General features: G+C 69.7%; 45 protein-coding genes. 25 read left to right on the top strand and 20 right to left on the bottom strand.

The window, feature by feature from the left end; genetic code table 11:
* From OZ671_RS25990 to OZ671_RS25945, 10 genes are all read left to right on the top strand, one after another.
* Positions 1-535, top strand: a 535-nt coding sequence (locus OZ671_RS25990; RefSeq protein ID WP_268863404.1) for an NAD(P)-dependent oxidoreductase, incomplete at its 5' end; no start/stop codon positions are given.
* A 3-nt stretch (positions 536-538) separates the two neighbouring features.
* Positions 539-1,417, top strand: coding sequence for an intradiol ring-cleavage dioxygenase (locus OZ671_RS25985; RefSeq protein WP_268863403.1), 879 nt, complete (start codon positions 539-541; stop codon positions 1,415-1,417).
* A 44-nt stretch (positions 1,418-1,461) separates the two neighbouring features.
* Positions 1,462-2,982: a sugar ABC transporter ATP-binding protein gene (locus OZ671_RS25980; RefSeq protein WP_268863402.1), complete on the top strand. Its 1,521-nt coding sequence runs from the start codon at positions 1,462-1,464 to the stop codon at positions 2,980-2,982.
* Positions 2,975-3,928 carry an ABC transporter permease gene (locus OZ671_RS25975; RefSeq protein ID WP_268863401.1) on the top strand — a complete coding sequence of 318 codons (954 nt, stop codon included), beginning with the start codon at positions 2,975-2,977 and terminating at the stop codon, positions 3,926-3,928. The genes OZ671_RS25980 and OZ671_RS25975 overlap by 8 nt, the downstream gene beginning before the upstream one ends.
* Positions 3,925-4,920 (top strand): ABC transporter permease, encoded by a 996-nt coding sequence (locus OZ671_RS25970; RefSeq protein ID WP_268863400.1) that lies wholly within the window; start codon positions 3,925-3,927, stop codon positions 4,918-4,920. The genes OZ671_RS25975 and OZ671_RS25970 overlap by 4 nt, the downstream gene beginning before the upstream one ends.
* A 67-nt stretch (positions 4,921-4,987) precedes the next feature.
* A complete protein-coding gene (locus tag OZ671_RS25965; RefSeq protein ID WP_268863399.1) occupies positions 4,988-5,950 on the top strand; it encodes a sugar ABC transporter substrate-binding protein in 963 nt (320 codons plus the stop codon).
* A 54-nt stretch (positions 5,951-6,004) separates the two neighbouring features.
* The gene (locus OZ671_RS25960) at positions 6,005-6,298 is read left to right on the top strand and encodes a YciI family protein (RefSeq protein WP_268863398.1); all 294 of its coding nucleotides are present in this window, start codon (positions 6,005-6,007) and stop codon (positions 6,296-6,298) included.
* Between the two features lie 215 nt (positions 6,299-6,513).
* Positions 6,514-7,680, top strand: coding sequence for an acyl-CoA dehydrogenase family protein (locus OZ671_RS25955; protein WP_268863397.1), 1,167 nt, complete (start codon positions 6,514-6,516; stop codon positions 7,678-7,680).
* Positions 7,681-7,814: 134 nt separating this feature from the next.
* Positions 7,815-9,077: an acetyl-CoA hydrolase/transferase family protein gene (locus OZ671_RS25950; RefSeq protein ID WP_268863396.1), complete on the top strand. Its 1,263-nt coding sequence runs from the start codon at positions 7,815-7,817 to the stop codon at positions 9,075-9,077.
* 94 nt (positions 9,078-9,171) lie between these two features.
* Positions 9,172-11,058, top strand: coding sequence for a sigma-54-dependent Fis family transcriptional regulator (locus OZ671_RS25945; RefSeq protein ID WP_268863395.1), 1,887 nt, complete (start codon positions 9,172-9,174; stop codon positions 11,056-11,058).
* A 49-nt stretch (positions 11,059-11,107) separates the two neighbouring features.
* Here the strand turns inward: OZ671_RS25945 and OZ671_RS25940 are convergent, their stop codons facing one another.
* Together OZ671_RS25940 and OZ671_RS25935 are read right to left on the bottom strand one after the other, a co-directional pair.
* Entirely contained in the window at positions 11,108-11,659 is a 552-nt protein-coding gene (locus OZ671_RS25940) for a flavin reductase family protein (protein ID WP_038302035.1), read from the bottom strand.
* Positions 11,660-11,811: 152 nt separating this feature from the next.
* Positions 11,812-12,912, bottom strand: a complete 1,101-nt coding sequence (locus tag OZ671_RS25935) for an LLM class flavin-dependent oxidoreductase (protein WP_268863394.1) — start codon at positions 12,910-12,912, stop codon at positions 11,812-11,814.
* 342 nt (positions 12,913-13,254) lie between these two features.
* Between OZ671_RS25935 and OZ671_RS25930 the strand changes: the two genes are divergently transcribed.
* The 3 genes from OZ671_RS25930 to OZ671_RS25920 are packed head-to-tail and all read left to right on the top strand — an operon-like array spanning position 13,255 to position 15,796.
* Positions 13,255-14,328, top strand: coding sequence for a 4-oxalomesaconate tautomerase (locus OZ671_RS25930; protein WP_268863393.1), 1,074 nt, complete (start codon positions 13,255-13,257; stop codon positions 14,326-14,328).
* A 50-nt stretch (positions 14,329-14,378) separates the two neighbouring features.
* Positions 14,379-15,101: a PIG-L deacetylase family protein gene (locus tag OZ671_RS25925; protein ID WP_038302039.1), complete on the top strand. Its 723-nt coding sequence runs from the start codon at positions 14,379-14,381 to the stop codon at positions 15,099-15,101.
* Positions 15,098-15,796, top strand: coding sequence for a 4-carboxy-4-hydroxy-2-oxoadipate aldolase/oxaloacetate decarboxylase (locus OZ671_RS25920; protein ID WP_268863392.1), 699 nt, complete (start codon positions 15,098-15,100; stop codon positions 15,794-15,796). The genes OZ671_RS25925 and OZ671_RS25920 overlap by 4 nt, the downstream gene beginning before the upstream one ends.
* A 76-nt stretch (positions 15,797-15,872) precedes the next feature.
* Here OZ671_RS25920 and OZ671_RS25915 read toward each other — a convergent pair whose 3' ends face one another.
* From OZ671_RS25915 to OZ671_RS25900, 4 genes are all read right to left on the bottom strand, one after another.
* Positions 15,873-16,871: a Bug family tripartite tricarboxylate transporter substrate binding protein gene (locus OZ671_RS25915; RefSeq protein WP_268863391.1), complete on the bottom strand. Its 999-nt coding sequence runs from the start codon at positions 16,869-16,871 to the stop codon at positions 15,873-15,875.
* A gap of 50 nt (positions 16,872-16,921) precedes the next feature.
* On the bottom strand, positions 16,922-17,800 hold the full coding sequence (locus OZ671_RS25910) for an amidohydrolase family protein (protein ID WP_268863390.1): 879 nt from the start codon (positions 17,798-17,800) through the stop codon (positions 16,922-16,924).
* Positions 17,797-18,660 carry a DUF1932 domain-containing protein gene (locus tag OZ671_RS25905; protein ID WP_268863389.1) on the bottom strand — a complete coding sequence of 288 codons (864 nt, stop codon included), beginning with the start codon at positions 18,658-18,660 and terminating at the stop codon, positions 17,797-17,799. Before OZ671_RS25905 ends, OZ671_RS25910 begins: the two co-directional genes overlap by 4 nt.
* Before the next feature lie 114 nt (positions 18,661-18,774).
* The gene (locus OZ671_RS25900; protein WP_268863388.1) at positions 18,775-19,686 is read right to left on the bottom strand and encodes a LysR family transcriptional regulator; all 912 of its coding nucleotides are present in this window, start codon (positions 19,684-19,686) and stop codon (positions 18,775-18,777) included.
* Between the two features lie 206 nt (positions 19,687-19,892).
* Here OZ671_RS25900 and OZ671_RS25895 point away from each other — a divergent pair, with 206 nt between their 5' ends.
* From OZ671_RS25895 to OZ671_RS25870, 6 genes are read left to right on the top strand one after another with little or no spacing between them, the layout of a single operon-like run.
* Positions 19,893-20,765 (top strand): branched-chain amino acid ABC transporter permease, encoded by an 873-nt coding sequence (locus OZ671_RS25895; protein WP_268863387.1) that lies wholly within the window; start codon positions 19,893-19,895, stop codon positions 20,763-20,765.
* Positions 20,765-21,601: a branched-chain amino acid ABC transporter permease gene (locus OZ671_RS25890; RefSeq protein ID WP_268863386.1), complete on the top strand. Its 837-nt coding sequence runs from the start codon at positions 20,765-20,767 to the stop codon at positions 21,599-21,601. The genes OZ671_RS25895 and OZ671_RS25890 overlap by 1 nt, the downstream gene beginning before the upstream one ends.
* On the top strand, positions 21,598-22,368 hold the full coding sequence (locus tag OZ671_RS25885) for an ABC transporter ATP-binding protein (RefSeq protein ID WP_268863385.1): 771 nt from the start codon (positions 21,598-21,600) through the stop codon (positions 22,366-22,368). The genes OZ671_RS25890 and OZ671_RS25885 overlap by 4 nt, the downstream gene beginning before the upstream one ends.
* Positions 22,369-22,370: 2 nt before the next feature.
* Entirely contained in the window at positions 22,371-23,111 is a 741-nt protein-coding gene (locus OZ671_RS25880; RefSeq protein WP_268863384.1) for an ABC transporter ATP-binding protein, read from the top strand.
* Positions 23,112-23,165: 54 nt separating this feature from the next.
* Entirely contained in the window at positions 23,166-24,359 is a 1,194-nt protein-coding gene (locus OZ671_RS25875; protein WP_268863383.1) for an ABC transporter substrate-binding protein, read from the top strand.
* 33 nt (positions 24,360-24,392) lie between these two features.
* Positions 24,393-25,079 (top strand): DUF2848 domain-containing protein, encoded by a 687-nt coding sequence (locus OZ671_RS25870; RefSeq protein WP_268863382.1) that lies wholly within the window; start codon positions 24,393-24,395, stop codon positions 25,077-25,079.
* Between the two features lie 41 nt (positions 25,080-25,120).
* On the opposite strand, the gene OZ671_RS25865 is transcribed toward OZ671_RS25870, so the two are convergent.
* Positions 25,121-25,864: a class I SAM-dependent DNA methyltransferase gene (locus tag OZ671_RS25865; protein WP_268863381.1), complete on the bottom strand. Its 744-nt coding sequence runs from the start codon at positions 25,862-25,864 to the stop codon at positions 25,121-25,123.
* 159 nt (positions 25,865-26,023) lie between these two features.
* Between OZ671_RS25865 and OZ671_RS25860 the strand changes: the two genes are divergently transcribed.
* A complete protein-coding gene (locus OZ671_RS25860) occupies positions 26,024-26,377 on the top strand; it encodes a YunG family protein (RefSeq protein ID WP_268863380.1) in 354 nt (117 codons plus the stop codon).
* A 280-nt stretch (positions 26,378-26,657) separates the two neighbouring features.
* Here the strand turns inward: OZ671_RS25860 and OZ671_RS25855 are convergent, their stop codons facing one another.
* From OZ671_RS25855 to OZ671_RS25845, 3 genes are read right to left on the bottom strand one after another with little or no spacing between them, the layout of a single operon-like run.
* Positions 26,658-27,038 carry a cupin domain-containing protein gene (locus OZ671_RS25855; RefSeq protein WP_268863379.1) on the bottom strand — a complete coding sequence of 127 codons (381 nt, stop codon included), beginning with the start codon at positions 27,036-27,038 and terminating at the stop codon, positions 26,658-26,660.
* Positions 27,039-27,075: 37 nt separating this feature from the next.
* Entirely contained in the window at positions 27,076-28,563 is a 1,488-nt protein-coding gene (locus OZ671_RS25850; RefSeq protein ID WP_268863378.1) for a 4-hydroxyphenylacetate 3-hydroxylase family protein, read from the bottom strand.
* Between the two features lie 55 nt (positions 28,564-28,618).
* Positions 28,619-29,164, bottom strand: a complete 546-nt coding sequence (locus OZ671_RS25845) for a flavin reductase family protein (RefSeq protein ID WP_268863377.1) — start codon at positions 29,162-29,164, stop codon at positions 28,619-28,621.
* Between the two features lie 337 nt (positions 29,165-29,501).
* Here OZ671_RS25845 and OZ671_RS25840 point away from each other — a divergent pair, with 337 nt between their 5' ends.
* The 3 genes from OZ671_RS25840 to OZ671_RS25830 all read left to right on the top strand — a co-directional run bounded on the left by OZ671_RS25840 (position 29,502) and on the right by OZ671_RS25830 (position 32,134).
* Positions 29,502-30,029 (top strand): MarR family winged helix-turn-helix transcriptional regulator, encoded by a 528-nt coding sequence (locus tag OZ671_RS25840; RefSeq protein ID WP_268863405.1) that lies wholly within the window; start codon positions 29,502-29,504, stop codon positions 30,027-30,029.
* A gap of 25 nt (positions 30,030-30,054) precedes the next feature.
* Positions 30,055-30,990: a LysR family transcriptional regulator gene (locus OZ671_RS25835; protein ID WP_268863376.1), complete on the top strand. Its 936-nt coding sequence runs from the start codon at positions 30,055-30,057 to the stop codon at positions 30,988-30,990.
* A gap of 88 nt (positions 30,991-31,078) precedes the next feature.
* Positions 31,079-32,134: a threonine aldolase family protein gene (locus OZ671_RS25830; RefSeq protein WP_268863375.1), complete on the top strand. Its 1,056-nt coding sequence runs from the start codon at positions 31,079-31,081 to the stop codon at positions 32,132-32,134.
* 10 nt (positions 32,135-32,144) lie between these two features.
* Here the strand turns inward: OZ671_RS25830 and OZ671_RS25825 are convergent, their stop codons facing one another.
* The 7 genes from OZ671_RS25825 to OZ671_RS25795 all read right to left on the bottom strand — a co-directional run bounded on the left by OZ671_RS25825 (position 32,145) and on the right by OZ671_RS25795 (position 40,098).
* A complete protein-coding gene (locus OZ671_RS25825; RefSeq protein WP_268863374.1) occupies positions 32,145-32,594 on the bottom strand; it encodes a GNAT family N-acetyltransferase in 450 nt (149 codons plus the stop codon).
* 103 nt (positions 32,595-32,697) lie between these two features.
* The gene (locus OZ671_RS25820) at positions 32,698-33,903 is read right to left on the bottom strand and encodes an aminotransferase class V-fold PLP-dependent enzyme (RefSeq protein ID WP_268863373.1); all 1,206 of its coding nucleotides are present in this window, start codon (positions 33,901-33,903) and stop codon (positions 32,698-32,700) included.
* Positions 33,904-34,238: 335 nt separating this feature from the next.
* The gene (locus OZ671_RS25815; protein WP_268863372.1) at positions 34,239-34,691 is read right to left on the bottom strand and encodes a cupin domain-containing protein; all 453 of its coding nucleotides are present in this window, start codon (positions 34,689-34,691) and stop codon (positions 34,239-34,241) included.
* A 24-nt stretch (positions 34,692-34,715) separates the two neighbouring features.
* A complete protein-coding gene (locus tag OZ671_RS25810; protein WP_268863371.1) occupies positions 34,716-35,321 on the bottom strand; it encodes a TetR/AcrR family transcriptional regulator in 606 nt (201 codons plus the stop codon).
* Positions 35,322-35,535: 214 nt separating this feature from the next.
* Positions 35,536-35,934 carry a Cu(I)-responsive transcriptional regulator gene (gene cueR, locus OZ671_RS25805; RefSeq protein ID WP_038302069.1) on the bottom strand — a complete coding sequence of 133 codons (399 nt, stop codon included), beginning with the start codon at positions 35,932-35,934 and terminating at the stop codon, positions 35,536-35,538.
* Between the two features lie 87 nt (positions 35,935-36,021).
* Positions 36,022-37,542, bottom strand: coding sequence for a multicopper oxidase family protein (locus OZ671_RS25800; RefSeq protein WP_268863370.1), 1,521 nt, complete (start codon positions 37,540-37,542; stop codon positions 36,022-36,024).
* A 57-nt stretch (positions 37,543-37,599) separates the two neighbouring features.
* On the bottom strand, positions 37,600-40,098 hold the full coding sequence (locus tag OZ671_RS25795) for a heavy metal translocating P-type ATPase (RefSeq protein ID WP_268863369.1): 2,499 nt from the start codon (positions 40,096-40,098) through the stop codon (positions 37,600-37,602).
* A 268-nt stretch (positions 40,099-40,366) separates the two neighbouring features.
* Between OZ671_RS25795 and OZ671_RS25790 the strand changes: the two genes are divergently transcribed.
* Complete coding sequence (locus OZ671_RS25790; protein ID WP_268863368.1) at positions 40,367-40,564, top strand: heavy-metal-associated domain-containing protein; 198 nt, start codon at positions 40,367-40,369, stop codon at positions 40,562-40,564.
* Between the two features lie 20 nt (positions 40,565-40,584).
* Here the strand turns inward: OZ671_RS25790 and OZ671_RS25785 are convergent, their stop codons facing one another.
* Positions 40,585-44,559 carry a bifunctional diguanylate cyclase/phosphodiesterase gene (locus OZ671_RS25785; RefSeq protein WP_268863367.1) on the bottom strand — a complete coding sequence of 1,325 codons (3,975 nt, stop codon included), beginning with the start codon at positions 44,557-44,559 and terminating at the stop codon, positions 40,585-40,587.
* Positions 44,560-44,859: 300 nt separating this feature from the next.
* On the opposite strand from OZ671_RS25785, the gene irrA reads away from it, so the two are divergent.
* Positions 44,860-45,339, top strand: a complete 480-nt coding sequence (gene irrA, locus OZ671_RS25780; RefSeq protein ID WP_268863366.1) for an iron response transcriptional regulator IrrA — start codon at positions 44,860-44,862, stop codon at positions 45,337-45,339.
* Here the strand turns inward: irrA and pobA are convergent.
* Positions 45,336-46,514, bottom strand: a complete 1,179-nt coding sequence (gene pobA / locus OZ671_RS25775) for a 4-hydroxybenzoate 3-monooxygenase (protein WP_268863365.1) — start codon at positions 46,512-46,514, stop codon at positions 45,336-45,338. The genes irrA and pobA overlap by 4 nt on opposite strands.
* Before the next feature lie 63 nt (positions 46,515-46,577).
* The gene (locus tag OZ671_RS25770; RefSeq protein ID WP_268863364.1) at positions 46,578-47,732 is read right to left on the bottom strand and encodes an ABC transporter substrate-binding protein; all 1,155 of its coding nucleotides are present in this window, start codon (positions 47,730-47,732) and stop codon (positions 46,578-46,580) included.
* Positions 47,733-48,009 lie beyond the last annotated feature (277 nt).

Here is a 48,009-nt window from a genome sequence, read left to right as displayed (position 1 = left end):
CAATCCGGTGCTTGCCGAGGCCGGGACGCTGACCGCCCTCGTCTCGGGACCGCGCGCGGCCTTCGACGCGGCCCGCCCCGCGCTTGCCGCCTTCACGCGGGCCCAGGTCCATCTCGGCGCCGGCGAAGAGGCACGCTTCGCCAAGCTCGCCATCAACCTGATGATCGCCGCGAGCGCCGGCATGATGGCCGATGCGCTGGTGCTGGCGGAGAAGGGGGGCGTGCCGTGGGATGCGATGCTGGACGCCATGGCCGACAGCGCCGCCGGCTCGCCCATGGTCAAATACAAGGTGCCGCCGCTGAAGGCGCGCGACTATGCCCCGACCTTTTCCTGCCGGCAGATGGCAAAGGATCTCGACCTGATCCTCGAGGCCGCCGCGGGGGCCGGGCTGTCCCTGCCCTATGGGGACCTGACGCGCCGGATCTATGGCGCGCTGATCGCCGACGGCAAGAGCGAGGCCGACTTCATCGCCACCGTCCAGGCCGCCGAGGAACGGGCCGGCCTTGTGGATACCGGCCGGACGCCAGGGGAATAGACCATGCTCAGCTTCAACGAGGACAACCTGACCGATGCCGTCGCCGCGCGCTTTGACGGCTGCGAGGACCCGCGTCTCAAGACCATCGTCCAGGCCCTGGTCCGGCACAGCCACGCCTTCGTCAAGGAGGTCGAGCTCACCCAGGACGAATGGGTGAAGGCGATCGACTTCCTCACCCGCACCGGCCAGATGTGCGATGACCGGCGGCAGGAGTTCATCCTGCTCTCCGACGTGATGGGCGTCTCCATGCTGGTCGACGCCATCAATCACCGCATGCCGGACGGCGCGACCGAAACGACCGTGCTCGGGCCGTTCTATCTCGGCGAGCACCGCGTCACCGCCCACGGCACCGACATCGCCGCGGGCGTCGACGGCGAGCCGATGTATGTCGAGGCGCGCGTCAGCGCGCCCGATGGCCGGCCGCTCGCCGGAGCCCGGGTGGACATCTGGCATTCCGACGACGACGGCTTCTACGACTCGCAGAAGGGCGACGGCACGGAGCCCTCGCTCAGGGCCCGCTTCATCACCGATGCCGACGGCCGCTTCCACTTCAAGTCGATCGTGCCGTCCAGCTATCCGATCCCGCACGACGGACCCGTGGGCCAGCTCCTCGAAGCCACCAGGCGCCATCCCATGCGTCCGGCCCATGTCCATTTCCACGTGTCGGCGCCGGGCTACGAGACGCTGGTGACCCATGTCTTCGTCGCCGGTGATCCCTGGCTCGACAGCGATGCGGTGTTCGGCGTCAAGGAAAGCCTGGTCGCCGATCTCGTCGCCCGCGACGAGCCGACCTATCCCGACGGCACGCCGGCGCCGGGAGCCTGGAAGCTGCTGCACTACGATTTCGGCCTGAAGCCGCTGGCGGCGCGCCCCGCCGCGTGACGGGAGCACCCGCAGAAAGGTGACACGTGCCGCGGAGGACCTTCATGAACGCCCATGTCAGCCCCGTCGACCTGGCTGTCCCCGTCGTCTCGCTCAAGGACATCGAGAAGGCATTTCCCGGAGTGAAGGCGCTGCAGGGCGTGTCGCTCGACCTCTTTGCCGGCGAAGTGCACATGATCATGGGCGAGAACGGCGCCGGCAAGTCGACACTGATGAAGATCCTGTGCGGCGCCTATGCCGCCGATGCCGGCGAGATCTTCTACAAGGGCGCGCGCGAGACCCTGGCCGGCCCGAAGGATGCGCGCCGGCTCGGCATCGCGGTGATCTTCCAGGAATTCTCGCTCGTGCCCCATCTCGATGTCGCGCAGAACATCCTGCTCGGTCGCGAGCCGAAGGGAATGCTGCCCGGCCAGATCGACCTGAAGCGCCTCTACGGGGATGCCCAGCGCTATCTCGACATGCTCGGCAGCGATATCGACGCCCGCACGCCGGTGCACCGCCTGCGGGTCGCCGAGCAGCAGATGGTCGAGATCGCCAAGGCCCTGTCGCAGGACGCGCGCGTCCTGGTGCTGGACGAGCCGACCTCGGCGCTTTCCGACCGGGAGACCGAGCAGCTGTTCAAGGTCATCCGCACGCTCCAGTCCGAGGGCGTCGCCATGGCCTATATCTCGCACCGCATGGCGGAGGTGTTCGAGCTCGGCGACCGCATCACCGTGCTGCGCGACGGCCAGTTCATCGGCAGCCGGCTGCGCGCCGAAACCTCCTCGGACGAGATCGTGCGGATGATGGTCGGCCGCAGCGTCGACACGAGCTATGGCAGGACCTATTGCACGGCGCCCGGGGAGACCGTCATTGCCCTTTCCGGGGTCAGCGCGGCGAACGGTCTCAGCGACGTGTCGATCGAGGTCCGGCGCGGCGAGATCGTCGGCCTCGCGGGCCTCGTCGGCTCGGGGCGGACCGAGATCGCCCGGGTCATTTTCGGTGCCGACCCTATCGCCGCCGGCGAGATCCGCTGCCGGGGCAAGGTCTATGGCCGGACCCCGACGGCCGCGCGCGACAACGGCATTGCCCTCATCCCAGAAAGCCGCAAGACCCAGGGCCTCGCCCTCGCACGCTCGGTGCGCGACAACATCCTGGCGGCAAGCCTCACGCGAACCTTTCCCAATGGCTGGTTCGCCCCGGCGCGGGCCCATGCGATCGCCGGCGGCCTGATCGAGCGGCTGCGCATCGCCACCCCGTCGCCGGCCCAGCGCGTCGGCACGCTATCCGGCGGCAACCAGCAGAAGGTGGTCATCGCCAAGTGGCTGAACGCCGATGCCGACCTCTTCATCTTCGACGAGCCGACGCGCGGCATCGATGTCGGTGCCAAGGCGGAGATCTTCGCACTGATCGACAGCCTGGTGAAACAGGGCCGCGCGGTGCTGATGATCTCTTCCGAACTGCCGGAAATCGTCAGCGTCTGCGACCGCGCCTACGTCATGCGCGACAAGCGCGTCGCCGGCGAGCTCGACCGCGCCAACCTCACCCAGGAGAACGTCATGCGACTGGCGGTGCACCATGGCTGAAGCGGCCGCTCCTTCCGTCCGCAGGTCCCTGGAGCTGCGCTCGCCGGGCATCTGGGCGATCCTGGTGATGCTGGTCGCCGCCTTCTCGCTGCTCGCCCCGGGTTTCCTCAGCGGCGGCAACATCGCCAATATCGGGCGGCAGTCGTCGATCCTCCTGATCATCGCCCTGCCGATGACGCTGATCATCCTGACCGAGGGGCTCGACCTGTCGATGGGGGCGCTGATGGCGCTCGCCAGCATGGGCATAGCCCTCGTCTCCGCCGCCGGCTATCCGGTGCCGGCGGCGATCCTGGCGGGCCTTGCCATCGGTCTCGCCGGCGGCCTGTTCAACGGCCTGCTCGTCGCCAAGCTCGCCATTCCGCCCTTCGTCGGCACCCTCGGCACGCTCGGCATCGCCCATGGCCTAGCGGTCGTGCTGACCGACGGGCAGAGCGTCGTCGACATCGCCGACGCCATTCCCGATTTCTTCGGCAGCCGTGTGCTCGGCATTCCCGCGCCCGTCCTGGTCGCCGCCGCGGCCTATCTCGCCACCCATTTCCTGCTCTACCGTACGCAGTTCGGCGTCGCGGTCTTCGCGCTCGGCGGCAATCGCGAAGCCTGGACGCTCGCCGGCGGCCGGGTCGACCGCTGCCTCGTCGCCGTCTACGCCTTCGGCGGCCTGATGGTCGGCCTCGCCGGCTTCCTGTTCACCGCGCGGATGAGCGCCGGCCACCCCACCGCCTCGCTCGGCATGGAGTTCGACGCCCTCGCGGCGGTGGCGCTCGGCGGCACCTCGTTCGAGCGCGGCGACGGCTGGCTGTTTGGCACCCTGCTCGGCGTGCTGGCCATCGGCATCCTGCGCAACGGCCTCAACCTGCTCGGCTTTCCGTCCTCGATGCAGGTCATCAGCATCGGCCTGATGGTGCTGCTCGCCCTGTTCCTCGACGGCCTGAGGAGGAAGCCATGACCGATCTCGGCCTATCCCGTCCGGCCGGCGCGCGCGGCGGCCTCTGTCCGCGGCTGCTGACGCTCGCCGGCGGCCCGGCGATCGCCCTGCGGCTCGCCGCGGTCGCGGCGCTCTGCGTGGCGCTCGCGCTCGCGACCCCGAACTTCCTGACCGAGACCAACATCCTCAACGTGCTGCGTCAGGCGGCGCTGCTGTTCCTGGTCGGCTCGGGCCTGACGCTGGTGCTGATCGGCGGCGGCATCGACCTGTCGGTCGGCGCCAATCTCGGCCTCAGCGCCTGCCTGGCGGCGCTGACCCTCAAGGCGACCGACTCGCTCGTCCTGACCCTGCTCGTCGGCCTCGCCACCGGCACGGTGATCGGCCTTGCCAACGGCCTGGCCGTCGCGGTGATGCGCATTCCGCCCTTCATCGCCACCTACGGCATGCTCTGGGTGCTGCTCGGCATCACGTACCGGGTCATGGCAGGGGAAAGCGTGCACGGCTTCCCGCCGCGCTTCCGCTTTCTCGGCTCGGGCCATTTCCTCGGCATTCCCGTGCCGGCCTATCTGATGTTCGTCTTCCTCGCCGTCGGCGGGCTGTTCCTCGCCCGCACCCGCTGGGGACAGGAGGTCTATGCCATGGGCGCCAATCCGGAAGCGGCCCGGCTGTCGGGCATTCCGGTCCGCTCCCGGCAGATCCTCACCTATACGCTGAGCGGCGCCATGGCGGGGCTTGCCGCGCTCGTCTTCCTCGCCCGCGTCAACTCGGCCGAGGGCGATATCGGCGAGGCCATGACCCTGCCGGCGATCACCGCCGTGCTGATCGGCGGCACCTCGCTGTTCGGCGGCGTCGGCACGGTCACCGGCACCTTCATCGGCGCGCTGATCCTCACCCTCGTCATCAACGGCATGAACCTGCTGTCGGTCCATTCCAACTGGCAGCCCCTCGTCGCCGGCGTGATCGTGATCCTCGCCGTGCTGGTCGACAGCCTGACCAACCGGCGCCGGACCTGAGGCGCGCGCCGCCGGCTTCCACAACAGCGCCTTCGGCAAAAAGACAATCTTCAGGAGGAACCGTCCCATGCGCAGGATCATCACAGCGGCAGCCACCTGCCTCGCTCTCGCCGGCGCGGCGCGCGCCGACGGCGAGCGGATCGCCGTCTTCACCAAGAACCAGACCAATCCGTTCTTCCAGGTCGTGCGCCTCGGCGCGGAAAACGCCGCCCGGCAGATGAACGCCACGGTCACCCACTACATCCCGACCCGGCCGGACAGCATTCCCGAGCAGATCAGCCAGATCGAGGACGTGACGGTGCGCCGGCCCAATGCCGTCGTGCTGACCCCGGTGGACTTCAAGGCGCTGACACCGGCGATCCGGCGGCTGAACGAGGCGGGCATCCCGACCGTCAACATGACCGACCGTGCCGAGCGCGGCAATTTCGTCGCCTTCGTCGGCGCCGCCGACTACGATCTCGGCCTCGCCACCGCCCGCCACCTGTTCCAGAAGATGGGCGGCCAGGGCAATGTCGTCGCGCTCGAAGGGGTCAAGGGCGCGCTCGTCTCCACCGAGCGGATGCGCGGCTTCACCGATGCACTGAAGGAATTCCCCAACATCAAGGTGGTCGCCACCCAGGCGGCGAACTTCCAGCGGCTGAACGCCCTGCAGGTGATGGAGAACCTGATCCAGGCACATCCCAGGATCGACGGCATCTACGCCGCCAACGACGCCATGGCGACCGGCGCCATCGAGGCCCTGGAGGCCGCCCGCCGCCAGGCGCTGGTGGTCGGCATCAACGGCACGAAGGAGGCGATCGACGCGATCAAGGCCGGCAAGATGCTGGCGAGCGGTGACTACAGCGCCTTCCTGCACGGCTGCTTCGGCGCCATGGCGGCGATCCGCCACCTGCGCGGCCTGCCCGTGCCGCGCGAGATCGTCTTTCCCGCGCGGGTGGTCGATGTGTCCAACTACCAGAGCCTCGACGTCGCCCCCGACCAGATGAGCTGCCCGGCCTGGGAGAGCATCGTCCCGGCCGGCCGATCCTGATCACCCGCGGGCGGCGCCCTGGCCGGCGCCGTCCGCCCTTTCACCGAGGTCTCCATGCTGTTCACCATCCATGCGCTCGACAGGCCGGGCGCGCTGCCGACGCGGCTTGCCCACTATGACGCGCACAAGGCCTTCCTCGCCGATACGACCCGGTTCGGCCTGGCCATCGTCATGTCGGGCCCGCTCGTCGAGGACGACGGCGTCACCGCCAAGGGCTCGTTCTTCCTCGTCGAGGCACCCGACCGGGCCGCGGTCGAAACCTTCCACCGCGCCGATCCGTTCCACGCCGCTGGCATCTGGCAGCCGGAAAGCGTGCGCATCACCGCCTTCCTGCGCCGCCAGGGCTGAGGTTTCGCGGCTCCGCGCGCCGCCGTCCGCAGCGCGGGGCCTGCACCTTCGGGGGAATTGCCAGCGCGCCGCCATGAACTAGGCTGAACCGCGATCATCCGCCCGCCGGGGCGGGATCGCCGGCGGCTGGCCGCGGGCCCGATCGCGGGCTTCGCGGCCGTCATGACGCCGGCCCGGGCCCGATCGCCGAAGCCCGCATTCTGGAGGTGGACCGGATGGATTTTGCGCTCTCCCGCGAACAGGAGGCGATCCGCGAGGCGGTCGGCGGCATCTGCGCCCGGTTCGGCGACGACTACTGGCTGAAGCTCGACAAGCATGGCGGCTTTCCGAACGAAATGTTCGCGGCGCTCGCCGCCGACGGCTGGCTCGGCATCTGCATTCCCGAAGCCTATGGTGGTTCCGGGCTCGGCATTACCGAAGCCGCGGTGATGATGCGGGCAATCGCCGAATCGGGCGCCGGCATGTCCGGTGCCTCGGCCGTGCATATCAACGTCTTCGGCCTCAACCCGGTGGTCGTGTTCGGCACGGAGGAGCAGAAACGCCGGATCCTGCCGCCGATGGTCGCGGGCCGCGAGAAGACCTGCTTCGCCGTCACGGAGCCGAATACCGGCCTCAACACCACCCAGCTCAAGACCCGCGCCGTGCGCAAGGGCGACCGCTATGTCGTCGATGGCCAGAAGGTGTGGATCTCGACCGCCCAGGTCGCCGACCGGATGCTGCTGCTGGCCCGCACGACGCCGCTCGAGGAGGTGTCGAAGCCCACCTTCGGGCTGTCGCTGTTCTGCACGCCCTTCGACCGGTCGCGCATCAAGGTGCACGAGATCGACAAGATGGGCCGCAAGGCGGTCGATTCGAACGAACTGTTCATCGAGGGCCTGGAGGTGCCGGTCGAGGACCGCATCGGGGAGGAAGGCCGCGGCTTCGACTACATCCTGCACGGCATGAATCCGGAACGCGTGCTGATCGCGGCGGAGGCCGTCGGCCTCGGCCATCTCGCGCTGTCGCGCGCGAGCGCCTATGCCAAGGAGCGCAACGTGTTCAACCGGCCGATCGGCCAGAACCAGGCGATCCAGCATCCGCTCGCCAGGAACTGGATGGCGCTGGAGGCGGCCTGGCTGATGACCCTGCGGGCGGCCTGGGAATATGACCGGGACCTGCCATGCGGGGCGAGCGCCAACGCCGCGAAATATCTCGCGGGCGAAGCCGGTTTCGATGCCTGCCAGCAGGCCGTGATGACCCATGGCGGCTTCGGTTATGCGCGGGAGTTCCACGTCGAGCGCTATCTGCGCGAGGCGCTGATCCCGCGCATCGCGCCGATCAGCCCGCAGCTGGTGCTGAGCTTCATCGCCGAGAAGGTGCTTGGCCTGCCGAAATCGTACTGAAGGTTGCGAATGGCGAATGGAGAGCGGCCAAGGCGAGCAGGCAAGCCGAAGGCTCGGTCGCTTCAGGATCACCTGCCCCATTCGCCCCTCGCCGCTCGCCACTCGCCCCCTGCCGGACCTGGACCTCGCCTCCGATGCGCATGATCGCCGCCGATGACCTCGACCTTGCCGACTTCCTCCGTCCGGGCGACCGGATCGTCTGCGGCCAGCTCACCGGCGAGCCGGCGACGCTGACCGCGGCGCTGGCGGCCCAGGCCGGGCGCATCGGCGCCATGGATGTGTTTCTCGGCGCCATGCTGTCGGACACGTTCGCCGCCGACTGCGCGCCCGAGCTGCGCTTCACGAGCTACGGCGCCATCGGCACCAATGCGCGGCTCGCGCGGGCCGGCCGCCTCGCGGTCCTGCCACGCCATTACGGCGCCCTGGCGGCCGCCTTCGACACCGGCGAGATCCGCGCCGACGTGGTGCTGCTGCAGGCGGCCCAGGGCGCGGGCGGATTCAATCTCGGCCTGACCAACGACTATGCCGCGCGGGCGGCCCGCCACGCCCGCGTGGTGCTGGTCGAGACCCATGCCGCCATGCCGGAGGCGACCGGCGCCAGCCTTCCCGGAGACGTTGCGGTGACCGCCGTCATTGCCGGCCGGCGGCCGCCGATCGCCGTTCCGGCCGGCGCGCTCGGCCCGGTCGAGCAGGGCATCGCGCGGCATGTCGCCGGCCTCGTCGGCGACCGGGCGACGCTGCAGATCGGCATCGGCTCGATTCCCGACGCGATCCTGTCGGGCCTTGCCGGCCACCGCGATCTCGGCATCCATTCCGGCGTGATCACCGAGCGCGTGCTCGACCTCATCGAGGCCGGGGCCGTGACCAATGCCCACAAGACCATCGATCCGGGCGTGACGGTGACCAACACGGTCTGCGGCACCGCCCGGCTCAACGCCCATGTCCACCGCAACGCGGCCGTCGCCGTGCTGCCGGCGAGCCATACGCACGGCATCGGCGTGCTGGCCGCCCAGGACCGGTTCGTCTCGATCAATTCGGCGATCGAGGTCGACCTGACCGGCCAGGTCAATGCCGAGCTTGCCGACGGCCTGCCCGTCGGCGGCGTCGGCGGCCTCGTCGACTTCGCCCGCGGCGGCCTTGCCGCCCGCGGCGGGCGGGCCATCATCGCCCTGCCGTCCACCGCCCGCAGGGGCACCGTGAGCCGCATCGTGGCGCGCGCGCCGCGCGTGACGCTCGCCCACAGCGACGTCGACGTGATCGTTACCGAGCACGGCGTCGCGGACCTGCGCAACGTGCCGGTGGAGGCGCGCGCCGAGCGGCTGATCGCCATTGCCGATCCGCGCTTCCGCGACATGCTCGCGCAGCAGGCCCGGGACGGCAGCGCCCGGCCGAATTGACATTGAGCCTGCCGATGCGAAACTGACCGTCGCCTGCCGAGGCGCAACAGGCAGGACATGACGCCTTTCGTCTCGACGGATTGAGAGGGCTTTCATGGCCGGTGCCGGGCCTCAGCAGCATGCCGACCGCATCCTGTCCGTGGTGCGCGGCCTCGAGAACCGGCCGGCGGCCACGATCGGCGCCGATCCCCGCATCGCAAGCTCCTGGCAGCGCTGCCTCGTCACCTACAAGCTCGATCCCGGCCGCGGCGGGCCGCCGCGCACGCTGACGCGCAGCGAGCTGAAGGATTTCGTCGGGCCGATGGACGAGCTGATCCATCTCGCCATGCCCGAGATCGAAACGCTCTACCGCACGGTGCGCGGCGCGGGCTATTGCGTCAATCTCGCCGACAGCAACGCGGTGATGGTCGCCAGCCGCATCCCGCCGTCCGACGAGGCGCTGTTCCGGCAATGGAAGCTCTATACCGGCTCGATGTTCGCCGAGAATGTCGAGGGCACGAACGGCATCGGCACCTGCCTTGCCGAGGGCCGGCCGGTCTCGGTGCACCGCGGTGACCATTTCCGCAGGCACTGGATGACCATGAGCTGCAAGGTCGCGCCGATCTTCGACCATGACGGCGCGCTGGCCGGAGCGCTCAACATCACCTCGTGCAGCACCGCCTTCGACCGGCCGTCCGACGATCTCGCCCTGGCGGTCACCGTCGAGGCGGCGCGGCGTATCCAGGAACGCATCTTCCGCGCCCGCTTTTCGTCCGCCTTCATCCTCTCGCTGCATGGCGGCGAGGCGGATGGCGGCTTCCTCGCGATCGACGCCGACCGGCGCATCGTCGGCGCCTGCCGGACCGCGCGGCTCGGTCTCGGCCTGACGGGCGCGGCCATCGCGACCGGCACGGCCCTGGACGATGTCCTCACCATGGAACGCGGCTTCGACCTGATGCCGGCGCCGCCGGCCCCGGTGCGGGCCCGGCGGCCGGACGGGCGCGACCTCGGCCTCGCGCGGGTCAGCCCGCCGGCGACCGCGCCGGCCGGTTCCGCCAGGGCGAAGGCGCCGGGCCGGCCGGCGGCCGATGTCCGGAGCGACATGCTGATGCGCCTTGCCGGCGCCGATCCCGGCCTGGTCAAGGCGGTGCGCCGGCTGACCGCGCTCGCCGACGAGGACCTGCCGGTGCTGCTCTCCGGCGAGACCGGCACGGGCAAGGACCTGTTCGCGCGCACCCTGCACGACAGCGGCAGCCGCGCCGGCAGGCGTTTCGTCGCCTTCAACTGCGCCGCCCTGCCGGAGAGCCTGATCGACAGCGAGCTGTTCGGCTACGAGCCCGGCGCCTTCACCGGCGCCCGCCGCGACGGCGCCAGGGGCCTGATCGCCCAGGCCGACGGCGGCACCTTGTTCCTCGACGAGATCGGCGACATGCCGCTGGCGCTGCAGACGCGGCTGCTGCGCGTCCTGGAGAACCGGGAGGTGCTGCCGCTGGGCGCCGGCCGGCCGCTGAAGGTCGATATCCGCCTCGTCAGCGCCACCCATCAGGACCTGGCGCAGCTGGTTCACGCGGGGCGGTTCCGCGCCGACCTCTACTATCGCCTGCGCGGCCTGCAGGTCACGCTGCCGCCGCTGCGCGCGCGCGCCGACAAGGCCGCGCTGATCGCGGCGCTCATCGCGGCGGAAGCGCCCGGCCTCCGGGCGTCGCCGTCCGCCGAGGCCGCTCTGATGGCCTATGGCTGGCCCGGCAATATCCGGCAGCTGCGGCACGTGCTGCGGCTGGCCGCCGCGACCGCCGAGGCGGGCCTGATCACGCCCGACGACCTCGACCTGCCGACGCTTCCGCCAGAGCCCTGCGCCCCCAGCCTGGCGGCCGCCGAGCGCGCCGCGATCGACGAGGCGCTGCGCTGCCATGCCGGCAGCGTGCCGGAGGCGGCGGGCGCCCTCGGCATCAGCCGGGCGACGCTCTATCGCAAGCTGCGGCGCCATCGCGGCCGGGCCTGAACCTTCGCAACGCTGCTGCGGCCCGCGGGAGCGATCGCCGCCCCGGGGCCTACGAGAAATCCGCCCAGCTCAGCTTCCGTGCCTCCATGTCACCGAGCGAGAACACCTCGCGCATGGACCGGATGCCGTGAAACGCGCTGCGCAGATAGACCAGGGGCGACATTTCGGCGCTGCAGCTCACCGCGCGCACGTTGCCGACAAATACGGAATGGGTCCTGGTTTCGATCACCTCGCCCAGGTCGCAATCGAAGGCCGCGACCGCATCGTGAAGCACGGGCGTACCGGTCGTAAGCTTCGTCCAATCGCCGAAGGAAAACCGATCGTCGCCGTCGACGCCCTTCTGGCCGCTGAAGGTCAGGGCCAGCGCCAGATGCTGTTCGCCGAGGAAATTGACGGCGAAGGACCGTTCGTCGCGAATCCGCGGATTGGCGCTGGCCTTGCGGTTGACGCAGACCAGGAGCGAGGGCGGATCGTCCGACAGCGAACAGGCCGCGGTGACGGTCAGGCCGGTGCGCCGGCCGGCCTCGCGCCCGACTGTGACCAGCGCGACGGCACCGGCGCAATGCCGCATCGCCTGGCGGAAGACGTGGCTCTCCATCATGACCTGTCCCGGCTCCAGAGACGTGTGCGATCCATCGAATCCTCGGCGACCCGATCGACCAGCCGCGCCCCGCGCGCGGACGCCCGCGCGGCGGCATGGCCGGTCGACATCGAAATGAAGGGGTGGAGCGGCGGCGCCACCCCACCGGCCGGTCAGGCCGCGCGCTCGAGGCCCGGCGTCAGATGCTTCAGCCGCGGCATGACCTCCTCGGCCAACAGGCGCAGCGAATTGTGCCAGGCTTCGGGCTTGTCCTTGTAGTCGAAGCCGAAGACCAGGAGCGTGCCGAAACCGCCGACCTGGTTGTAGATCGTCTCGATCTTCTCAGCGACGGTCGCCGGCGAGCCGACGATCCAGTTGTGGCGGGCGCAATAGTCGACCGTCACGTCGCTGTCGGGCGTCTCCGGCGTATGCTTGAGATAGTCCTTGAAGCCGAAATGGGCGAGCAGCTGCAGGAAATACTCCTCCATCATGCGGCCCATCATGCCGCCGACCGAAAGCTTCCAGGCCTCCTCGTCGGTTTCGGCGACGAACACCTCACGGACCATGCGCCAGTCGCGCCGGCTGGGCGTGCGGCCGGTGCGCGCCGCGCCGACCTCCACCGATTCCCAGTGGCTCGCAACATAGGCCGGGTTGAGATTGAGGCTCATCGGGATGAAGCCGCGCTCACCCGCGAGCTTCAGCGTGTCCGACCCCTTGGAGAGGCCAGCCACCGCGATCGGCGGATGCGGCGCCTGGACCGGCTTGATATGGGGTTTCAGGAAGTCGAACATCACATCCGGCTTCGAGACCGTCCAGTATTTGCCCTGGTGGGTGAAGGGCGCCTCTTCCGTCCACAGCCGCAGGATGATCTCCAGCGCCTCGCGCGTCATGTCGCGATTCTGCCCGGACATGCCGTCGACGTGGAACATCGCCCAGTCGCTCGGCAGACCGCTTGCCGCGACGCCGAAATTCAGCCGTCCGCCGGACAGGTGGTCGAGCATGGCGACGCGGTTGGCGAGCTCGGCCGGGTGATGGTAGGGCAGAAGGAAGCCGCCGGGGCCGAGCCGGATGGTCTTGGTCTGAAGGAAGGCCTGGGCGAGCAGGAGATCGGGCGCCGGGTGGGGCTCCCAGGGCGCGGTGTGATGCTCGCCGATCCAGCCCTCCTGGAAACCGAGCTCGTCGCACCAGCGCAGCACCTGAAGGTCCCAGTCGTGACCGTCCTTCAGGCTCCTCTCCGGCGGATGCGAGGGCATGGTGAAATAGCCGATATCCATGGTGTCTCCTTGACTTGTTTCCTGGACCGGGAGCGTCTTGGCGCACTCCACGACCGGTCCGGCAGCAACCGCCGTGCCAGCCGCCCTCCGCATCGCCACCGCGCGGAAAAAGAAACACGATATCAGTCCGTTGGAGGAAGGCCGCCGACGCCGGGCCGGGCTGGCCCGTCGCAGATCTGCGACAGCACGTTTCAGCACTGCGACAGAGAGGCCGCCCGGCCGCGCCGACCCCGGCTTTGAGCGATGGAATTCATCGATAGAGGCAAACAGATCATTTGCCTCATCAATCGAGACACACCATCGTAGCCGCGATCCAGCGGTGCGGCCGAGAACCTGACAGCCATGCAGACAGCCATTCGATGCATGATGATGCGCGGCGGCACCTCGAAGGGCGCCTATTTCCTGTGTTCGGACCTGCCGGCCGAGGCGGGCGCACGCGACGCCCTTCTGCTGAAGGTCATGGGTTCGCCCGACGCGCGCCAGATCGACGGCCTCGGCGGCGCTCATCCCCTGACCAGCAAGGTGGCGATCGTCTCGCGCGCCGCCGATCCCGACGCCGATATCGACTTCCTGTTCGCGCAGGTGCTGGTCGACGAGCCCCGCGTCGACCTCAACCAGAACTGCGGCAATATCCTCGCCGGCGTCGCGCCCTTCGCCATCGAGCGCGGCCTGGTGCCGGCGGCCGACCCGGTTACGCGCGTCAAGGTGCGCACCGTCAATACCGGCACCCTGGCCGAGCTCCTGGTCGAGACGCCCGGCGGCCGGGTCACCTATGCCGGCGGAACGCGCATCGACGGCGTGCCCGGCACGGCCGCGCCGATCGCCATCGACTTTCTCGATGCCGCCGGCTCCGTGTGCGGAGCACTGCTGCCGACCGGCCGCGCGGTCGACAGGGTCGCCGGCGTCGAGGCGACGCTCATCGACAACGGCATGCCGGTCATCGTGCTCGCCGCCTCCGCCGTCGGACGCACCGGCTACGAGCCGCATGGCCAACTGAACGAGGACACCGCCCTCAAGGCCCGGCTCGAGGAGATCCGGCTCGCCGCGGCGCCGCTGATGAACATCGCCAATGCCGCGCACAAGAACGTGCCGAAGCTCTGCCTGGTGGCCCCGCCGCGGGCCGGCGGCCATGTCTCGACCCGCAGCTTCATCCCGCACGAATGCCATGCCGCGATCGGCGTTTTCGCCGCCGTCTCGGTCGCCACCGCCTGCGTCCTGCCGGGCTCGCCGGCGGCCGCCGCGGCGCGCCTGCCGCACGGGCCGACAAAACTCGTCTCGGTGGAACATCCGACCGGCGAATTCACCGTGCGGCTCGAGGTCGGCGGCACGGCGGCAGCGCCCGTCGTGACACGCGCCGGCCTGCTGCGCACGGCGCGCGCCCTGTTCGACGGCACCGTCTACGTGCCGGCATCCTGACCGGCTCCCGACCGTCGCGCACCGCGCGACCACCAAGACAAGAGGCTTTCATGTCCACTGAGAAGAGCGGGCTCGTCGTCACGGCCCATCCCGGCGATTTCGTCTGGCGTGCCGGCGGCGCGATCGCGCTGCATGCCGGGAAGGGCTATCGGATGAAGATCGCCTGCCTCAGCTACGGCGAGCGGGGCGAGAGCCAGTGGGCCTGGAAGAAGGCCGGCATCAGCCTCGACGAGGTCAAGGCCGGCCGGCGCGCGGAGGCCGAAGCGGCCGCCGCCGTGCTCGGCGCCGAGATCGAGTTCTTCGACGCCGGCGACTATCCGCTGCGGCCGACGGAGGCCATGCTCGACCGGCTGATCGACATCTATCGCGAGGTGAAGCCGGCCTTCGTGCTGACCCACGCGCTGGAGGACCCCTACAATTTCGACCACCCGGTGGCGGCCCATCTCGCCCAGGAGGCCCGCATCGTCGCCCAGTCGGCCGGCCACAAGCCCGACCCGGCGCGCAGCTATGCCGCGCCGCCAGTGTTCCTGTTCGAGCCGCACCAGCCCGAGCAGTGCAACTACAAGCCCAACGTCATCCTCAACATCGATGCGGTCTGGGAGACGAAGCGCAAGGCCTTCGAGATCCTCGCCGCGCAGAAGCATCTGTGGGACTATTACACCCGCGTCGCGCTCAACCGCGGCGTCCAGGGCGGGCGCAATACCGGCAAGCCGATGACCTATGGCGAAGCCTATCAGCGGCTGTTCCCGGAAGCGCTGGAGGTGCTGGCATGATCGGCGTCGTCGTCCGCAACATCCCCCGCGTCGAGACCGCCATCGCCGAGCGGCTGGCACGCGCCGGGGTTTCCACCGTGCACGAGGCGATGGGGCGGCTCGGCCTGATGAAGCCGACGATCCGGCCGGCCTGGCCGGGCGCGCAGATCGCCGGCAGCGCGGTGACCGTACTCGGCCAGCCCGGCGACAACTGGATGATCCACGTCGCCGTCGAGCAGTGCCGGCCTGGCGACGTGCTGGTCGTCGGGCTCACCGCCGATTCGACCGACGGCATGTTCGGCGACCTGCTCGCCACCTCGCTGAAGGCCCGCGGCGTCATCGGCCTCGTCATCGATGCCGGCGTGCGCGACGTCGCGACCTTGCAGGAGATGGGCTTTCCGGCCTGGTCGCGGGCGATCTCGGCCAGGGGCACGGTCAAGGCGACGCTCGGCTCGGTCAACATTCCCGTGGTCTGCGCCGGCGCCCTGGTCGACCCCGGCGATGTCGTCGTCGCCGACGACGACGGCGTCGTGGTCGTGCCGCTCGCCGATGCCGCGAGGATCGCCGACGCGGCCGATGCCCGGCTTGCCAACGAGACCGACAAGCGCCGGCGGCTGGCGGCCGGCGAGCTCGGCCTCGACCTCTACAAGATGCGCGAGCCGCTGGCCAAGGCGGGGCTGCGCTATGTCGACAGTCTCGCGGCGCTGAAGGATTGAGGGCGCCGCATGGGCGCCGCCCCACGACGGCGCACCGGTCTTCCGGCAGGCCCCGGCGGCCTGCCACCGCCGGGTGCTACCGGAACGACTGGCGCTGCAGGCCGGCCTTGGCGATCACCTCGGTCCATTTGGCAATATCGCCCTTCAGCTTGGCGCCGAGCTCCTCCGGGCTGCTCGCCGCCGCCTCGATGCCGAGCTCCAGGAAGCGCGCCTTGACGCCGGCATCGTCGAGCGCCGTGCGCAGCTGCCGGTTGATCAGCGCGACGATCTCTCCCGGCGTGCCCTTGGGCGCGAAGACGGCGTTCCACGAGGTCACGTCGTAGCCGGCAACGCCCGCCTCTGCGACGGTCGGGACATCGGGCAGCGAAGCCGACCGCCGGGCGCCGGAGACCGCGAGCGGCTTCAGCTGGCCGCCGCTGATGCCGCCGCTCAGCGAAGCAAAGCTGTCGATGGCGATGTCGACATCGTTGCGGATCGCGCCATTGGTGAGATCGGGCGTGCCGCGATAGGGCACATGCGTGAAATCGAGGCCGGTGGCCGACCGGAACAGCGCCGCCGACAGGTGCTGGGTCGAGCCATAGAGAATGGTGCCGACATTGAGCTTGCCCGGATTGGCCCTGCCATAGGCGAGCATGTCGGGAAGCGACTGGCGCGGCGAAGCGGCGCTGGTGACGAAGACAAAGTCGAACAGGCCGAGCGTCGAGACCGGCACGAAGTCGCCGACCGGATCGAACTGGAGATTGGTGTAGAGCGCCGCGCTCACCGCGGTGCCGTTGGTCAGGAGCGCCAGCGTATAGCCGTCCGCATCGGCGCCGAGAGCCTGGCGCGCGGCGGCCATGCCGCCGGGGCCCGGCTGGTTCATCACGGTGAGCTGCTGACCAAGAAGGCCGCTCAGCTTCTCGCCGACGATGCGCGTGGTGATATCGGCGATGCCCCCGGCCGCGAACGGCACGAAGATGCGGATCGGCCGGTTGGGAAAGCCCGCCTGCGCGAGCGCCGGGGCGGCCAGCGGCAGGCCGGCGCCGACGGCGGCGAGGCCCTGGAGCATCCGGCGGCGGGAGGGAAGCTGGGTCATCGGATCGTCTCCGGCCGCGGCCGCGCCGCAGCGCTGGGGTCTCGGAATGGTCAGGCGAAACGGTAGAGCCGCGCGGGATTGTCGACGAACAGCGCCTGGCGCAGCGCGGCGTCGTCGGTGTAGCGGGCGACCACGTCGACGAGGTCGCCGTCATTGGGCATGCGCGTGACGTTCGGATGCGGCCAGTCGGTGCCCCAGAGCACGCGGTCGGGCGCAGCCGCAAGGAGCCGCCGGGCATAGGGCACGACATCCTCGAAGGGAGCCCCGGCGGCGCTGATGCGCTCCGGGCCGGTCACCTTCATCCAGCACTTCTCGTCCGAGGCGAGGAGATCGACCAGCGCCTCGAAGGCGGCCGCGTCATGGCTCGGGCCGGCGCGCACGCCGCCCATATGGTCGATCACATAGGGGATCGGCAGCCCTCTGAGCAGGCCGACGAAATCCGGCACGTCCTGCGCCTCGAAATAGAGGTCGACATGCCAGCCGAGCGGCTTGATGCGCTGGACGATGCGGTGGAAGGCGGCAAGGTCCGGCGCCGCACCCAGCCGGCGCACGAAGGTGAAGCGACAGCCGCGAATGCCCTTGGCCGCCAGGTCTTCCAGCTCGCCGTCGGTGAAGCTCTCGTCGACATTGGCGATGCCGAGATAGCGGCCCCCGCTCGCGGCGATCGCATCGGTCACCACGCGGTTGTCGCGGCCGTGGCAGGTGGCATTGACGATGACCGCGCGGTCGACGCCGAGCACCTCGTGCAGGGCGCGGAAGGCCGGGAGCGGCGCGTCGTGGGGCGTATAGGACCGGCCCTCGGCATAGGGATAGAGGGCGTGCGGCCCGAAGATATGGCAATGGCTGTCGCAGGTGCGCGGCGGCAGCGCGAGCGCCGGCCTGCGCGTGTGCGGATCGGGCGGAAGGATGGTCGGGGCCGGCTGGGTCATGGTCTGCTCGCCGATCGTGCCGCCAAGGGGCCGCCTCCGGCGCTGCGTGTTTGGGCTCCGCGCTCCTGGGCATCGGCCACCGCGCGGCAGAGCGCGGGGTCGATGCCGATCTCGGCGACCATGTCGGCCGCCTCGCGCATCTCGGCGGCCCGCCGGATGCCGTGCTTGCCGACGCGCTCGGCCATGTTCGCGGCGAGCGCCGGCCAGTCGATCGAAGGGAAGGTCTCGGCCAGGCTGGCAAAGACCTCCGCCTCGACATCGAAGGCCCTGGCGGCCGCCGCGCTCTCGACGATGAGCGCCTCGATGCCCTTGATCATGATCGAGCGGCAGAGCTTCATGGCGGAGGCCCGGCCATGCTCGACGGCGACGGCCGTGACGTCCATGCCGACGGCGTTGAGCGTCGCCGCGATCCGAGCCGCCTGCGGCCCGCCGGCGAGGATCGGCACGCGGATGCCATAGGGGCCGACCGGCGCCATCACCGCGCCCTCGACATAGTCCGCGCGCGCCGCGCCGATCAGCGCCGCCGCCTGCCGCTTGGTGGCGGGCGCGGCCGAGTTGACGTCGAAGACCACCTGGCCGGCGCGCACGAGCGGCGCCAGGGTCGCGGCGACATCGAGCACCGCCGAGGCGGTCACCGCCGAGACGACGATATCGGCGGCGGCGACCGCAGCCGCGGGCGAGGCGGCCGGCGTCACGCCGATGCCGGCCGCGAGGGCGCGATGGCCGGCGGCGCGTTCGGGATCGTCGAACAGGATGTCGTAGGCCGCGACGGCGATGTCGCCGCGCGCCAGCCACTGGCGGGCAAAGGTCTGGCCGACCTCGCCGAAACCGATCAGCGCGAGCGACAGGGTGTTGGTCAAGGCTTCCTCGCGGCTTCAGGCCTTGCCGCGCGGCGCGGACAGGGTCTGCGGCCACAGAAGCGAAAGCGGACCGATGAATCAAATGAGAGTTTTGCGCCTACTCTTCGATCCAGCTCAGCTATCGGACGCCGCGCCCGCGCTGCGCAGGGCCGAGACGATCAGGTCGAGCAGCGTGGCAGCGGGGGGCGAGGGCGGGATGCCGCGCTTCGACACGATGCCGAGCGTGCGGGTGACGCCGGGATTGCGCAGGGGCAGGGCGACGATGCCCGCCGTGTCGACGACGCCGAGCGCGAGGCGCGGCACGATGGTGAGACCGATGCCGGCGCGCGCCATGCCGACGGCGGTCGCCACGTGCTGAACCTCGTAGCGCCAGTCGAGATTTTCGCGGCGCGAGCCGAGCGCATCGTCGATCAGCACGCGGTTGCCGGTCTGGGGCGCGATGCGCACCAGCGGCTCGCCTTCCAGCGCCTGCCAGTTGACCGTGACCTTGCGCGCGAGCGGATGTCGGTCCGGGCAGACCAGGACGAAGGGCTCCTTCATCAGCGGCCGGATCTCGAGATCCCAGCGATTGGCGGCGACGATGGTCAGGCCGAACTCGGCGCGGCCGGCCTGGACGTGTTCGGCGATCTCGGTCGCAGAATTGTCGTAGACGCGGACGCCGACGCGTGGATGAGCCTTGCGGAAGGCGTCGAGCACGACCGGCAGATAGGCGACGGCGATCGTCGGCAGGCAGCCGATGGCGATGCGCTCGAGCTGCTCGCGGCCGCGTTCGCGCAGGGCGACGAAGGAGCTCGTCAGGTCCGCCATGACCGCCTGCGCCCGCGGCAGCAGCTCGAGCCCGGCCGGCGTCAGCGTCACCTGCCGCGTGGTGCGGGTGAGCAGGCGCACGCCGAGATCGTCCTCCAGCTTCTTCATCCGGTGGCTCAGCGCCGTCTGCGACAGGTTCAGATGGGCGGCGGCACGGTTGAAACTGCCGCGCTCGGCAATGGCGACGAAGGCTTCGAGACCGAGAAAGTCGATGCGCATGTCCGCAGCTCCTGCAAGCCGGCCCCTGGCCATAGATGCATGCGGCGCATTTATCCAGCGCGTCGGTTGATCGCGCTCATCAGAGCCGGGGGCGGGGCGGTCCGGCAATCGCGCACGATGCGCAAATTTTCGGCTTGACTTCATTTTCAGATAGCTTTTTTCTAAAGCTAATTAAGAATGATAATTTCAAGGGGGAGGCCACAACCGTGCTGGCGCAGCAGATCGTCAACGGATCCATGCTGGGGAGCATCTACGTGCTCGTCGCGGTGGCTTTCACCATCGCCATCGGCATCCTCAACTTCCTCAATTTCTCGATCCCCGGCCTGTTCATGCTGGGCGGCATGATCAGCTGGGCCATGCTCGCCGCCGGCTGGCACTGGACCGCGGCGGTCGCGACCGCGCTCGTCGCCGCAGCGGCCGTGGCGCTGGCCGTCGAGCGGCTCGCCTATCGCCGGATGGCGGAGGGCGATCCGGAAATTCCGCTGGTCTCTTCGCTCGGCTTCCTGGTGCTGCTCGAAAACCTCGTTCTGATCCGGTTCGGTTCGGACCAGCAGGCCTTCCCGGCGCTGATCCCCGACTTCAACATCCGCGCCGGTGGCCTGGTCATCGGCGGCGCGCAGCTGATCAGCCTCGCCGTCGCGGTCGCGCTGGTCGCCGGCCTCTCGGCCTTCCTGAAGTTCACCAATGCCGGCCGGCGCGTGCGCGCCATTGCCGAGAGCCGCGAGACCGCGACCCTTCTCGGCGTCAACGTGTCCCGGCTGATCCCCCAGGTGTTCGTGTTCTCGGCGGCCTTCACCGCGGTCGGCGGCATCCTGTTCGCGATGAACTACCAGCAGGCTTCGCCCTTCATGGGCGAGGTGATCGGCTTCAAGGGCGTCGCCGCCATGATCATCGGCGGCATGGGCAGCATCTGGGGCGCGATCCTCGGCGGCATGATCATCGGCCTCGCCGAGGTTCTCACCATCCATTTCCTTGGCGCCAACGTCGTCAACATCACCGTCTACGGCCTGCTCCTGATGATCCTGATCGTGCGGCCGCAGGGCCTGCTCGGCGCCGGTCCGTCACGCGAGAAGCTCTGATGACCAGTTATCAGCTTGGCATCCTGGTCATCCTGGCGTTCAACCTGATCGCGGCCTATGCGGTCTACCTGCCGCTCGCCGCCGGCCAGCTCAATCTCGGCATTGCCGGCTTCATGGCGATCGGCGCCTATGGCGCGGCTTTCCTGACCAACGAATATGGCTGGTCGCCGGCGGCGGCCATCCCCCTGGGAGGACTGGCCGCCGGCGCCGTCGCGCTCGCCGTGGCCGTGCCGGTGCTGCGCACCCACGGCATCTATCTCGCGCTCGCCACCTTCGCGCTCGGCCAGCTGATCGCCGCCGTCTTCCTCAATGTCGAGGCGGTCGGCGCCGCCGCCGGCTACCCGGTGACGACTTATGTCGGCGCGCCCTGGGTGATCGGCGCGGCGGCGGCCGCCATGCTGCTGGTCGTGCTGATCTCGCGCACGCGCTTCGCGCTCTATCTGACCGCGATCAAGAGCGATGTCGTGGTCGCCGACCTCATGGGGCTCAATATCCGCGCCCTGCAGGTCGCCGCCTTCACCATCGGCGCCGTCATCGCCGGCGCGGGCGGCGGCCTCTACGCGCACCATTTCAGCTTCGTCGAAGCGCAGCATTTCAGCGTGCTGCTCAGCGTCTATACCGCGCTCTACGTGCTGCTCGGCGGCACCCAGACGGTCTGGGGGCCGTTCGTCGGCGCCACCTTCTTCACGCTGCTGCCGGAGCTGCTGCGCACCTCCTCGCAATGGCGCTATGCGGCCTTCGCGGCGCTGATCATCCTGATCATGGCGGCGCGGCCGCAGGGCCTCGTCACCACCGCCCTGATGCAGCGCCTGCGCCGGCTCGGAGGCGCGCAATGACGACGACAACGCCCGTCCTCGCGATTGCCTGCCTGTCGAAATCCTTTGCCGGCCTGCATGTCATCCGCGACCTGTCGTTCGACGTCCAGCGCGGCCGGGCAACGGCGCTGATCGGACCGAACGGCGCCGGCAAGACGACGGTGTTCAACCTGATCAGCGGCGTCTATCCGGCCTCGGCCGGGCGCATCGCGATCGACGGGCAGGACATGACCGGCGTGCCGTCGCGCCAGCGCATCCGGTTCGGCCTGTCGCGCAGCTTCCAGAACATCCGGCTGATGAGCCACCTCTCGGTGATCGAGAACCTGATGGTCGGCCAGCATGTCGCGGCGAGCCGGCTTGCCGACCTCATCACGCCGTTCCGGCTCGTCCCCAATCACCGCTGGCGGCGGGAGGCTCAGCTTGCCCTCGCCGAATGGGGATTGGAACAGCACGCCGACCAGCCGGTGAGCGCGCTCTCCTACGGCGTGCGCAAGCGCGTCGACCTGATCAGGGCGACGCTCGCCGAGCCTTCCCTGCTGCTGCTCGACGAACCGGCGGCCGGGCTCAATCCCAGCGAAACGGTGGCGCTGCGCGAGCATCTCACCGCGCTGAAGGAGCAGGGCGTCACCCTGCTCGTGGTCGAGCACGACATGCATTTCGTCGGCAGCCTGTGCGAGCACGTCGTGGTGCTGAATTTCGGCGAGAAGATCGCCGAGGGCACGCTCGCCGACATCCAGCGCGACCGAAGGGTTCGCGAGGCCTATCTCGGCTCCAGCGCAGCGGCGTGACCATGGCTCTTCTCGACATCCAGGACCTGACCGTCGATTATGGCCGCGTGCGCGCGCTCGCCGGTATCAGCCTCGCCGTCCGCGAAGGCGAGGTCGCGACCGTGCTCGGCGCCAACGGCGCGGGCAAGAGCACGCTGCTGCGCGCCATCGTCGGCGGCGCGAGGGCGAGCGCCGGCCGCCTCACCTTTGCCGGCGAGGACATCACCCGCCTGGCCACCCATGCCCGGCTCGGCCGGGGCATCGTGCTCGTGCCGGAAGGCCGGCGCATCCTGATCTCGATGACGATCGAGGAGAACCTCCAGCTCGGCGCGCATCTGCGTCGCGACGGCGAGGCGGTCCGCCGCGAGATCGGCCTGATCTACGAACGCTTCCCGAACCTCGGCCAGCGCCGCCACATGCGCGCCTCATGCCTCTCCGGCGGCGAGCAGCAGATGCTGGCGATCGGCCGCGCCATGCTGGCCAGGCCGCGGCTGATGATGCTCGACGAACCTTCGCTCGGCCTGTCGCCGCTGTTCGTCGAGCGCCTGTTCGACCTGATCGGCGAACTCAACCGCGACGGCCTGACCATTCTGCTGGTCGAGCAGAATACCGGCAAGGCGCTCGCTGCCGCCGACAGCGGCACCGTGCTGGAGCTCGGCCGGGTGCTGATGTCGGGCGAGCCGGCGAAGCTTGCTGCCGATCCCGCCCTGCAGGCCGCCTATCTCGGCGCCGCGGCGCCCGCGCCGGCGGCCGCCACGTCCTGACGGCACCGCCTGACGACACCGCCTGACACCCGCGACCTTCCAGGAGCCCCACCCATGCAGACACGCCGCCAAGTTCTCGCCGCCGGCGCGGGCCTCGCGCTGATGCCCCAGATCGGCGTCCCTCAGGCCGGCGCTGCCGGGCCGCAGGAGCTGATCCTCGGTTATGCCATGGCCAAGACCGGACCCTATGTCAGCCTTGCCGCCGCCAACGAGGTGGCGGTCGATTTCGCCGTCGAGGAGATCAATGCGAAAGGCGGCATCAACGGTAAGCGGCTGAAGGTCGTGAAGTTCGACACCGGGGGCGAGCCGCGCCAAGCCCAGCTTGCCGTCCGCCAGCTCGCCGAGGACGGCAAGGCGCTCGCCATCATCGGCCCGTTCTCGTCGAGCGAGGTACGCATCGCCTTCCCGGCCGGCGAGCGGGCCGGCATCGCCCAGATGTCGATGGCGTCCTCGGCGCCGAACCTTGCCAAGGGCTTCGGCTTCGCCTTCCGCAACACCACCGACGAGGCACAGGTGATCGACCAGGTGCTGGCGGCGATCAAGGCCAAGGGCCTTCCCGCCGCCTCCGGCGCGGTCGCCTTCGCCTCCGACGATACCGTCTCCAAGTCGATCGGCATCAGCGTGCTGCCGACGCTCTTTCCCAAGCACGGCGTGCCGATCCTCGGTTCGGTCGACTTCCAGCTCGCCGCCTTCGATCTGTCGCCGCAGGTCTCCAAGATCGCGCAGATGAAGCCCGACATCGTCGGCCTCGGCGCGCCGCCGGAAGGGGCCATCAACATCGCCAAGGAGCTGCGCCGCCAGGGCGTCAGGACACGGGTGATCGGCGGCACGACCATCGCCGATCCCGACCTGCCCGCGCGCATGGACGGCGCCGGCGAGACCATGACCATCGGCACGACCTTCTTCCACGATGTCGACGATCGGACTCGCGCCTTCACCGCCGAGTTCGGCAAGCGCGCCCGCGCCGCCGGCCTTGCCCGCGTCGAGCCGAACCAGTTCGACGCCTCCGTCTACGACATCGTCTATCTCTATGCCGAGGCGATGAAGGTGGCGAACCTCACCGGCGACCCCGCCCGGGCGGCCGAAGAACGCGTCAAGCTGCGCGATGCGCTGCGCGCCCTGAAGAACTATCCGGCGCTCGAAGGGCCGATCAGCTTCAATGCCGACGGCGACGCCATCAAGCCCGTCTACATCGTCGAGGTGCGGCAGGGGAAGTGGGTGCTGCTCGACAAGCGCAGCGCGGCCTGACGGAACGAAAAGTCAAACGACCGGATCATCATCATGGCAACCAACCTTACCTTCGCCGTCGCCGATGGCGCGGGCCCTGTCGTGCGGACCTTCGCCATCTCTCGCGCCGTCATTGCCGGCTGGACCGGGCGCGACCCGATCGCCCGTGACAAACATATCGCCGAGCTCGCCGAACTCGGCGTCAAGCCGCCGGCGACCACGCCGGTCTATTACCGCGTCGCCGCCAGCCGGCTGACGGTCGGCGGCCGCATCGAGGTCACGGGCGCGGCTTCCAGCGGCGAGGTCGAGTTCATGCTGCTCAGCGCCGGCGGCGCGATCTATGTCGGGGTCGGCTCCGACCACACCGACCGGCAGGCCGAGATCTATGACGTCACCGTGTCGAAGCAGATGTGCGAAAAGCCGGTCGCCCCCGTGCTCTGGCCATTCGAGGGGGTCCAGGGCCACTGGGATCGCCTCGTGCTGCGCGCCTGGGCGACCATCGACGGCGAGCGCCGGCTCTACCAGGAAGGCCCCGTCGACACCATGCTCGCGCCGGCCGCACTGATCGCGGGCCATGCCGCCGACGGTCTGCTGCCCGAGGGCACCGCGCTGTTCGGCGGCACGCTCGCGGCGATCGGCGGCATCCGCCCGGCGAGCCGCTTCGACTTCGAGCTGGAGGATCCGGTGCTCGGCCGCCGCATCCGCCACGGCTACGATGTCGCGGTCCTGCCGGTCGCCTGACACGATCGGCTCTCATGCAGGGCGCCGTTTGCGCCCTGCCCTCACGGCGCGGCGGGCAGCCGATAGACCGAGACGTGCGAACGCGACTCGGCAGTGAACGCGGAGCCGGTCCAGTCGGCGTGCCGGCTTTCCAAAGTGAAGCCGGCGAGCGCGGCCATGAGGTCGAGCTCGGCGGGCCAGATATAGCGGTGGCGCGAGCGGAACAGGCGGGCCTCGCGCCCCGCGCCGAAGCTGAAGTGATGCGACACGACATGCTGGTGCAGCACGTCGTAGGTATCGAGGCCGATATGCCCGGCTTCGGATTGCCAGACGACCGCGTCCTGTGTCGGTGGCAGCTTGCGCAGCTCCGGCACCCAGAGCTCGACGACGAAGCGGCCGCCGGGATCGAGATGGCGCGCGGCGTTGCGGAAGCAGGCGACCTGCTCGGCCTGGGTCAGGAGATTCGAGATCGTGTTGAACACGAGATAGACGAGGCCGTAGGTGCCGGGGGCCGCCGCGCTCGCCATGTCGCCGAGCACGACGGGAATCGCCGCCTCGTCGACCTTCCTGCGCAGCTCCGCCACCATGGCCGGCGACAGCTCGATGCCGGTGACCGGAACGCCGCGCTCCCTGAGCGGGACTGCCACGCGGCCGGTGCCGATGGCGAATTCGAGAACCCGGCGGCCCTGCGACAGCGCGGCGAGGCGCTCGACCGCCGGCTCCAGCACGGCAGGTGCGAACATGCCGGTTCCCGGCGTGTCGTAGCGCGCGGCGACCTCGCCGTCCCAGATGTCATCCGGTTGCATGGTCCCAATATGGGGCGGGGAGCGCGGATCGGCGAGTGCGCCGGCGCAACAGCCGTCCAGGGTTCGTCTGCGCCGGATCCGGCGGGATCGCGTCGGCCGGCTCTTTTGCGGCGACGCGAAACAGGCCAGGCTGCACGGCGCCACGGAGAGGATCACGAGATGCCGCCCGCCCTTCCGCAATTGCTGCCGATCCTGCGCGCGTGCTGGTCGCCCGAGACCAGCAGTCAATGGCGGCCGGACAATCCCGCGCGCGGCCAGTGCAATGTGACCTGCCTGGTCGTTAACGACCTGTATGGCGGCGATATTCTGAAGACGGAACTGCCGGAAGGCTGGCATTTCTACAATCGGATCGCCGGCGAGCGGCATGATCTCACGGCGGGCCAGTTCGATACGCCGCCAGCCTATACGGATGTCGCCAGCACCCGGCAGGAGGCGCTCGATGGCACGGCTGAGGACTGTTACGCCACCTTGAAGAAGAGAGTCGAAGCCGCCCTTGCCCGGACGCCGACCTGAGGTGGGCCGCGGCAGCACGCCGCCTCAGAGCGGACGTCGTGGCGGGACGCCACCGGCCTGGCGCGGACGATGCCGAGCCGGCCGGCGTCGCCGGTCCCTGCGCCAGGGTGATCTCATGAAGCCTGCGGATCCCAGAGCATCCACATTCTCCGTGCCGCGGCTTCAGGCGGTCGACGGGCTCGATGCCGATCGCCCGTCCATCGCCGCGACGGACGCGGCGAGCGCCCGCGAAAAAGGCCCGCCGGCGGGCGGCCGGCCTTCGTCGTCAGGGCGCGCGCGGTCAGGCCGGGTCGAAATAGTGGATCTCGAGCAGGAGGCAGCCGGCCTCCGACTTGAACGGCCCGTGGAAGGCGCCGGGCGGCCGGCAGGCATAGGTGAAGGGCTGGAACGGCGTGCCGCCGGCGCCCGCCTCGTCATTGCCGACGGTGAGGTCGCCCGAGACCAGGAAGACCTCCTCCCAATAGTCGTGGACGAAGGGCTTGGTGGTGAAGGTGCCCGCGTCGAACCTCAGGAGACGCGTGCGGCTGCCGCGGCGGTTCGCCTCGTCGAGCGCGCCCGACAGGATCTTCTGCTTGATGCCGGACGGATAGCCCTCGGGCACCTCCCAGCCGGCGGACATGTCGAGCGTATGGAATTCGTCGTGCAGTTTGTTGATGGGCATGGGCCTCACTCCCTTGGAAAGATGGCTTGCGCCTGGCTCACGCGGCCGGCGCTGCGGCGAGCTCCGGCACCTCGTCGGCCAGCGAATAGCCTTCGAGCATCAGGCCGAGCGCCCGCTCGGCGCCGGCCCAGTCGTAGCTGCGGAACGAATGGCCCTTGGTGACGAAGGTCGCGCCGGCGTAGAACATCTCGTACTGGGTATGGCGCGAGGCGAATTCCGAACCGACGGCATCCCAGGCGAGCTTGTAGAACTTGACCTTGTCGACGGCATTGGCGGCCGGCGACTGCTGGGTCTTCTCGATGAGGCTCGCGAGCTCCGGATTGCGGAAGTCCTCGACGGACGAGGGCAGCATGATCATGCCGCCGCCGGCAAGCTCGCGGAGCGTCGTCATGACCTTGGGATAGAGCTGCTGGGTCAGCGTCTGCGCGGCATAGAGCGTATGGGTGTGCGGCACGAAATAGCGGCCGCGCTGGGATCCCTTCACCTCCATGCAGGCGACCAGCGCGTCGACCATGCCGACCTCCGCCGCGAGCTGGCCGAGCGTCTCGCGCACCTGCGGGAAGCCGACGATGCCGTTGATGTCGGCGATGCGCCGCGCCAGGCCGATCAGGAAGCGCAGCTTGACCGACAGGCGGATCATCGCCTGGTAATTCTGGTAGACATGGGCCGGCGTCGCGTGGAACTGCTTCTGGCACATCTCGACATTGTCGACGACGAAGACGCGGTCCCACGGCACCTTGACGTCGTCGAAATAGAGCACCGCGTCGTTCTCGTCGAAACGGCTCGACAGGGGGTTGTCGAAGACCGAGCCGGCCGCCGCCTCGTAGGACTTGCGCGACAGGATCTTCAGGCCCTTGCTGTTCATCGGGATGGCGAAGGAATAGGCGTATTTCTCCTCGCCCGGCTGCAGCGGCTGGATGACGGTCACCAGCACCTCGTTGGCCATGATGCCGCCGGTCGCCAGCATTTTCGCGCCGCGCACGGTGATGCCGTCGCGATCGCGGTCGACCACGCCGGCGGCGAGGAACTCGCTCTTCTGCTGGGCCGCGCTCTTCGAGCGGTCGGCCTGCGGGTTGATGATCACATAGGTCAGGTAGAGATCGTTGTCGCGGGCATAGGCGTAGTAGTCGGCCAGAGCCCTGGCGCGCCTGGCGTCATAGGCCTCGAAGACCTCGAGCCCCATATACATGCCGGCAATGCAGGAGGCGACGTGATCGGGCGCCCGGCCCATGAAGCCGCCATGCAGCTCGGTCCAGGCCTCCAGCGCCTTGCGCCGCTCGACCAGCTCGGCATAGGAGCCGGGCAGTTGCCAGATGCGGTTGGCGACGACCCCGCTGTCGGGGGCGGCGAAGGTCATCAGCGCCCGGTTCTCCGGCGCGGAATGGAAATCGAACAGCCGGCCGGTGGAGCGGACGGCGTTGCGATAGGCCGGATGGGTGGTGACGTCGGCAACCTTGCGGCCATCGATATAGACCTCGCGGCCGTCTCTCAGCGACGCGATATGGTCCTTGCCGGTCTTCAGCATGACAGAGCCTCCCTCGGATGGCGCGGCATCCGGTGCGTTGAATTCGATGAGCTGGCTAATAATGAATGGGCAGCGGCCAGAGCGGCGCGCTGGCGCCCTCGCCGTCGACGCCGTGATAGCGTCCGCGGAAGAACAGGAGCGGCGGCGTCTCCGGCGCGGCCGGGGTCGAGAAGCGCAGGACCCGGCCGACGAAGATCAAATGGTCGCCGCCGTCGTAGCGGGCATAGGGCTCGCATTCGAAATGGGCGAGCGCATCCTTGATCAGCGGCGCCCCGGCATGGCCCGCGGCGCATTCCACGGCCGCCCATTTGTCGGCATTGGCGCGTGCGAACTGGTTCGACAGATGCTCCTGGCCGCGGCCGAGCACGTTCACCGCATAGCCCTTGGCGGCGATCAGCGCCGGCAGGCTGAGCACGCGGCGATCGGCGCTGAACAGGATCAGCGGCGGATCGATCGACACGGTGTTGAACGAGCTCATGGTCAGGCCGACCGGCTCGCCGTCGCCGCCGTCGGCGGTGATCACGGCGACACCGGTGGCGAATTGGCCGAGCGCCTGGCGGAACCGCCTGGCATCAAAGGCCGCGGGCGCGTCCGCCGCCATGCTCCTCTGCTCCCTCAGCATCGCACTATCTTTCTTATTTAGCTTGTAAACAAAGCTATCTACAAAAATTACACCCTGTCAAGCCCGGCCGTCCGGCGCGGCTAAGCGCCGGCGATCGCGGGGCAATACTGCTGTGAGCCGGCACCCGGCCCGCGCGCCGCGGCGGTGTCGATGACCGGGGAATTGCGCTATAGGGATTCGGACGCCCTCCTGCCCGGCGCGCACCGCGCGCCGGCGCGGACGGCATCGGGATCGATCAGGAATGGCCAGGCGGTCGGATATGGCGGGAAAGCGTGCAGCGACGGAACAGCCGGCCCCCGCGGCGCGGCCCTTGACCGTGTCGAGACCGGAACTGCTCAAGGACGGATCGGACCGGGCGTTCCGTCATTTCGTGCACGACACGCTGGCCTTTTCGGCGCGCATCCAGGAGGTGCGCGGCCGGCTCGGCGGGCTGATCGGGCTGACCAGCACCCAGTACACCATCCTCATTACCATCGCCCATCTCGCCCATCTCGCGGGACCTGCCGGCGTCGGCATCAATGCCGTGGCGGAGCACGTGCATTTGAGCGGCGCCTTCGTGACCATCGAGGTCAACAAGCTGGTGGCCAAGAAGCTGGTCTCGAAAGAGACCAGCGCCGAGGACCGCCGGCGCGTCAATCTGACCATCACGGCCAAGGCGCGCGGTCTGCTCGACGATCTGACCGCGGTGCAGGCGCCGGTCAACGATGCGCTGTTCGGCGACCTGACGGCCGAAGAGTTCGACATCCTGCGGACCATCATGACCCGGCTGGTCGAGACCGCGGGCCGATCGCTGCACCTGTTCGACTTCCTGGCCTCGGACGCGCGGACGGGCAGCGCCGGCTGAGGCCCGGCCGGAACGAGGATGCGCGATGCGGCTCAATCTCCGGCTGATCGAGTGCTTCAGGGCGGTGATGACCTCGGGCACCGTGACCGCCGCAGCCGAGATGCTGCATACCTCCCAGCCGGCGGTGAGCCGCGCGATCCAGCAGCTGGAGACGGCGGTGGGCCTCAGGCTGTTCGACCGGGTGAAGGGCCGGCTGGCGCCGACCGCCCCGGCGCTCGCCCTGTTCGAGGAGGTGGGCAAGACCTTTCTCGGCCTCGATCACCTCTCGCGCGTCGCGGCCAGCCTGAAGAGCTTCCCGCAAGGCAGCGTCAGCATCGTCTGCGCGCCGGCCTTCTCGCAAGGCTTCATCGCCGATGCCGCGCGGCGGTTCCTGGCGCAGCACGACGCGGTCAGCCTCAGCATCGAGACCCAGCCGTCGCCGACCATAGCCGAATGGCTCACCGGCCAGCGCTTCGATCTCGGCCTCGTCGCCTATCCGCTGACCCCGCCGGGCACGACGGCGCACCTGTTCGCCGAGCCCGACGAGGTCTGCGTCCTGCCGGAAGGACATGCGCTCGCCGGCCGCGACGTGGTGACGCCGGCCGATCTCGCGGACAGCGATTTCGTCTTTCTCGGCGGCAACGATCCCTATCGCTACAGGCTCGACCAGGTGTTCGAGGCCGCCGGCATTGCGCGGCGGCTGGTGGTGGAGACGCGCAATTCCGCCACGGCCTGCGCCCTGGTCGAACGCGGCGCCGGCATTGCCATCGTCAATCCGTTCACCGCGGTCGAATGTGCCGGACGCGGCCTCGTCGTCAGGCGCTTCGCCGCCAGCCTGCCCTTCACCGCCATGCTGGTCCGGGCCAGTCTCCGGCCGAGCTCGCCGCTGGTCGACCGGTTCGTCGCGGTGCTCGAGGCGACACGCGACGATTATCTCGCGCAGGCCGCGCGCCTCACCGGAGCCCATATCAGGACCGCATGACCTGCCGCCGCCTTGGCATTGGGCAAGCGGATCGCCGGCGGTCTAGCCTGGCGGGCGATCTTCGCGCCGACCCGAGGGAGCGCCCCCGATGACCACCGGCTTCATCGACCTCTACAGCGACACCAAGAGCCGCCCGACCGCCGCCATGCGCCAGTTCATGATGGCGGCGGAGGTCGGCGACGAGCAGAAGAACGAGGATCCGACGGTGCGGCGCCTGTGCGAGAGGGTCGCGACCCTGCTCGGCAAGGAGGCGGCGGTGCTGCTGCCCTCCGGCACGATGTGCAACGAGATCGCGCTCGCCGTGCATTGCCGGCCGGGCGACGAGGTGATCTGCCACCGCACCGCCCATATCATCCATTTCGAGGCCGGCGGCCCGGCGGTCATCGCCGGCGTCGTGCTGCGCGGCCTCGACGGGCAGGCCGGCCGCTTCGGCGCCGCCGACCTCGCGGCGGCCTGCCGGCCGGACAGCCGCCATGCGCCGCGCAGCCGCCTCGTCAGCGTCGAGCAGACCGCCAATCTCGGCGGCGGCGCGATCTGGCCGCTCCAGACGATCCGGGAGGTGATGGCGACTGCCCGCGCCGCGGGCCTTGCCGGACATCTCGACGGCGCCCGGCTGCTGAACGCCGTCGTCGCCAGCGGGGTCCCGGCGGCCGACTATGCCGCGCCCTTCGATTCCGCCTGGATCGACCTCACCAAGGGCCTCGGCGCGCCTGTCGGCGCGGTGCTCGCCGGCTCGGCCGGTTTCGTCCACGAGGCCTGGCGCTGGAAGCAGCGTCTCGGCGGCGCCATGCGCCAGGCCGGCATTCTCGCCGCCGCCGGCCTCCACGCGCTCGACCACCATGTCGAACGCCTTGCCGAGGACCACGCCCATGCGCGCCGGCTCGCCGAAGGACTCGCCGCCCTGCCGGGCGTCGCGATCGATCCGGCGACGGTGGAAACGAATATCGTCATCTTCGACATTGCCGGCACGGGCTGGCGCGCCGATCAGCTGGTGGCTGCCGCGGCGGCGCGGCAGGTCGGCCTCGGCGCCTTCGGCCCGACCACGGTGCGCGCGGTCACTCATCTCGACGTCAGCGGAACCGATATCGAGGCGGCGCTCGCCGCGATCGGCATGATCCTCGCCGGACCGGCGCCGAGGGGTTGAGGCGAGCGCGTCAACCCCTGCCGGGAATATCGTAGCGGGCGACGGTCTCGCCAGCAACGACCTCGCCGGTCTCGCAAAAGCCGAAACGGCGATAGAGCGCCGCGGCGCGGACATTCTCCGGGTGATAACTGATGATCACCCGGCTGCAGTCCGGCCGGCCGGCGAGCAGGGCAACGATGGCGGCGAGCGCGGCGCCGCCATGGCCGCGGCCTTGAAACCGCTGGTCGATCATCAGCCGATAGATCCAGTACTGGCCGTCGTCCGGGTCCAGCGCATACATGGCAAAGCCGACCGGCTCTCCCGCCGCGCGGATCATGAGCGGCACGCATTCCGGCCGCTCCGCCGCCTCGTCGAGCGAATCCTCGTTGCTGGCGATCAGATCGTCCTGATCCGGCGCGACCGACAGCGCAAGAGCGGCCGCGTGATCCTGAGGCTGGAGCGGCGTGACGGTGATGGTCATGGCTGATCCCGGTGCATGCGGCCGGCCTCCGACCGGCCGGCGCACACTGCATGGCCTCATTCCGATTGCACCGGCGTGACAAGGCGGCCGGGCAGCCGCGCTGTCAGCGCGTCACTTCGCCAGCGACGATCCCGGCGAACCGTTCGATATCCTCGGCGCTGGTATAGGCGTGCGGCGCGATGCGCAGGACCTCGCTCAGTCCCCGCGCGCGCAGCTCCCAGCGGGCATAGTCGAGACCGACCGTGGCCATGGCGATGCCGGCCCGGCGCAGCGTGTCGACGAGGCCGACCGCGATCGGCGCCGGCGGGGTGAAGGTGAGGAAGGCCGGCGCGCTGGCGATTGCCTCGTGGACGATGACGCCGTCGAGCGCGGCGAGGCGCGCATGGGCGAGCCGCAGGCGGTCGTCGATGATCGCCGCGATGCCGGCAATGCCGGCGTCGAGCGCATAGCTGATGGCGGCGCCGAGCCCGAGCCGGTTCGCCACGGCGAATTCGTAGCTTTCGAACCGATCGGCGCCCTCGCGCGGCGCATAGGTCCGCGGCCCGGTCCAGGGCGCGCCGCGCTGGTCGAGGCCGAGGGGCTCGGCAATGGCCAGGAGCGCGCGCTCGGAAAAGACGCCGATCGCCTGGCCGCGCGGGCCGCGCAGCCATTTGCGCGACGGCGTCACCATCACATCGGCACGCGCCGTCTCCCACATGAACGGGAAGCGGCCCATGACCTGCGAGGCGTCGAGAAAGAATAGCGCATGGTCCGGTCGCGGCAGGGCGCCGATCGCCGCCACCGGCTGGCGCTGACCGAAAGCGGTGGCGACCGCCGAGATCGCGATCAGCGCCACCCGCTCGTCGATCATCGCGCCGAGCGCCTCGGCATCGATCAGGCCGTCGGCACCGACCGGGATCACCTCGACCGACAGGCCGTCGTCGCGCGAGCGCTGCAGCAGGTTGAGGATGTTGCCGGCCCATTCGCTGCGCGAGACGAGCAGGCGCGCGCCGCGCGGCATGGCGAGACTGCGCATCGCCTGCGCCCAGAGCCGCGTCGCCGTCTCGGCGAAGGCGACCTGGTGCGGTGCGACGCCGAACAGCATGCCTGCCGCGCGCCGCGTCGCATCGAGCGCCGGCCGCGCGGCTTCGGCCGCCCAGTGCGGGCCGATGCGCGCCTCCTCGCGCAGATGCGCAATCACCGTCTCGGTGACCGGCCGGGCGGGCAGACCGGCTCCCGCGGCGTTGAGATGGGTGACGGTTGCGACACCCGGCGTATCGGCCCGCAGGCGCCGCGCGAGGTCGGCGGACGGGACGGCGGCTTCGGTCATGATCGCGGTCCGATCAGGCGTTCATCGGCAGGGCTCGGGCGCGCAGGAAACCGGGATCGGAGCGCCGATGCAAGGCCTTCGTGCTGTCGCACCGAAGGCGGCCGGCGGGACCAGCGCATTGGGGCGGCGCTCCGTGCATTTCGGCCGGTACGGGGCAGCGCTGGGTCCGGCGGATGCACTGCCCCCCGTCAGCCGATCGCGCACGCCGCTGATCGCCGCCCGCCACGTCTGGCGGTGGACCGTCCTTGAGCGATGGGTGGAGAGGAAGGTTCGGTCGACAAAGGCCGCCCGGAGCGCCGCACCTGCCGGCATGAGGAGAGCAGGGCGCCTGCCGCTCACGAGGCCATTTGCAGCGTTTCTATTCCATGACGTTGCATGGCAGCGCCGATCCGGGCGAGATCGGGCTCCTGCTGGGGCGCGGCCGTACCGATCTCGCGGAAGAAGGTCGTCATCGACGGCTCGACCAGCACCAGCAGGCGCGCCGGCCTGGTGCTCTCATTCATGTAGTTGTGCGGTGCATTTCCATCAATGCGTACCGCCGTCCCCGCCTTCGCGACGATGGTCACCGGCGGCTCGGCAGCGGCGAAATGCCGAATCGTGATCTCGCCGTCGACGACATAGAACAGTTCCGCCGAAGCATGGCGATGCGGCGGCGTACCGGAGCCGGGCGGAATTTCCACTTCGAGCAGTTCGGGGTTCGCAGCCGTAAGGCCGCCCAGGAACCGGACACGGTCGGCGACGACCCAGCAGGTCTCGCCATTCTCCGGGGTCGTGATATTGATGCTCATTGCCAAATCTCCTCGGCTTCGATGTCAGGTCCGCGGCACTGAACCCGCGGCGACCGCGGCCAGGATCGTTTCGAGCGCCCAGGAGGCCGCTTCTCCGGCCCGGGCGCCGGTGAGGCCGCCATAGTCCTTCAAGACCTCCCAGGCAGAGGCCGAATAGAGCAGATGCGCGAGCGCCTCGATCTTCCGCGCGTCAACCGGCGGAAGATCGGCAAGGCGAGGGGCGAGCGCCCTGGCAAAATGCCGGCGGCGGCCGGCGACCATTCCGGCGCGCATGTCACGCCCGGTGCGCGAGTGCAGCGAGGCACGGATGGCGGCCTCATGGGCGTCGAAACGCGGGAAGGCCTCCAGCGGCCCCTTGATGATCTCTTTCGCGTCCTTGGGGGCGATAGAGGCTCCCATCAGCGCGTTGAGCCAAGGCCAGAAGGCCGTCAGGAGATCATCCTTGGTGGGAAAATGACGGAAGACCGTGCGGCGCTGCACGCCCGCTTCACTGGCGATGGCATCCATGCTGATTTCATCGGGCGCGCCCGCGGCGCTCATCAACCGATACAGCGCGCCCAAGATCGCTTCCCGCGTCTCGCGCGCTTTCTCTTCTCTCAGAGGACTGTTGTAGCTGCGGGTTTCCGCCATGACCGCCATCCATAATTCATGACACTATCTGTGCCATGAAAATGGCTGCACGTCAATTGATGTCACTCGTCGTGCACTCAATCACTCCTGGCACCGCCGATCCGCGGAGCCACCGGTTCCGGACATCGATGCGGCGGGGGAGCGTGGCGCAAGACACTCGGGTGTCCGTCGAGCAGGCCGAAGGCGCGGCGCGACGAAGCGGCCGATCGCGCCCCTACTGCTCGCGCGCCCGGCCCGACAGCCCCTCGATGATCGGGCAGTCCGGCCGGTCGTCGCCGTGGCAGGTCTGGACGAGATGGCGGAGTGCGTTGCGCAGCTCGGTGAGCTCGGCGAGCTTGCGGTCGATCTCGCCGAGCTTGGTCTTGGCGATGGCCTTCACGTCGGCACTGGCGCGTTCCTTGTCGGAATAGAGCGAGAGCAGCTGGCGGCATTCCTCGACCGAGAAGCCGAGGCTGCGCGAGCGCTGCAGGAAGCGCAGGCGGTGGACGTCGGCCATCGAATAGTCGCGGTAGCCGTTGCCGGCCCGGTCGGAGCGGATGAGGCCGATATCCTCGTAGTAGCGGATGGTCTTGGCCGGCAGGCCGGACTTTTCCGATGCGGTGCCGATGTTCACGACGCGCTCACTCCTGATGGTGCGGCCATCCCTATAAAGGTTCCAGTCACGGGAAGGTCAAGGGGCGCAAATCCGCCCCTTCCCGCCTCAGGCCTCGTAGGCCATGGAGGTCATCATGCCGCCCTCCATATGGTAGAGGTGGTGGCAATGCAGGGCCCACCGGCCGGGATTGTCGGCGTCGAAGGCGACCGTCACCGAGCCCATGCCGGCCGGCACGAGCACGGTGTCGCGCAGCGCCCCCTGGAACCGCCTTCCGTTCACCGCCACGACCTGGAAATGATGGCCGTGCAGGTGCATGGGATGCGACATGCTGGTGCGGTTGACGAAGGTCAGCTCGAACCGGTCGCCGCGGCGCACGGCGAGCGGCCGGTCGCGGCCGTGGACCGCGCCGTCAAGGGTCCAGACATAGCCAGCGCCTTCGCCAAGGATCATGTCGTGGCGGCGCGTCGCGGCGCGCGCGGCGAGCGGCGTGGCGGCCCGCAGCCGCTGCTCGAGGCCGATGCCGACGGCCGGATAGGCCGCCTCGGCCTGGTCGCCGAGCCTGTCGACCCGCGCAGCCGGCGCCGCCAGGATGATGCCGGCGCGCAGGCGCCCGCCCTCCTGGACGGCCAGAACCGGCCAGGCCGAGGCCTGGCGCGGCAGGTCGACGAGAATGTCGAGGCGCTGCGCCACCGCCAGCTCGAAGCGCGAGCCGGCAAGCGGCTCGACCGGCATGCCGTCGACGGCGACGAGCCGGCCGCCGAGGGTGCCCAGATCGACCCAGAGATTGGTGCTGGCGGCGCCGTTGATCAGTCTGAGGCGGACGCGGCCGCTGCCCTCGACGGCAACGATCTCGGGATCGTCGAGCGTGCGGTCATTGGCCAGCAGGGCGTCATAGGCGACGTCCTGGAGATGCGCGGCCATGCCGGCCGGCGCGCCGCCGTGACCGGAATGGCTGCCGTGACCGCCATGAGCCATGTGGCCGCTCGTCGCCATGGCGCCGTGGCCCATTCCAGTGTGGCCCATGCCGCCATGGCCGGTCCCGCCATGACTTGTGCCGCCGTGTCCCATGCCGGCGTGACCCGTGCCGCAATGCCCGGCACCGCCGGCCAGCTCCGCCATGATCTCGCGCGGATCGCGGAAGGTGAAATCGTGGAACATCACCACCACCTCCTGGACGTCCGCGCCGGCCTCGGCGGGATCGCGGACGATCAGGGGCGCGGCAAGCAGGCGCTGCTCCTGCAGGCCGAAATGCGAATGCATCCAGTGGGTGCCCGGCCGCGCGACGGCGAAGTCGTAGTCGCGGCCGTCGCCGTCGGGAATGGGCTCCTGGGTGAGCCCGGCGACGCCGTCGTCCCGCCAGGGCGGCGTCAGGCCGTGCCAGTGCAGGCTGGTCGGCTCGCCGATGCGGTTCTCGACACGCACGCGGAACCGCTCGCCGGCGGTCATCACGAAGGGCCCGGCGCCATTGGCCTCGGTGATGCCGAAGACCTGCGCCGGCCGTCCCTTCACCGCGATGGTGCGCCGGACTGCGGTGAGGAGGCGCTGTCCCTCGGCGAGCGCCGGACGGGCCGGCAGGAGCAACGGCGAACCGAGCGCGAAGGCGGAGCCGGCAAGCGATGAAGCCATGAGATCACGTCTCGAAAGATGGGCCATGATGGTTCGTTCCGGATGAGCGGGCGGCCGTCAGGCGAGGGCCTGGCGGCCCGGCGCCGCGAAGCGCTTCAGGCGCATGGCATTGGCCAGCACGAAGACGCTGGAGAGCGCCATGGCGCCGGCGGCCAGCATGGGCGAGAGCAGCGTGCCGTTGAGCGGATAGAGCACGCCGGCCGCCACCGGGATGAGGCTGACATTGTAGGCGAAGGCCCAGAACAGGTTCTGCCGGATATTGGCCATGGTCGCCTTGGACAGGGCGATGGCGTTGGCGACGCCGGTGAGCTCGCCCGACATCAGCACGACATCAGCGCTTTCGATGGCGACATCCGTGCCGGTGCCGATGGCGATGCCGACATCGGCCGCCGCGAGCGCCGGTGCGTCGTTGATGCCGTCGCCGACGAAAGCCACCGCCCGGCCGCCGGCGGCGAGGCGCTTCACCGCCTCGACCTTGCCGTCGGGCAGCACTTCGGCCACCACCTCGTCGATGCCGAGCTCGGCGGCGACCGCCTGGGCGGTGCGCCGGTTGTCGCCGGTGATCATCGCCACCTTCAGGCCGAGCGCCTTGAGCGCGCGGATCGCTTCGCCGCTGGTCGGCTTGACCGGGTCGGCGACCGCGATGATCGCGGCGAGCCGGCCGTCGACCGCCGCATAGAGCGGGGTGCGCGCCTTGTCGCCCAGGCTCCGCGCCGCCTCGGCGAAAGCCTCGACGCCGATGCCGAGCTCGGCCATATAGCGGTCGGCGCCGACGGCGACCTGGCGGCCGCCGACCCGGGCGGCGACGCCGAAGCCCGGCACCGCCGCGAAGTCGACGGCTTCGGCGAGCACGAGACCCTGCTCCTCGGCCGCCGCGACGATGGCGGCCGCGACCGGATGTTCCGACTTCGCCTCGACCGCCGCGACCAGCGCCAGCACGCCGGCGCGATCGAAGCCCGCGGCCGGGACGAGATCGGTCAGATGAGGCCGGCCTGCGGTGAGCGTGCCGGTCTTGTCGAGCGCCACGACGTCGGTTGCCTTCAGCGACTGCAGCGCCTCGCCGTTGCGGAAGAGCACGCCGAGCTCGGCGGCGCGGCCGGTGCCGACCATGATCGAGGTCGGGGTGGCGAGGCCCATGGCGCAGGGGCAGGCGATGATCAGCACGGCCACCGCATTGACCAGAGCGAAGGTGACCGCCGGCTCCGGCCCGAAGGCCAGCCAGAGGACGAAGGTCAGGAGCGCCGCGGCCATGACCGCGGGCACGAACCAGGCGGTGACCTTGTCGACGAGGGCCTGGATCGGCAGCTTCGAGCCTTGCGCGGTCTCGACCATGCGGATGATCTGGGCGAGCAGGGTGTCGGCGCCCACCTTGGTGGCGCGATAGGTGAAGCTGCCGGTCTTATTGAGGGTGCCGCCGACGACCTCGGCGCCCTCGGCCTTGGCGACCGGAACCGGCTCGCCCGAGATCATCGATTCGTCGACGAAGGAGGAGCCAGTCAGCACGACGCCGTCGACCGGCACCTTGTCGCCCGGGCGCACCTCGACGACGTCGCCGGCGACCACCGCCTCGAGCGGCATCTCGACGAAGCCGCCGTCGCGGGCGACCCGCGCGGACTTCGCCTTGAGGCCCATCAGCCGCTTGATCGCTTCGCTGGTGCGTCCCTTGGCCTTGGCCTCCAGGAGCCGGCCGAGCAGGATCAGCGTGATGATCACCGCGGACGCCTCGTAATAGACATTGGCCGTGCCCTCCGGCAGGAGCCGGGGCGCGAAGGTCGCGACCACGGAATAGGCCCAGGCAGCGGTCGAGCCGAGGACGACCAGCGCGTTCATGTCGGGCGCGAGACGGATGAGTGCCGGCACGCCCTTGCGGTAGAAGCGCAGGCCCGGGCCGAACTGCACGATCGTGGCGAGCACGAAGAAGACGAGATAGAGCGACCGGTGCCCGATCGCCTCCATCAGCCAGAGATGCAGGTCCGGAATGAGATGGCCGCCCATCTCGGCGACGAAGATCGGCACGGTCAGCACGGCGGCAAGGGCGAAGTCGCGCTTGAGCGCGGAATAGTCGCGTGCCCGCGCCGCTTCGCGGCTGTCGGCCTCGCCCGCCGGCGCGGCACCGACGTGGCGCGGCTCGTAGCCGGCCTTGACGATGGCGGCATCGACCGCGGCGCGGACAGCCGATCCGGCCAGGGCCTCGACGCTGGCGCGCTCGGTGGCGAGATTGACCAAGGCCTTGACGATGCCGGGCACTGCGGCGATGGCGAGCTCGACCCGCCTGACGCAGGACGCGCAGGTCATGCCCGCGATCTCGACCTCGAAGCGCTCGACCGGCACCTCGTAGCCGGCCGTGGCGATCGCCGCGATCACGCCTTGCGGATCGGCGCCGGCGGCAAAGGCCACATCGGCGCTTTCGGTGGCGAGGTTGACGGTTGCGGCGGCGACGCCGGGCGCGGCGGCTATCGCCTGTTCGACCCGGCGCACGCAGGAGGCGCAGGTCATGCCGGAGATCGGGAATGTCTGGCGTGCCGCGAGGGCGGCGGTCTGGAGGGGCGCGTTCATGAGCCTCGACCTCTGTTCGTTCATCGTGGCCGACATCTCTAAAGGTTCCAGTTCCTGGAAGGTCAACAGGCCCGTGCGGTGATTCCTTCACGGCGGCCGCGCAGCGGCGCAAAGGCATGAGGAGAGCGGTTTCCGGCACGGGTGCGCGCGGTCCCCGCGCCCCTCGCCATGCGCGGACGCTGGCCGGCAAAAGACCGCTTGACCTTCCAGCCGCTGGAACGAGGACAGTGCGGCTCATGCGCGATCGACGCGCGGAGAAGAGGTTGTCATGCCGACATTCAAGGTTCCCAACATGACCTGCGGCCATTGCGCCGGGGCCGTCACCAAGGCCGTGCAGACGCTGGACGCCGGCGCCCGCGTCGAAATCGACCTGAAGAGCCAGACCATTTCGGTCGAGTCCTCGGCAGAGGCGGCGCGGATCGTCGCGGCGATCGAACGGGCCGGCTATCCGGTCGCAACGGCCTGAGACGGCGGCGACCGCGCCGGTCAGAAAATGGTTTCGAAGGGCCGCGGCCGGGCGATGGCGAAACCCTGGGCCCGGTCGATGCCCATGGCGCGGGCGAGCTCAAGCGTCGCCTCGTCCTCGACCTGCTCGGCCACCGTCTCGGCGCCGAGCCGGTGGCCGACCGCATTGATCGATTCGACGATCGCCCGATCGATCTCGTTATCCGCCATCTGCCGGATGAACCCGCCGTCGATCTTCAGACTGCTGACCGGAAACTGCCGCAGATAGGAGAAGGACGAGAGGCCGGTGCCGAAATCGTCGAGCACGACGCCGCAGCCAGCCGCGCGCGCCCGGCCGAGGAAGCCGCGGGCGGCGGTGAGATTGTTGATGACCGCCGTCTCGGTGATTTCGAGATGGAGTCGCCCGGGCGCGAGGCCGGACGCGTCGAGCTCCTCCTGCAGATAAGGCCAGAGAAAGGGATCGTTCAGCGAATTGGCCGAGAGGTTGATCGCGATCGACAGGTCCGCCGCGGCCTTCAGCCGATCGCCATGGGTCCGCAACGTCGTACGAATGACCCAGCGGTCGATATTGCCCATCAGGTCGAAGCGCTCGGAGGCCGGGATGAAGGCCGAGGGCTCGACGACATTGCCGTTCTCGTCCAGCATCCGCAGCAGGATCTCGAAATGGCGGCCTCCGGCCGGCGCCGCCGCGAGGCTGACCACCTCCTGGGCGAACAGGCAGAAGCGGTCGGCCTCGATCGCGTGGCGGATGCCGGCCGCCACCTGGACCTGCCGGTGGTTGCGATGGGCGGCACTGCCGGCGCCGCCATAGACGGCCACCTGGTTGCGGCCCGCGGCCTTGGCGGTGTAGCAGGCAATGTCCGCCTCGCTCAGCCACTCGTCGATCCGGCGCGCCGGCGGACCGATCACGGTGAGGCCGACGCTGGCACCGACCTGGTAGGGCCGCTCGTCCCAGACGAAGCCGATCGCGCCGAGATCGCGCAGCAAAGCCAGGGCGATCTTTTCCCCCTTCTCGGGCGTGCAGTCGCCGAGCAGAAGGCCGAACTCGTCGCCGCCGAGGCGCGCGGCGGCATCGCCGGCCCGGCAGTTGCGGCGCAGCACGCCGGCGACATCCCGCAGCAGGGCATCGCCCGCGGCGTGGCCGGCGCTGTCATTGACGAGCTTGAACCGGTCGAGATCGATGAAGCAGAGCACATGCGGGCGGCCGGAGGCGAGCGCCGCTTCGCCGGCGGAACCAAGGGCGCGCTCGAAGGCTGTGCGGTTGAGCAAGCCGGTCAGGCTGTCGTGATTGGCCTGATGCTCCAGCGCCTGCTGCAGCGTGCGGGCCCGGGTGACGTCCTGGAACACCAGCACGGCGCCGATGACCTCGCCGGAGGCCGTGCGCACGGGCGCGGCCGAATCGCGGACATTGCGCCGCTCGCCGTCGCGGGCGAGCAGCACCGCGCCCTCGTTGAGGTAGAAGGGCTGCAGGCGCGCGAGGCAGGTCTCGACCGGATCGGCGATCGGCTCGCCGGTCGCCTCGTCGACGATCCTGAACACCTCGCGCAGGGGCTTGCCCACCGCCTCCGCCGCCGGCCAGCCGGTCATCGCCTCCGCCACCGGATTCATGAAGGTGACACGTGCCTGGGCATCGGTGGAGATCACGGAATCGCCGATCGAGTGAAGCGTGATCCTCAGCCGCTCCTTCTCCTCGAACAGCGCCTCGGCCAGTTCCTTGTGATCGGTGATGTCCCAGTTCATGCCGACCGCGCGGACCGGCGCGCCGGCGTCGTCGCGAATGACGCGGGCGAGCGAACGGACATGGCGCTGCGTGCCCGAGCGCTGCCGGCGGATGCGGAAGTCCATGCTGAACAGCGAGGTCTGCTCGACCGCGAGGTCGTAGCGGCGCAGCACTTCCGCGACGTCGTCAGGATGGAGGAAGCTGAGCCATTGCTCGAGCGTGCCGTCGAAGCCGCCCGGCGCGAGCTCGTAGAGCTCGTACATCCTGGCGTCCCAGGTAAAGTGACTGCGCGCGAAGTCGAGCTCGAAAATGCCGGCGCCGGCCGCTTCGACCGCGAGCTGCAGCCGCTGGTTCAGCGCCAGCATCGCCTCCTCGGCCCGCTTGCGGGCCGTGATGTCGGCGAGGGTTCCGACCACCCGCTGCGGCTGGCCATCGGGCGCTCGCTCGATGACCTTGCCGCGCCCGTACATCCAGCGCCAGGTGCCGTCCTTGGCGCGCATGCGCATCTCCAGCGCGAAGTCCGGCGCATCGCCCCGGTAATGCGCCTCGATCGCGGCGCGGCAGCGCGGCAGGTCCTCCGGATGGACACGGTCGGACCATTCGTTGCGTGTCGGGCCGATCTCGTGGTCGGCATAGCCGAGCATGGCCTTCCAGCGATGCGAATAGAAGATATGGCCGCTCGCGATATCGTAGTCCCAGAGGCCGTCGCCGGCGCCCTCGACGGCGAACTGCCAGCGCAGCTCGCTGCGGCGCAGCTCGGCCTCGGCGACCTTCGCCGCGGTGACGTCGCGCGACACGCCGATCAGCCCGACCACCTCGCCATTCGCGTCGCGACGCGGCGCCCAGGTGGAGGAATAGATCTGCAGCCTGCCGCGCACGATGGCGCTGAGTTCGTTGGTCTCGGCCTGGCCGGTCGCGAGCACCCGGCTTTCCGTCTCGGCGACCGAATTGGCGACGGCGGCGGGCAGGACGTCATGCGCCGTCCTGCCGATGATCTCGGGGGCGGGCAGGCCGATCGCCGCCTCGGTCGCCTTGTTGGCGAGGATGTACCGGCCGGCGAGATCCTTGGCCATGATCAGGTCGGGCGAGCCGTCCATGACCGCCTGCAGCAGGGCGACCGCGTCGTTGAGCTGGCGCGCACGCTCGACATCGGCCGAAATGTCCCAGCAGGCGCCGATGCCGCGTTCGATGGCGCCGTCGGCACCACGGATCAGGCGCACCGAATTCCTGATGTGCCTGATCGCGCCCTCGGGACCGACCCGCACCCGGTAATCGAACTGATAGTCGGCTCCCTCGCGGAGGGCCGCCTCTCGAATCGCCAGCACGCGGTCGAGATCGTCGGGATGCACCAGCCGGCGGAAGCCCTCGGCCGTCGCGTCGAAGGTCTCGGGCGTCACGCCGTGCAGCTCGTAGGTGCGCGCATCCCAGTGGCGCGTGCCGGCGGGATAATCGACCGAGAAGATGCCGATACGGCCGACTGCGAGCGCGATCTCGAGCCGCTCGCTGGTCTCCTGGAGGCGCCGTTCCATCGCCTTCTGGGCGCTGATGTCGGTGATGGTGCCCACCAGCCTGAGCGATTCGCCGTTCGGCCCGCGCTTCAGCACCTTGCCGCGCGAGCGGATCCACACCCAGTGGCCGTCGGCATGGCGCAGCCGGTAGACCTCGTCATGGACAGGGACGCGGCCGATAATGGTGTCCCGGACCGATTGCGAAAGCCGCGCACGGTCGTCGGGATGGGTGGCGGCCAGCCACTCGTCCGGTCCCACGGTCATCTCGGCCGCCGGCAGGCCGAGAATGCTCTTGGCCTGCGGCGAGACCCACATCTGCCCGGCGAGGATGTCGGTGTCCCACACGGCCTGATCGGCGGCGAGCAAGGCCTGGTGCCAGCGCCACTCGTCGCGGGCCAGCGCCAGCTCGGCGCGCTTCTGGGCCTCGATGTCGACGAGCTCGAACAGGATGCGTGACGGTCCGGCGCCATTCTGCCCGGCGAGCGGCGTGAGGCTGGCCAGGACATGGAACACGCGCCCGTCACCCGCGATGCAGCGCCGCTCGACGCCGTGCTGCGCGCCGGGATCGCCAAGCCCGGCGCGATCCGCGGGATGAATGACGTCCTCTGGCGCCAGGCCGACACAGGCGGCCGGCTCCCGGGCGACGAGACGCGCGAAGGCGGCATTGGCGTGCAGGCAGCGGCGGTCCGCATCGAGCAGCGCCATGCCGACCGAAGCGTGGTCGACGAGGCCGCGCAGCAGATCGCTCTCCTCTGCCGGGGCGGGCATCCCTCCGCGACCGCCTGACTGCCGGGCAATCTTCTTCGTTTGCCGATTTTCGATTGCCATCACAACAACCGCGACTGGCCGAGAATGCAACGCCCCCAGGGGAAGCGTGCATCGTTGTCTGCCGCCGCGCAAGCGGTCCGTGCTGCCGGCCGCCAGCGGGCGCTCCGCGGCCTTGCTGCGAGGTTGCCGCCGGCGCATCGCCGGCAGGGGCCGCGGCAGCCGCGCTTGCGGGGAAATTATCTATTTGCAAATGATAGTCATTTGCAAATAATACCGCGTGCGGAAGGAGAGCCGGACATCATGCATGCGCCCCTGACACCCGCGGAACGGGCTCGGCTCCAGTCGCCGCTGCGGCTTGGCGATCCGCCGGCGCAGGCGGGGGCGGGCATCGCCGGGCGCCTCCGGGCTGCCGGGCTGCGGCCGACCCGCCAGCGATGCGCGCTCGCCATTCTGCTCTTCTCCGGCCGCCCGCGGCACGTCACGGCCTCCGGCCTCGCGGGTGAAGCCGCGGCGTCCGGCGTCCGGCTGTCGCTCGCCACCGTCTACAACACGCTGAACCAGTTCACCGCGGCCGGCCTGCTCGCCCGCCTCGGGATCGGCGGCGAGCTTGCCGTCTTCGACACGGACCCGGCCCACCACCATCATTTCCACCTTCACGAGGAAGGCCGGCTCATCGATGTGCCTGCGGCCGCGATCGGCTTCGGTCGCCTGCCGGCGCCGCCAGCCGGCTATGCCGTCGCCAGGATCGATGTCGTCATCCGCCTCAGGCGGATCGCCTAGAAGGGCAGGCCGACATAGTTCTCGGACAACGAGGTCATCGCCGCCCTGGACGACACCAGATAGGCGAGGTCGGCTTCCTGGATCCGCTGATCGAAGGTCGTCGCCTGCGGGAACCGGTGCAGCATCGTGGTCATCCACCAGGAGAAGCGCACCGCCTTCCAGATGCGGGCCAGCGCGCGTACGGAATAGGCGTCAAGGCCGGCACCGGACTGCTCGCCATAATGCTCGATCAGTCCCTCGGAGAGATAGCGGACGTCGCTGACAGCAAGGTTGAGCCCCTTGGCGCCGGTCGGCGGTACGATATGGGCGGCATCGCCGACCAGGAACAGGCGGCCGAAGCGCAAGGGCTCGGCGACGAAGCTGCGCAGCGGCGCGATCGACTTTTCGAAGGACGGGCCGACCACCACGCGCGCGGCCGAGGCCGGATCGAGCCGGCGGCGCAACTCATCCCAGAACCGCTCGTCGGTCCAGTCCTCGACGTGGTCGTCGATCGGACACTGCACGTAGTAGCGGCTGCGGGTGAGCGAGCGCATCGAGCAGAGCGCGAAGCCACGCGGCGAATTGGCATAGATCAGCTCGTGGTCCACCGGCGGCACGTCGGCGAGAATGCCGAGCCAGCCAAAGGGATAGACCCGCTCATAGGTCGCGATCGCGCCGTCGGGCACACTGGCGCGCGAGATGCCGTGATAGCCGTCGCAGCCGGCAATGAAGTCGCAGGCGATCTCATGTCCGACGCCGTCCTTGACATAGGTGACCCTCGGCGACACCCCGTCGAAGTCGAGCGGGGTCACCGCCTCCGCCTCGTAGATGGTCCGGGCGCCGAAGGCCTCGCGCGCCGCCATCAGGTCGCGCGTCACCTCGGTCTGGCCATAGACGGTCACCGCCTTGCCGGTCAGCTCGGTCAGGTCGATGCGGTGCAGGCTGCGATCGAAGCAGAGCGAGATGCCGTGATGGACGAGGCCATCCTCGGCCAGGCGCTCGCCAACGCCGGCGGCGGTCAGGAGATCCACCGTGCCCTGTTCGAGGACGCCGGCGCGCACGCGCGCCAGCACATAGTCCTTCGACCGGCGTTCCAGGATCACGTTGTCGATGCCGGCCCGGTCGAGGATCTGGCCGAGCAGCAGCCCCGATGGCCCCGCGCCGATGATGACGACCTTGGTCCGCGTCACGCTCATGGTCCGTACTCGCTGCATGCGGCGGGCGGCGCGGCCTGCCGGCTGTGCCGCCCCTCGTCGATATCAGGACACGAGCGCCCAGTTGCCGTCCTTCACGGTGATCAGCACGCGGGCGCGCTCGTCGACCCCGTAGCGGTCGGTCTCGGTGAAGTTGAACACGCCCTGGCTCGCGTTGATGTCGCGCTCGGTGAGCATGGCCTTGCGGATCGCCTCGCGGAATTCGGGCGTGCCGGGCCTCGCCTCCTTGATTGCCACGGGCACGACCCGTTTCAGCACCTCGTAGGCATCGAAGGCATGGGCGCCGAACTGGGTGCGCGTGTCCTTGCCGTATTTGGCCTCGTAGGCGGTGACATAGGCGAGGCCCGGCGCCTTGGTGGCGGCGCTGTCGGGCAGGAGCTCGGGCGCGATCACCGGGCCCGAAGCCATGATGACGCCTTCCGCCGCGCGGCCGGCAATGCGGATGAAATCACGGGTCACCGCGCCATGGGTGTGATAGATTGGTCCGGCATAGCCGCGCTCCTTCAGCGCGATCTGCGGCAGGGCGGCGCCCGTGCCGGAGCCGGCGACCAGCACGGCATCGGGCCGCGCGGCGATGATCTTCAGCGTCTGGCCGGCGACCGAGGTATCGGCGCGGGCATAACGTTCGTCGGCCGCAAGCTTCAGCCCGGCGGCCTCGCCCTGGGCCTTGAACTCGCGCAGCCAGAGATCGCCCCAGGAATCGGAAAAGCCGATCATCGCGACATTGCGCACATTGTTGCGCTTCATGTGGTCGAACAGCGCCTTGGCCATCAGCGAGACCGGCTGCGGCAGCACCACGCTCCACTTCTCACGGCCGGCGACCGGGATCGGCGCGAAGGAGAAATGCGGCACGCCGGCCTCCGCCGCGACGTTGGAGACGGCGATGCCGGGCGGGGTGGTCGAGGAGCCGAGCAGCACGTCGACCTTGTCCTGGGCGACGAAACGGCGGGCATTGGTGGTGGCCGCGGTCGGGTCGCCGGCATCGTCGAGCACGATGGCCCGCACCTTCACGCCGCCGATCTCGGTCGGCATGATGTCCAGGGTGTTGCGCGCCGGGATGCCCAGCGCCGCCGCCGGCCCGGTGATCGAAATGGTCGCGCCGAGCGTGATTTCCGGCGCCTGCGCCCCGGCACGGCCGGTCCAGCCGGCAAGGCCGGCGGCGGCGCCCAGCACAGTGGACCTCCTGGTCAGTCGGATCATCGTCTTCCTCCCTCAAATGCCGGCGCGGGGCCGTTTCTCGGCACGGCCTTGGATGCGCCATGGCGGCGAAATCTGCCATGGACGCGAATTGTTGGATAGCCCACGATCGGCGTCGCGACCCGGCATGCACAAGGCGCGGACGGAACCACTTCTTGCCGCGGAACGTTGACCCGCCACGATGAGGGACGCGGCAGGCAGCGCGGAGCGCGCGACCAGGGGCACAGGGGCATCCGGCCTCGCCGTGCCGATGGCGCTCGGCCTTGCCGCGGCGACGATC

The organism is Phreatobacter sp. AB_2022a (assembly GCF_026847585.1).
Taxonomy (GTDB): Bacteria; Pseudomonadota; Alphaproteobacteria; order Rhizobiales; family Phreatobacteraceae; genus Phreatobacter.
The sequence above is the reverse complement of the archived record's forward strand: the minus strand, read 5'-3'. Positions and strand labels throughout refer to the sequence as shown.

Coding starts and splice junctions, on each gene's coding strand:
- OZ671_RS25985 (WP_268863403.1), top strand. CDS start 539: ATGCTCAGCTTCAACGAGGACAACCTGACCGATGCCGTCGCCGCGCGC.
- OZ671_RS25980 (WP_268863402.1), top strand. CDS start 1,462: ATGAACGCCCATGTCAGCCCCGTCGACCTGGCTGTCCCCGTCGTCTCG.
- OZ671_RS25975 (WP_268863401.1), top strand. CDS start 2,975: ATGGCTGAAGCGGCCGCTCCTTCCGTCCGCAGGTCCCTGGAGCTGCGC.
- OZ671_RS25970 (WP_268863400.1), top strand. CDS start 3,925: ATGACCGATCTCGGCCTATCCCGTCCGGCCGGCGCGCGCGGCGGCCTC.
- OZ671_RS25965 (WP_268863399.1), top strand. CDS start 4,988: ATGCGCAGGATCATCACAGCGGCAGCCACCTGCCTCGCTCTCGCCGGC.
- OZ671_RS25960 (WP_268863398.1), top strand. CDS start 6,005: ATGCTGTTCACCATCCATGCGCTCGACAGGCCGGGCGCGCTGCCGACG.
- OZ671_RS25955 (WP_268863397.1), top strand. CDS start 6,514: ATGGATTTTGCGCTCTCCCGCGAACAGGAGGCGATCCGCGAGGCGGTC.
- OZ671_RS25950 (WP_268863396.1), top strand. CDS start 7,815: ATGCGCATGATCGCCGCCGATGACCTCGACCTTGCCGACTTCCTCCGT.
- OZ671_RS25945 (WP_268863395.1), top strand. CDS start 9,172: ATGGCCGGTGCCGGGCCTCAGCAGCATGCCGACCGCATCCTGTCCGTG.
- OZ671_RS25940 (WP_038302035.1), bottom strand. CDS start 11,659: ATGATGGAGAGCCACGTCTTCCGCCAGGCGATGCGGCATTGCGCCGGT.
- OZ671_RS25935 (WP_268863394.1), bottom strand. CDS start 12,912: ATGGATATCGGCTATTTCACCATGCCCTCGCATCCGCCGGAGAGGAGC.
- OZ671_RS25930 (WP_268863393.1), top strand. CDS start 13,255: ATGCAGACAGCCATTCGATGCATGATGATGCGCGGCGGCACCTCGAAG.
- OZ671_RS25925 (WP_038302039.1), top strand. CDS start 14,379: ATGTCCACTGAGAAGAGCGGGCTCGTCGTCACGGCCCATCCCGGCGAT.
- OZ671_RS25920 (WP_268863392.1), top strand. CDS start 15,098: ATGATCGGCGTCGTCGTCCGCAACATCCCCCGCGTCGAGACCGCCATC.
- OZ671_RS25915 (WP_268863391.1), bottom strand. CDS start 16,871: ATGACCCAGCTTCCCTCCCGCCGCCGGATGCTCCAGGGCCTCGCCGCC.
- OZ671_RS25910 (WP_268863390.1), bottom strand. CDS start 17,800: ATGACCCAGCCGGCCCCGACCATCCTTCCGCCCGATCCGCACACGCGC.
- OZ671_RS25900 (WP_268863388.1), bottom strand. CDS start 19,686: ATGCGCATCGACTTTCTCGGTCTCGAAGCCTTCGTCGCCATTGCCGAG.
- OZ671_RS25890 (WP_268863386.1), top strand. CDS start 20,765: ATGACCAGTTATCAGCTTGGCATCCTGGTCATCCTGGCGTTCAACCTG.
- OZ671_RS25885 (WP_268863385.1), top strand. CDS start 21,598: ATGACGACGACAACGCCCGTCCTCGCGATTGCCTGCCTGTCGAAATCC.
- OZ671_RS25880 (WP_268863384.1), top strand. CDS start 22,371: ATGGCTCTTCTCGACATCCAGGACCTGACCGTCGATTATGGCCGCGTG.
- OZ671_RS25875 (WP_268863383.1), top strand. CDS start 23,166: ATGCAGACACGCCGCCAAGTTCTCGCCGCCGGCGCGGGCCTCGCGCTG.
- OZ671_RS25870 (WP_268863382.1), top strand. CDS start 24,393: ATGGCAACCAACCTTACCTTCGCCGTCGCCGATGGCGCGGGCCCTGTC.
- OZ671_RS25865 (WP_268863381.1), bottom strand. CDS start 25,864: ATGCAACCGGATGACATCTGGGACGGCGAGGTCGCCGCGCGCTACGAC.
- OZ671_RS25860 (WP_268863380.1), top strand. CDS start 26,024: ATGCCGCCCGCCCTTCCGCAATTGCTGCCGATCCTGCGCGCGTGCTGG.
- OZ671_RS25855 (WP_268863379.1), bottom strand. CDS start 27,038: ATGCCCATCAACAAACTGCACGACGAATTCCATACGCTCGACATGTCC.
- OZ671_RS25850 (WP_268863378.1), bottom strand. CDS start 28,563: ATGCTGAAGACCGGCAAGGACCATATCGCGTCGCTGAGAGACGGCCGC.
- OZ671_RS25845 (WP_268863377.1), bottom strand. CDS start 29,164: ATGGCGGCGGACGCGCCCGCGGCCTTTGATGCCAGGCGGTTCCGCCAG.
- OZ671_RS25835 (WP_268863376.1), top strand. CDS start 30,055: ATGCGGCTCAATCTCCGGCTGATCGAGTGCTTCAGGGCGGTGATGACC.
- OZ671_RS25830 (WP_268863375.1), top strand. CDS start 31,079: ATGACCACCGGCTTCATCGACCTCTACAGCGACACCAAGAGCCGCCCG.
- OZ671_RS25825 (WP_268863374.1), bottom strand. CDS start 32,594: ATGACCATCACCGTCACGCCGCTCCAGCCTCAGGATCACGCGGCCGCT.
- OZ671_RS25820 (WP_268863373.1), bottom strand. CDS start 33,903: ATGACCGAAGCCGCCGTCCCGTCCGCCGACCTCGCGCGGCGCCTGCGG.
- OZ671_RS25815 (WP_268863372.1), bottom strand. CDS start 34,691: ATGAGCATCAATATCACGACCCCGGAGAATGGCGAGACCTGCTGGGTC.
- OZ671_RS25810 (WP_268863371.1), bottom strand. CDS start 35,321: ATGGCGGAAACCCGCAGCTACAACAGTCCTCTGAGAGAAGAGAAAGCG.
- OZ671_RS25800 (WP_268863370.1), bottom strand. CDS start 37,542: ATGGCTTCATCGCTTGCCGGCTCCGCCTTCGCGCTCGGTTCGCCGTTG.
- OZ671_RS25795 (WP_268863369.1), bottom strand. CDS start 40,098: ATGAACGCGCCCCTCCAGACCGCCGCCCTCGCGGCACGCCAGACATTC.
- OZ671_RS25790 (WP_268863368.1), top strand. CDS start 40,367: ATGCCGACATTCAAGGTTCCCAACATGACCTGCGGCCATTGCGCCGGG.
- OZ671_RS25785 (WP_268863367.1), bottom strand. CDS start 44,559: ATGCCCGCCCCGGCAGAGGAGAGCGATCTGCTGCGCGGCCTCGTCGAC.
- irrA (WP_268863366.1), top strand. CDS start 44,860: ATGCATGCGCCCCTGACACCCGCGGAACGGGCTCGGCTCCAGTCGCCG.
- pobA (WP_268863365.1), bottom strand. CDS start 46,514: ATGAGCGTGACGCGGACCAAGGTCGTCATCATCGGCGCGGGGCCATCG.
- OZ671_RS25770 (WP_268863364.1), bottom strand. CDS start 47,732: ATGATCCGACTGACCAGGAGGTCCACTGTGCTGGGCGCCGCCGCCGGC.